This window comes from Flavobacterium aquidurense, assembly GCF_002217195.1.
Lineage (GTDB): Bacteria > Bacteroidota > Bacteroidia > Flavobacteriales > Flavobacteriaceae > Flavobacterium > Flavobacterium frigidimaris.
The window spans coordinates 115,344-161,330 of sequence record NZ_MUGR01000036.1 but is presented as its reverse complement, the minus strand read 5'-3'; the positions used below and the strand labels follow the sequence as shown (position 1 = coordinate 161,330).

The 45,987-nt window shown below is 34.7% G+C and carries 36 protein-coding genes and 1 pseudogene (1 of these 37 cut by a window edge); 13 read left to right on the top strand and 24 right to left on the bottom strand.

Annotation, left to right across the window (positions count from 1 at the left end):
* The first annotated feature begins 237 nt into the window (after window positions 1-237).
* From B0A67_RS19000 to B0A67_RS18990, 3 genes are all read left to right on the top strand, one after another.
* The gene (locus B0A67_RS19000) at window positions 238-795 is read left to right on the top strand and encodes a suppressor of fused domain protein (RefSeq protein ID WP_072962814.1); all 558 of its coding nucleotides are present in this window, start codon (window positions 238-240) and stop codon (window positions 793-795) included.
* 37 nt (window positions 796-832) lie between these two features.
* Window positions 833-1,570, top strand: coding sequence for a hypothetical protein (locus B0A67_RS18995; protein ID WP_072962815.1), 738 nt, complete (start codon window positions 833-835; stop codon window positions 1,568-1,570).
* Between the two features lie 337 nt (window positions 1,571-1,907).
* Window positions 1,908-2,372 (top strand): JAB domain-containing protein, encoded by a 465-nt coding sequence (locus B0A67_RS18990; RefSeq protein WP_072962818.1) that lies wholly within the window; start codon window positions 1,908-1,910, stop codon window positions 2,370-2,372.
* Between the two features lie 302 nt (window positions 2,373-2,674).
* Here B0A67_RS18990 and B0A67_RS18985 read toward each other — a convergent pair.
* The 3 genes and pseudogenes from B0A67_RS18985 to B0A67_RS18975 all read right to left on the bottom strand — a co-directional run.
* Window positions 2,675-3,070 (bottom strand): annotated as a pseudogene (locus B0A67_RS18985) (IS1 family transposase); the annotation flags it as partial.
* Window positions 3,071-3,228: 158 nt separating this feature from the next.
* The gene (locus tag B0A67_RS18980; protein WP_072962821.1) at window positions 3,229-3,825 is read right to left on the bottom strand and encodes a DUF4468 domain-containing protein; all 597 of its coding nucleotides are present in this window, start codon (window positions 3,823-3,825) and stop codon (window positions 3,229-3,231) included.
* Window positions 3,826-4,353: 528 nt separating this feature from the next.
* Window positions 4,354-4,923, bottom strand: a complete 570-nt coding sequence (locus B0A67_RS18975) for a hypothetical protein (protein ID WP_072962824.1) — start codon at window positions 4,921-4,923, stop codon at window positions 4,354-4,356.
* A gap of 422 nt (window positions 4,924-5,345) precedes the next feature.
* Between B0A67_RS18975 and B0A67_RS25435 the strand changes: the two genes are divergently transcribed.
* The gene (locus B0A67_RS25435; RefSeq protein WP_072962828.1) at window positions 5,346-5,579 is read left to right on the top strand and encodes a DUF6965 family protein; all 234 of its coding nucleotides are present in this window, start codon (window positions 5,346-5,348) and stop codon (window positions 5,577-5,579) included.
* Between the two features lie 175 nt (window positions 5,580-5,754).
* On the opposite strand, the gene xseB is transcribed toward B0A67_RS25435, so the two are convergent.
* Both xseB and xseA read right to left on the bottom strand, forming a co-directional pair.
* A complete protein-coding gene (xseB, locus tag B0A67_RS18965) occupies window positions 5,755-5,961 on the bottom strand; it encodes an exodeoxyribonuclease VII small subunit (protein ID WP_072962832.1) in 207 nt (68 codons plus the stop codon).
* On the bottom strand, window positions 5,939-7,375 hold the full coding sequence (gene xseA / locus B0A67_RS18960; protein WP_072962836.1) for an exodeoxyribonuclease VII large subunit: 1,437 nt from the start codon (window positions 7,373-7,375) through the stop codon (window positions 5,939-5,941). Before xseA ends, xseB begins: the two co-directional genes overlap by 23 nt.
* An 807-nt stretch (window positions 7,376-8,182) precedes the next feature.
* Between xseA and B0A67_RS18950 the strand changes: the two genes are divergently transcribed.
* Both B0A67_RS18950 and B0A67_RS18945 read left to right on the top strand, forming a co-directional pair.
* Window positions 8,183-8,401, top strand: a complete 219-nt coding sequence (locus tag B0A67_RS18950) for a hypothetical protein (RefSeq protein WP_072962843.1) — start codon at window positions 8,183-8,185, stop codon at window positions 8,399-8,401.
* A 206-nt stretch (window positions 8,402-8,607) separates the two neighbouring features.
* The gene (locus tag B0A67_RS18945) at window positions 8,608-9,009 is read left to right on the top strand and encodes a lipocalin-like domain-containing protein (protein WP_072962847.1); all 402 of its coding nucleotides are present in this window, start codon (window positions 8,608-8,610) and stop codon (window positions 9,007-9,009) included.
* A gap of 117 nt (window positions 9,010-9,126) precedes the next feature.
* Here the strand turns inward: B0A67_RS18945 and katG are convergent, their stop codons facing one another.
* Window positions 9,127-11,400, bottom strand: coding sequence for a catalase/peroxidase HPI (gene katG / locus B0A67_RS18940; protein ID WP_072962850.1), 2,274 nt, complete (start codon window positions 11,398-11,400; stop codon window positions 9,127-9,129).
* A 676-nt stretch (window positions 11,401-12,076) separates the two neighbouring features.
* On the opposite strand from katG, the gene chrA reads away from it, so the two are divergent.
* Window positions 12,077-13,405 carry a chromate efflux transporter gene (gene chrA, locus B0A67_RS18935; protein ID WP_072962853.1) on the top strand — a complete coding sequence of 443 codons (1,329 nt, stop codon included), beginning with the start codon at window positions 12,077-12,079 and terminating at the stop codon, window positions 13,403-13,405.
* An 88-nt stretch (window positions 13,406-13,493) separates the two neighbouring features.
* Here chrA and B0A67_RS18930 read toward each other — a convergent pair whose 3' ends face one another.
* Complete coding sequence (locus tag B0A67_RS18930; RefSeq protein ID WP_072962857.1) at window positions 13,494-13,829, bottom strand: hypothetical protein; 336 nt, start codon at window positions 13,827-13,829, stop codon at window positions 13,494-13,496.
* 490 nt (window positions 13,830-14,319) lie between these two features.
* On the opposite strand from B0A67_RS18930, the gene B0A67_RS18925 reads away from it, so the two are divergent.
* A complete protein-coding gene (locus B0A67_RS18925) occupies window positions 14,320-15,165 on the top strand; it encodes a GNAT family N-acetyltransferase (RefSeq protein ID WP_084074599.1) in 846 nt (281 codons plus the stop codon).
* A 146-nt stretch (window positions 15,166-15,311) separates the two neighbouring features.
* On the opposite strand, the gene B0A67_RS18920 is transcribed toward B0A67_RS18925, so the two are convergent.
* The 7 genes from B0A67_RS18920 to B0A67_RS18890 all read right to left on the bottom strand — a co-directional run bounded on the left by B0A67_RS18920 (window position 15,312) and on the right by B0A67_RS18890 (window position 26,818).
* Window positions 15,312-17,432, bottom strand: a complete 2,121-nt coding sequence (locus B0A67_RS18920) for a cation:proton antiporter (protein WP_072962860.1) — start codon at window positions 17,430-17,432, stop codon at window positions 15,312-15,314.
* A 6-nt stretch (window positions 17,433-17,438) separates the two neighbouring features.
* Window positions 17,439-18,011 carry a hypothetical protein gene (locus B0A67_RS18915; RefSeq protein ID WP_072962863.1) on the bottom strand — a complete coding sequence of 191 codons (573 nt, stop codon included), beginning with the start codon at window positions 18,009-18,011 and terminating at the stop codon, window positions 17,439-17,441.
* Window positions 18,012-18,375: 364 nt separating this feature from the next.
* On the bottom strand, window positions 18,376-18,549 hold the full coding sequence (locus B0A67_RS25430; protein ID WP_242670988.1) for a transposase: 174 nt from the start codon (window positions 18,547-18,549) through the stop codon (window positions 18,376-18,378).
* A 113-nt stretch (window positions 18,550-18,662) separates the two neighbouring features.
* Window positions 18,663-21,110, bottom strand: coding sequence for a glycoside hydrolase family 3 C-terminal domain-containing protein (locus tag B0A67_RS18905; protein WP_072962866.1), 2,448 nt, complete (start codon window positions 21,108-21,110; stop codon window positions 18,663-18,665).
* A gap of 40 nt (window positions 21,111-21,150) precedes the next feature.
* Window positions 21,151-22,038, bottom strand: coding sequence for an alpha/beta hydrolase (locus B0A67_RS18900; protein ID WP_072962869.1), 888 nt, complete (start codon window positions 22,036-22,038; stop codon window positions 21,151-21,153).
* Window positions 22,039-22,236: 198 nt separating this feature from the next.
* On the bottom strand, window positions 22,237-24,549 hold the full coding sequence (locus B0A67_RS18895) for a glycoside hydrolase family 3 protein (RefSeq protein WP_072962872.1): 2,313 nt from the start codon (window positions 24,547-24,549) through the stop codon (window positions 22,237-22,239).
* Window positions 24,550-24,559: 10 nt separating this feature from the next.
* Window positions 24,560-26,818, bottom strand: a complete 2,259-nt coding sequence (locus B0A67_RS18890; protein ID WP_084074600.1) for a TonB-dependent receptor — start codon at window positions 26,816-26,818, stop codon at window positions 24,560-24,562.
* A 390-nt stretch (window positions 26,819-27,208) separates the two neighbouring features.
* Here B0A67_RS18890 and B0A67_RS18885 point away from each other — a divergent pair, with 390 nt between their 5' ends.
* Window positions 27,209-27,955: an NUDIX hydrolase gene (locus B0A67_RS18885; RefSeq protein ID WP_072962875.1), complete on the top strand. Its 747-nt coding sequence runs from the start codon at window positions 27,209-27,211 to the stop codon at window positions 27,953-27,955.
* 622 nt (window positions 27,956-28,577) lie between these two features.
* On the opposite strand, the gene B0A67_RS18880 is transcribed toward B0A67_RS18885, so the two are convergent.
* Window positions 28,578-29,690, bottom strand: coding sequence for a serine hydrolase domain-containing protein (locus B0A67_RS18880; protein WP_072962878.1), 1,113 nt, complete (start codon window positions 29,688-29,690; stop codon window positions 28,578-28,580).
* A gap of 386 nt (window positions 29,691-30,076) precedes the next feature.
* On the opposite strand from B0A67_RS18880, the gene B0A67_RS18875 reads away from it, so the two are divergent.
* The 4 genes from B0A67_RS18875 (at window position 30,077) to B0A67_RS18860 (ending at window position 34,677) form a co-directional block, all read left to right on the top strand.
* Complete coding sequence (locus B0A67_RS18875; protein WP_072962882.1) at window positions 30,077-30,982, top strand: toprim domain-containing protein; 906 nt, start codon at window positions 30,077-30,079, stop codon at window positions 30,980-30,982.
* A 135-nt stretch (window positions 30,983-31,117) separates the two neighbouring features.
* Window positions 31,118-33,100 (top strand): conjugal transfer protein MobC, encoded by a 1,983-nt coding sequence (gene mobC / locus B0A67_RS18870; RefSeq protein WP_072963221.1) that lies wholly within the window; start codon window positions 31,118-31,120, stop codon window positions 33,098-33,100.
* Between the two features lie 102 nt (window positions 33,101-33,202).
* On the top strand, window positions 33,203-33,598 hold the full coding sequence (locus B0A67_RS18865; RefSeq protein ID WP_072962886.1) for a plasmid mobilization protein: 396 nt from the start codon (window positions 33,203-33,205) through the stop codon (window positions 33,596-33,598).
* Window positions 33,583-34,677, top strand: coding sequence for a relaxase/mobilization nuclease domain-containing protein (locus tag B0A67_RS18860; protein ID WP_072962889.1), 1,095 nt, complete (start codon window positions 33,583-33,585; stop codon window positions 34,675-34,677). The genes B0A67_RS18865 and B0A67_RS18860 overlap by 16 nt, the downstream gene beginning before the upstream one ends.
* Before the next feature lie 105 nt (window positions 34,678-34,782).
* Here the strand turns inward: B0A67_RS18860 and B0A67_RS18855 are convergent, their stop codons facing one another.
* From B0A67_RS18855 to B0A67_RS18815, 9 genes are all read right to left on the bottom strand, one after another.
* Window positions 34,783-35,526 (bottom strand): rhamnogalacturonan acetylesterase, encoded by a 744-nt coding sequence (locus B0A67_RS18855; protein WP_072962892.1) that lies wholly within the window; start codon window positions 35,524-35,526, stop codon window positions 34,783-34,785.
* 172 nt (window positions 35,527-35,698) lie between these two features.
* Window positions 35,699-37,048, bottom strand: a complete 1,350-nt coding sequence (locus B0A67_RS18850) for a glycoside hydrolase family 28 protein (RefSeq protein ID WP_072963224.1) — start codon at window positions 37,046-37,048, stop codon at window positions 35,699-35,701.
* Between the two features lie 29 nt (window positions 37,049-37,077).
* Window positions 37,078-39,087, bottom strand: a complete 2,010-nt coding sequence (gene pelA, locus B0A67_RS18845) for a pectate lyase (protein WP_072962896.1) — start codon at window positions 39,085-39,087, stop codon at window positions 37,078-37,080.
* Window positions 39,088-39,096: 9 nt separating this feature from the next.
* Window positions 39,097-40,695, bottom strand: coding sequence for a glycoside hydrolase family 43 protein (locus B0A67_RS18840; protein ID WP_072962899.1), 1,599 nt, complete (start codon window positions 40,693-40,695; stop codon window positions 39,097-39,099).
* Window positions 40,696-40,812: 117 nt separating this feature from the next.
* A complete protein-coding gene (locus tag B0A67_RS18835) occupies window positions 40,813-42,036 on the bottom strand; it encodes a glycoside hydrolase family 88/105 protein (protein WP_072962902.1) in 1,224 nt (407 codons plus the stop codon).
* A gap of 21 nt (window positions 42,037-42,057) precedes the next feature.
* Window positions 42,058-43,278: a glycoside hydrolase family 88/105 protein gene (locus tag B0A67_RS18830; protein WP_072962905.1), complete on the bottom strand. Its 1,221-nt coding sequence runs from the start codon at window positions 43,276-43,278 to the stop codon at window positions 42,058-42,060.
* A 17-nt stretch (window positions 43,279-43,295) separates the two neighbouring features.
* Complete coding sequence (locus tag B0A67_RS18825) at window positions 43,296-44,510, bottom strand: glycoside hydrolase family 88/105 protein (protein WP_072962908.1); 1,215 nt, start codon at window positions 44,508-44,510, stop codon at window positions 43,296-43,298.
* 103 nt (window positions 44,511-44,613) lie between these two features.
* Entirely contained in the window at window positions 44,614-45,549 is a 936-nt protein-coding gene (locus tag B0A67_RS18820) for an alpha/beta hydrolase (protein WP_072962910.1), read from the bottom strand.
* Between the two features lie 101 nt (window positions 45,550-45,650).
* Window positions 45,651-45,987, bottom strand: the 3' end of a protein-coding gene (locus B0A67_RS18815) for a RagB/SusD family nutrient uptake outer membrane protein (RefSeq protein WP_072962914.1). It continues 1,349 nt past the right edge of the window; the window shows 337 of its 1,686 coding nt (coding positions 1,350-1,686); the start codon falls outside the window, past its right edge; it ends in the stop codon at window positions 45,651-45,653.

The following is a 45,987-nucleotide window of genomic DNA, read 5'->3' as shown; positions in this document are numbered from 1 at the left end:
TTGAGACGGCTCCTTTTTTTGTGGTTCGAAAATTATTATCTAAATTTTTATTTTTTTGCCAGATCACTATTTACGGTACATTTTCGGTTCGAACTCCGTCAAGTTGCTTTAGAATTGCCACAAGAACATTATTGTTTGCATATTGATTATAAAGTTATTAAGTTCACTTTGTCAAATAATAGTTTTTGCAAGATTGATTTGACATGAAAATTGACTCTATTTCACAATAAAAAATAAATGCAAAAAAAATATTCTACAAACTTAACATATCACTATAATTCCTATTTTGGAATTGTTGGAAAAAAAATGAAATGGGAAGTAGGTCCTATATGGAAAAACCATCTTGAGTTTTTCGTTTTAGAATTTGCTCCAAATAATGTTCACAACATGTGGACATATTGTACCGTTGGAATGTCAGCTGATTTAATAGATGATAACTTAATTGAGTTAGTCATTTATTCTCCGAGACAAGATAGTTCTTTGGTTGAATTATTGTATGTTCATGCTTCTCATCATAGACTGACACCTTTTAATATTCACCATACTTCAAATATTGGAAGACCTTGGCTTAAAAATTCTATCTGTGACCATGCATTTATTTCATTACCTTATCTTGACGGGGAGAATCTAGAAATTTTTCAATTTGATGAAAAAGTAATTCATTGCTATTGGCTTATCCCTATTACAGAAAAAGAACGAGATTACAAAATAGAGTATGGCTGTGAGGCATTGGAAGAATTGTTTGAGGAAAAAGAATTGGATTACTTAAATCCTTTGAGAAATTCCTTAGTTTAAACAATTGTAATTAAAAATTTTAAATAAAAACAAAATTATGCTATTTCGACTATTTAAAAGTTTAGATGAAAAAGTTAAAGAAGATAAAGAAAACTTGATTTCTAAGTTAAAGTCTTCTGATGCAAAGACTCTAATTATTGAAATGGGAAGCAAAAATTTTATTTCAAATAATATCATTAAAAAGCAGAAACGAGACCAATCTTTTGGAAGTGAAGATTATTCTAGTTGGTATGCTTATAGAATTTCTGATGAATTAAGTGATATAAACTTAAGACCCGAACTTATAGAATTACTTAAAGACAAAGATTTTTTTCAATATAAACAATACGTTTTAAGATGTTTAAGCAGCTTATGCGTAAACTGTAAAGATTATGAACTTTTTGACTTTTTGATTTCAGAACTCAAAAAAACTGACAAAGAAGAAGTAATTACAACCGTTTTAAGCAGACTTAATGAATTAAGAAAACCAGCCACGCTTAATATTGATTATCTTAAACAATTACTATTAACGGGAACTTATCAGAATAGGATTGATGCACTGAATGCCTTAAAAAACTCAGAGCATAAAGATTTAGAAGAGATTTTAATATTAAAACTGAAGACTAGTGATCAGCATACTAAATGTATGATTTGTGCAACCCTTAGATCTACTGGAACAATAAAATCATTAGAAACGTTGAAGGCAGAATTTAAAAGAACAAGAAGCAATGATTTAAAATATTTCATTCAAAGTGCAATAGATGAAATAAATGAGCGAGAAAATAGCAAGTGCTAAATATTTAAATTTCCACGAGCATCTTTAAATCTTCTAACAAATGGTTCGAATTCTGCCCCGCCAAGGTCGGTATTAAGGTAAAATTAAGTTGACCGTGATGGGGTTCGAACCTTAATACTTTTCGCAATAATTAATGTTTTTTGACCTACACCAAAGAGTCCATTATTCTTTTAATATCTTAATTAATTTTGTTACAAAGTTAGGGAATCGCTCGCGGGCGCTAACAAAAAATTCCCCCATAAATGCAGGAAAAAATTCCTGCTTTATTGCGTTGCTTTTTGCGCTTGCTAAGCGATTCCTGGTGGATGTTCCATAATTAATTTAAAATATAGAAATTATGGAAACTTTAAATCAAAACTGGCAGACTGTATCTGAAATTGAACTGATCTACAAAACAAAAGTAAAAAACTCAGAAAGACCACAAATCAAATCTTCAAAAGATGCGTATAAACTAGTCCTATCAGCTTGGGATTATAATAAAATAGAATTCTTCGAGCAGTTCAAAGTATTACTTCTGAATCAAGCTCACAAGGCACTTGGAATTTATGAAATCTCTTCTGGAGGAATTGCAGGAACTGTTGTAGATCTTAGATTAATATTCTCAGCAGCTCTTAAGGCAAATGCTACATCTTTGATGATGATTCACAACCATCCTTCAGGAAACCTCACAGCCTCTGAAGCAGATAAACACATAACTCGAAAAGTAAAAGAAGCTGGAAGACTTCTTGATATTACATTATTAGATTCATTAATTATAACTACCGAATCTTACTACTCCTTTGCTGATGAAGGCGCTTTATAAGCGCCTTTATAACTTTTGTTATCTTTAAAAAATTCCAAAAAAGTTAAAGATTTTTCAATATCTATTTAAGATGCAAGTGAAATAATCATATAATAATCTTCAATAAAGTGGTTAGATGTTTGAATGCTTCCCGCTCCTAAAAAAAAGATAAAACCCTAGAAATCAATACTCATAAGACTTAACATGGTTCGAGAAAATTTACTTCGCTATCGCAAAATAAAAAATAACCCGTGTTTAAAAGGGAAAGTGGTTCAAGTCTTATCAGGTTAAAATTTAAAAAGTTACTCCTTATTGCATTTTATTCAAATCCAAAAGTAAATCTTCAAAACAGCAGTAAAAATCATTAAACTTTTACTGAAACAAATCGTTCTTCGATTTAATCTTTTAAGGTGTGTTCTAAGTGTCAGATTCTTCCTTTCAATATGATTTGTTCCAAAACGCTTGATAGAATGCATTTCATCATCAAGCAGATATCGATAATTTTTCAGTCTGTCGGTAAATATCTTTTTAGCTTCGGATAGTTTTAAAGTTTCCATAACTCGGCTTAGAGTTTTGTTGGTTCGTTTGCCAACATTAAAACTCACAACTGTTTTAGAATTCTTTTCCAATGCATAAACCAGCCAGATGTAATTTTTCTTGTGCCTGATGTAAGTACACAGCTCATCAACTTCATAGATTTTCCCTCTGCTTATAATGGCCTCGAAAAGTACTCTCTGATTAAAAAAAAACATGATCTTACAAATCATTATATAGAAAAAAAACAGATCTTAAGTTAGCTTATTTATCATTTGATATATATAAAGAAAGCAACTCTTTCAATTTGCTTTTATCATTCAATTAATGAAACGAATATACTTTACCAACCATTATTCTCAGTCGAATTCGTATTTCCTTCTTTTATAGATTTTTCAATTGATTCTATTGATTTATAGGCCATTTTTGTGCTCTTATAAAGTGCTTTTGTATAGATGGTGCTTTGCCAACCTTTTGGATTTATTGGATAGCTATCAAAAACTTTTAATGTGGAATACGATGGTGCGGTATTACCTCCCATCGTTTTTGTTTTATATTCTGTCAGAGTAATAAAAACTCTTACTTTATTATCTTTAATATCAACTCTAATAACATGCCATAAATCAATTTCTGTTGTGACAATACTATATCCAACATGTACATTATCATAAATTCCTTTACCTATAATTAATCCATTTTCTTTTTCTTGAACTTGAATTACAGATTCTCCGTTTCCATAATTATAAGTAAAGTATGCCAAGACTCTTGGATAAATTTCTTCTTTTTTTAAACCATCAATTTCGATAATCTTTGTTATGGTAACATTATTATTATCATCAACATTATATTTGCCATCCATTTCAGCTAACATCTCTTTTTTGCTTTGAGCAAACACAAATGCATTACATATTAAAAAAACACATAGTAATAATCTTTTCATATTTGAGTAAATTAAATTAATTCAAACTCAAATGTAAAGCATTGAAATTCCATAATATTATGGTTTTCCGTAATTGAATAAACTAAAGTAGATTACTATAGAATTACTTCCTTTAAGCTGAACATTTATTATTGGTATGATAAAGTACTTTTAAAAAAGTTCAGAAAAATATATTAGAAATCCATGATCTTCATAATAATTTTTCTATTTTTTTGACTTTGTTGCTAAAACGCCTACTAAATATTTTGTTATGATTTACAACACAATTATACGTTTACCTTGTTACAATCTGTACTTCAGATTCCACCTCACGATGGACACCCTTGCATTTACCTAACACTTTCTACTGTAAAAGTGTGTTTTGGATTTACACCCTAGAGTTATTGCCCATACCAGGCGCCCCAAACGGAAGAGACAACCTATTAGGTTGCCTCTCTACTATTGAAAATTTATATTCTTTTCCAATTACTTATATTTACATTGCAAAACATTTAATCTAAAACATTATCTGTATACATTACCATCACGTTAAACAAACTTCTCCCACACCTTAAATAAATTATATAGGCAATCAACATTATTACTCTCTTTGTCTACTAATTTATTTCCAAGAATATAAAGTAGCCAAACTGGATTGAGTTCCATTTTTTTTAATTTAATGATAATATGGCCATGATTGACATCTTTTTTATTTTTAGAAAAAGATTGTTCCCATTTAAGCCCTGCATTTTCTTTTATAAATGTTTCTCCAAAATATATTGCTGTATCAACCAATATCGAACGTGATTTTATAGTTAAAACCCAATCCTTAATAGTAATATAATCTGGTACCATTGCTTTTTTTTCATTGTACTGATCCTTTGAAAGCTTTTCAGTTTCAATCGTTCTTGTCAACCATTTTCCTAAATCTTTTAACGAATTTAATTTAAAATTTGCTTCCCATTTTTCAAATTCAGGGGTTGATTTGACACTATCAATTAAAGACTTAATTCTCGAATTCTTATTCTCTATAAACCATAGACCATACTCTTTTAATTCTTCTTTTGTTTTAGAACTAAAATTATAATCGATCGGTAAATTATTAATTATTGTATACATTTTTTTAATGATTAATTACTGTTATCCCATTGCTCTCAAGTGCGTTTATTAATTATTTGGATCCCCCTTGTAAACCTGTTTATTAACGATTAATTTAAATACATATTTCATCCCTTTGTACTCCGTTAAAGACGTGGCCATTGCAATTTTAGTTTCTATTTTAATTTATAGCACAACAAAATTTTACTCTTTGTTGTAAAAAGAATGCACTTATTTCCTTTTACTTTAAAAATACATTCATTAATAATAACAGTAATTTTGTTTTTATCTTTTTATTATTGTGAATTTCCATATTAGCTAATAATTAATACAATTCCCTTATACCCAGACTACTGAAAAATGCAAGATAAATCAATGAAATTCTAATGTTTTAAAGTAGCTGCAGCCTTGACAAACATTAGCATTTTGCTTACTTTTGCCCCATGAGTCATGAAGAAATTAAACGATACTTTGAAAGCACACCTCCACCCGAGGTAGTACAATGGAAACCCTGGGCCAAAATTAGTGATTCAAAGCTTTTTTTAAACAGCTGCTACATTGGCATTCACAATTTTAATGGTCCCCTTGAGATGTGTCCGGCATGGTGGCATCTAAAGGATTTTTACCAGCACGTCAAACGTAACCTACCCAACACCACTGAGCCACAACCTGAATAAAATGACATTGATATAAATGATAAAAAAGCCCATTAGAGAACATCTTTAATGGGCTTGTAAGTTATAGGCTTGTAATGACAGATATATGAGTTTTTAAAGCTCAACATACTGTTTATATGGGATTGTATGATAAAATAACGTACAAAACAATGCAATTATTATCCCAACTGATCTCTTAGCTTGCAGGATTTTCCATTTGGCTGATGATCTTGTTGACTTCACTTTCAGTTGATTTGAGTTTGGTCTGGCAAAAAGCAATAAGCTCAGAGGCTCTTTTTACTTTTATAGCCAGTACATCAACCGAAATGGTTTCATTCTCTATTTCCTTTGCAATTGCTGCAAGCTCAGCATATGCCGCTTCATAGGTTAGTGTCTCTTTCATTGTATATTGTTTTTTCCTTGACGGTAGTTTTAAAAATTGTATCACAGAGTATCACATCCATAGTGTCTCCCACCTTTATAATATCAGCATTACTGGTGATGGTATCGTTTACTCTGACAATAGCGTATCCTTTTTTAAGAATATTCTCCGGAGACATCATCTTTATACTAGAACTATAGTGTCCCAGATAGTTTTTCTGATTGCGAAGATACTGATTGGTAAATGTTTTTAAATTACTAATCGTATTTTCAATATCACTTATCCTGTTGTAGAGAATAATCCTGGGTTTACCTGCAATCTGATGCGAGATATTTACCAGTTGTCGGTGCTCTTGGTAGAGGATTGATTTGGAGCTGTTAATCGTGTTTTGGTTAATGAATGTTAAGGAGTCTTTATGTGCCGAGATGAGCTCTCTGGCACTATTGGAAATAGTACTCTTCATACTTGAAAGGCTTTGGTAATTCAAAAGAAAAAGCTGTTGGGATTTAATCACAATATTTTTTTGCAGCCAGAGGATACTTTGCTCAAAACTACGGTTATGGGCAATAATAAACTCAGCAGCTTTAGTGGGTGTCTTGGTCTGGGTATGGGCCATGAGATCTGTTATACTCACATTTTTTTGATGTCCGATGCCGGTGATCACAGGAATTGGAAATTTTGCCACAGCGCGCCCAATGTTATAATTGTCAAAGATCAGGAAATCAGACTGCGCCCCTCCGCCCCTTGTAATTACAACAGCGTCATACTGAATACCGGTATTGTAAACTTCAATGAGTTTACTAAGGAAAAGCTTCGCATTATTGTCTCCCTGAACAATGGTTGGGTAATCATCTATTTCAAAGACATAGCCAAAATCATTATTCTCAAGGGTATGCCTGAAATCCTCATGGCCTGCGGAATTACTCCCTGAAAGCACCGCTACTTTTTGAATGACTGCACTTAGCTTTATCTGGTTGTTTGTAGTGATGTACTGCTCCCCTTCTTTTGTAATAAAAGAGTTCTCTTCCACAAGCCTTTTAAGGGTAGCATTGCGTTGTTGCTCCAGGATGCCCAGGGTGAAATTGGTATCAATATCCAGGACATTCAGGGACAGACCAAACAAAGGATGATAATCCACACTGACAAGGACCAGTACGTTGATATTGTTGGTAAAACTCTGTCCTGTATTTTTTTCAAAATCAGAAAGATGCATCGATCCTGTTCCCCAAGCTTTCCCAATAATTTTTGCAACAATACTGTTAGATGTAGTTGCTTTCTCCACCAGTTCAAAATAATGAATCTTCTTATCGGCCTTATAGGAATGATTGGTAATATCGGCTATAACCCAAAAGGTCTGTCCCTTAAACCGATCGGTTAGGGCATCACTGATTTTGCTGTTAAGCTCCGAGAGTTTGATATGTTTTTCTGATTCCATAAAAAGCAGTGAGCTTTGAGTGTTGCTTGTTGAACTGATTCTAAAAAATATAGAAATGCAATAATTGTATTGTAAAATGACATTTCAAAAGTCAAAGATAAAGCCATTCGCTACTATTGCCTGGTTCCCTTACACTACATTCTTATTTGAAAACTCTAATCTCAAACACATTTACATGCCAAAATTACTAAAAATGACACTACATACAAGTTTTTCCCGTTTCATAGCAAACCTGCTTTTTCTAGAAGATGCAATATAACTATTTTCCTTTTTATTACCATGCTCCAATGCGACCTGATCATTGGTGCTCTTTAAATCTTTGGCCTTTTCTTTCAATTACAAATTGCTCTAAATCGCTCATTCTATTTACTGCTTTATCCCAATTCTTGAGGATTTTTATAATATTTTCTTTGACGATTTTAATTATTTTTAATGTGTGAAACAATCCGGATTTTAAAGCGGTTTATAAATGTCAGAAGTGAGAATTTTGAAAATGTTAGATATTATAAAAAAATCTATCCCTTTTTATATTCTCATTCATGATTTCTAAAAATGGTTGTGTCTCTTTAATACAGAGTACTGTTGTCTTGAATTGAACAACTAATTGCACTTGAAAAGGATTTAAAGAACCACTGTCATATTTAAGGCCTTGCTGTTTTTGAAATTCCAAACCAATGTCCAAAATAAAACTAACGCTCACTAAATAAGCAAGTTAATACATGCGAATATTATAAGAAACTGTATTTTTTTTATAATTTAAATCCATTTTCTTGACTTAAATTTAACTTCCCTTTAAAAATAGCAATCATGGAAAATTCAAACAATCATCTGAATTATAGACTAAAAAAATGTCCTTATCATGTCTCGGTATATGGAGAGGCTAATTGTGAGCTCATTTATAGAACCTTTTATAAAGGGGACTGGGGAGATTGGGACGAGCCTGCAGAGAAACAAGAAGATTTAAATAGCCTCGTTAGTAAAAAGACTACTGGTCCTGGAATAGAAAACCCAGTAGTTAAATTATAATTTATGGGAGTAAAATTACTTCGGAATTAAGTTGTCTTTTGAACTTTTTTCTCATGCTCTTATACTTTGAACGGCATTATTAAATTTATAAAAACTACTACAAATCTTAAACAATTAAAGACAGTAACATTTAGAAGATTTATCCTATATTTGTTTTACAGCATTTAATTTCAAAAAAACTATAAAAAAACCAAATTCCTAAGCCTGTGAAAAAAATATACTTGCTCTCTTTATTTCTAATCATCTTCACTTCTTGTTCAAGGGATAATGATACTATCCCAGAAGATACATCAGGTGATATCCAAGGCACCTGGCAGCTAAAAGCATTCTATATTTCGGGTGTAAGACAGCCTTTAAGTACCTGCCGTCTGAATGAAAGCATTGCCTTTGAGCAAAACTCCATTATTATTGTAAAGACTCAAGAGACCAGTAACGCACCGTGCAATATCAGTACCGAGAATGGCACTTTTTCACGAGCGGCCAATACCTTATCGATAACATTTCCCAATGAGAACAGCACAGTTAAAATCAAGGAGCTTACTAAAGTTAAATTAGTTATCATCCCAGAGAATAACCAAGAGACACTGCAATATGAGAAAGCGCAGTAAGCTATATTAAATAAGCCCGATTAAAATCGGGCTTATTATTGAAAATTTCAATTAGATTCTTTTTACTAAATCCTTACTAGGACTTTTTCAGGTAAAGAAACTTCAGTATTACTAGAATCAAACCAGATCAAATCTATCCAGATTCATTATTTTATTCCATACCCCAACAAAGTCATTTACGAATTTCTCCTTTGCATCACCACTGGCATATACCTCTGCTATAGACCTTAATTCAGAATTAGATCCAAAGACAAGATCGGCGCGTGTTGCCAGCCATTTGGGCTGACCTGTTTTACGGTCATTTCCTGTATAAAGCTCCTGATCCTCTGAAACTGCTTTCCACTGAGTATTCATATCAAGAAGATTCACAAAAAAGTCATTGCTTAACTGACCAGGGCGATGTGTGAAGACGCCATTTTTACTACCATCGGCATTAATATCAAGTACACGAAGCCCTCCTAGAAGCACCGTTAACTCGGGAGCTGTCAGGGTTAATAAATTGGCTTTATCAATTAGAAGTTCTTCAGTTGATACAGCGGACTTTGTTTTTCGGTAATTCCTAAAACCATCTGCTTTAGGTTCCAGATACTCAAATGATTCAATATCTGTTTGCTCTGCAGAAGCATCCGTACGACCTGGTGTGAATGGTACCTTGATACCTGATCCCCCTTGCAATGCCGCTTTCTCAATACCTGCTGCTCCCGCTAAAACTATAAGGTCGGCCAATGAAACTTTTTTTCCACCAATTTGAGACGCATTAAATTCTCTCTGGATATTCTCCAGTTTCTCGATAACCACTTTAAGCTCAGAAGGCTTGTTTACATCCCAGTTTTTTTGCGGAGATAATCTTATTCGCGCACCATTGGCGCCGCCTCTCTTATCTGACCCTCTAAAAGTAGAGGCCGAAGCCCATGCTGTTGCTACTAATTGAGATACACTTAATCCTGTATTTACTATTTTTTCCTTTAATTGACTTATGTCATTCTCCTCTATTAATTGATGATCAAGGGCCGGAATAGGATCTTGCCATAATAATTCTTCCTTAGGAACATCAGGTCCTAAATAACGCGAGCGAGGACCCATATCACGATGTGTTAGTTTAAACCACGCGCGCGCGAAGACCTCAGCAAACTCATCTGGATTTTCAAAAAAACGACGTGATATTTTCTCATACTCAGGATCAAGTCTTAATGATAAGTCAGTGGTAAGCATTGTTGGAAGATGTTTCTTACTATTATCAAAAGCATCAGGAATGATTGCCTGGGCATTTTTAGCAACCCACTGATGAGCGCCTGCCGGGCTTTTGGAGAGTTCCCATTCAAAGCCAAATAAGTTTTCAAAGAAATTATTACTCCACTGGGTAGGTGTTGTAGTCCAGGTAACTTCCAGACCACTTGTAATGGCATCAGGACCTTTGCCAGAACCAAAGCTGTTTTTCCAGCCCAATCCCTGTAGCTCTAGACCAGCCGCTTCGGGTTCCTTACCTACGTTATCCGAAGGAGCTGCACCGTGGGTTTTCCCAAAGGTATGTCCCCCAGCTATTAAGGCTACGGTTTCCTCATCGTTCATGGCCATTCGTCCAAATGTATCTCTAATATCTTTTGCTGCCGCAATTGGGTCAGGATTCCCATCAGGCCCTTCAGGGTTCACATATATAAGTCCCATCTGAACAGCTGCCAGGGGTTTTTCCAAATTTCTGCTATGAATATCACCATCAGCGTCATCATCTGAGGATACAACTCCATGATCTTTGGGTACGCCCTCAGAACCTTTATTATAGCGCTCATCCCCGCCTAGCCATGTGGTTTCCGAACCCCAGTAAACTGATTCATCTGGTTCCCAAACATCAGCGCGTCCTCCTGCAAAACCAAATGTTTTAAATCCCATCGATTCCAGGGCAATGTTCCCCGTTAGAATCATTAGATCTGCCCAGGAAATTTTTTGTCCGTATTTTTGTTTTATCGGCCAGAGTAATCTTCTTGCCTTATCCAGACTCACATTATCGGGCCAGCTATTAAGAGGGGCGAAACGTTGTTGACCAGCGCCTGCACCACCACGCCCGTCATGTACCCGGTAGGTTCCCGCGCTATGCCATGCCATACGGATAAAAAGACCTCCATAATGACCGAAATCTGCCGGCCACCATTCTTGCGAATCCGTCATAAGGGTATGTAAATCTTTTTTTACCGCTTCAAGATCAAGACTTTTAAAAGCCTGAGCATAATCAAAATTCTTGTCTAAAGGATTTGATAGTACTGAGTTTTGTCTAAGGATATTTAATTTTAGCTGCTGGGGCCACCAGTCACGATTTTTTGTACCGGTTGCCGCTTCCTTATCCATGCTCCCATTATGAAATGGGCACTTGCTAATGTCATTAGATTGATTCTCCATAGTTTGAACTTTTATTTTTATACTAAATTACAAAGTAAATCAAGAGAATGCTCGCCATTGAATCATAAATAATTCTTATTTTATAGATAAAATCTATTATAGAGCATGAGTTATATAAACTTTTTGTGTGCAGAGAAGATAATGACAGCTTATTGATTCTAAGAAGTGAGAACTCCTATGAAGGAAAAAAACAAAATAGATATGATACTTGTGTCAGTAAAAGATATAATAATTTTGTAATATGAAATTATTTTTATATAAAATCTTGAAATGAATTTTCTCTATATTTACCTAGTTATTAAAAGAGTAAGACTTTTTATTAAAGATGTAGGATCTTTAAATTGTATCTTTTTAAGTAGAAATACTTAAAAACACAAATTGTGTACCTTCCTTGTCCCGCTTGTTTGATTCGTTGCTGATATTTAACAAAAAAAGGCTTGGGAGGTACATCTTTTTAAAAACAGCACAAGTATCTCGATTATGCTTTTAAAAGTTGTTAAATACCATTAAAAGACAGCTTATTTTTATTCGAATCTTAGGTTTTTGCTGCTGCTTTATTTAACTTAGCAATCCGGAAAAAGCCTGAAAGAAAACTCATTTAAGCACCAATTAAACAGGCGTAAAGATCTTTTAAGAATTGGTTTACTGAAAAAAACCAAATTGGAAATCCCCATACATGCATATAATAAAAAAAAGTAAAGCTGAGCAACCAAATTTTACTCAGGCAATTCGTTTTTGGTTTCTACTAGGTTGGATAAGTTTTGGTGGTACAACAGGTCATGTTACTATTATGCATGATTTTCTTGTTGAAAAAAAGAAATGGGTGAGTAACGCCAAGTTTTTTAGCGCGCTTAATGCCTGCATGATTCTGCCGGGACCAGAAGCCCATCAGTTAGCCATTTATCTTGGATGGAAACTACATGGAATTAAAGGGGGGATAATATCAGGTATATTTTTTATTTTGCCTTCTATACTAATTATATGGTCTTTAAGTATTCTTTATGCTCTTTATGGAAATACTCCTTTGCTTATATCGGTTTTTGATGGTCTAAAGCCTGCAGTATTGGCCATTATTATATACGCTACTTGGAGAGTAAGTCAAAAATCACTTATTAGTTTTTTACATTACTTTATTGCATTTGCCTCTTTCATTTCTTCCTATTTCCTGCATATCCCAACGCCATGGATAATAATAGGGGTTATCTTTTTTTCAATTGTAATTCGCATTGCTGCCCCTGAGTTTATACTGATCAAAAAAGCAAAAAGTGCAATTGATAGCCATGAAGATATGTACTATGTTAATATCGATCAAGGCGCAAATAAAACATCTTTTAAAACAATAACAAAACAACTTATTGTTTTTCTTATTCTTTGGTTTGTTCCCTTTTTAAGCATAACGTTTCTACTGGTAGATACATTATTTTGGCAAAAACTTTCATTGCTTTTTACTCAATCTGCCTTCTTGACAATTGGAGGGTCTTACACTGTGATTCCCTATGTAGCCAATTTAGTTACAAATAAATTGGCATGGCTTTCCAAGACTCAAATGATAGATGGTTTTGCTTTAGCCGAAACCACACCGGGTCCTCTGGTTATTGTATTGTCTTATGTAGGTTTTATGGCCGGATTGAATCACTTTAATGGCTCTTTACTGATGGGAACCATAGGGCTTTTAACAGCAAGTTATTTTACATTTCTACCTAATTTTATCATGATTTTTATGGGCGCTCCACTGATTGAAAAATCTCAAAAAAATCCAACCATTCAAGCCGTTTTATCATTAATTACTGCTGCTGTTGTGGGGGTGATTGTAAATCTTGCCTTTTATCTTGGAGAAAGTATCTTATTTTCTGGTAAAGTGATCTCTTCACTAAGCTTTAACCCAATGGCATTAGGATGGGTTTTATTCTCTCTTGTTTTACTTATTAAGTATAAAGTAAATATGATATCCCTTATTTTGATCAGTTTAGGATATGGTGCGATGCGTTATATTTTGATGTTTTGATTAAGAGGATTTCTATTGATTTGCATGATACTTGTATTGCTATTACACCTTAAAAATCAATTTAAAATTATTGTCACGTGTGAAAAATTCATCCTGTTTTTCCTTCTCTGCATAAGACTAACTCCATTTTGTTTTTCAATAGTAAAAAATCTTTGGCGAAATACAATTCCAGGCAATCCTTAATATCCTGCCAATTATTAAATTCTGATTTTAAACGTTTATCCTGATTCTCTCCATAGATAAAAAACACACATAAATTTTTATGAATTTCTAATACATATTGCTCCTCAATATGACCGATCCAAAATGATCCGTGCTCTGTGTCTGCCGTTTTAATTTCTTCAAGAGCAAGATTAAAATCCGAAATTGTCGCATTGTCAATTGATTCGCCTGTTGCTTTTTCAATCCAAAATTCTGTTGTCATAATTTCTCCTACGATTTATATAATATTGTACATATATACGAAAATTTATAGAAGCTTGTATTTTATACAAATCTAATAATCTCAACTTACTAGCGGAGATACTTTTAAAAACAAAAATTTGTAAAATTACAATCAAAAAAACTATTATATTTTTAACGACAAACTATTAACGATAAATGACTTAAATCTACCACAGGCTTCTTAAATATAGAGAGAAGCTAAAAATTCGATAAGATATATCTCTGAAAAGAAAGAAGAAGAAATAAACTGCCACTAGTAAGGGGAACTATTATACAAGAACATTTTTTATAAAATCTGACATCCGTTGAATAATTCAACAAAAATTAAAAATGATAGACCAGTCTATATAACACTAGATTTTTAATGCGTCCCCTTTCTCAGTCCCCTTAAATCGAGTATATTTACCAAAAATAGACTCGGAAAATTAACCCATTTGATTTTTAAACGAACTCATCTTAGCAGTACTTTTATGATTACTTTACAAACCTTAGAGAACATTCCTATCGAAAAACTTTTAGAAGTTTTCAATTTGTCATTCTCAGACTACATAGTACCATTTTGCCTGACAAAAGAACAACTCGAAGATAAAATAAAAAGCGATAGTATTAAGCTGGAATTCTCAGTAGGCGCTTTCCAGGATAATCAATTAATTGCTTTCATACTTCACGGCTATGACCTTGTTGACCAATTGAAAATTGTTTATAATGCAGCAACAGGAGTAATTCCAACAAAAAGGGGAAATAAATTAACTTACAAAATGTACGAACATATTTTACCTGTTTTGCACCAAAATAATATTGACAAGTTGTTACTTGAAGTGATAACCACAAATGAGCGTGCAATAAAAACTTACAAAAACATAGGGTTCAAAATCATCCGAGAATTGAATTGCTATAAAGGATCAATTAATATAACCAATAGGAACAGTGATTTTGAAATTCGCAAATTAGGGCAGTATAATTGGCCCGAACTTCAATCTTTTTGGGACTTAAAACCATCGTGGCAAAATTCGATTACAGCTCTTGAAAAGATGAAAAACTTCAATATTTCTCTGGGAGTATATGATAATGAAAAATTGTTGGGCTACTCAATTTTTAATCCAAAACTAAAAAGAATTCACCAACTTTCGGTTGATAAAAATTACAGAACAAAAGGAGCTGCTCGACAACTTTTAGAACACATTGCAACAAATTATGGAAAAGATCTTTCTGCTATAAATATTAAAAATACCTCAAAAGAAATACTAAAATTCATGAAAGAAATGGGAATGAATCTTTATATTAAACAATATGAAATGGAATTTCCTTTGAAATAAAATTATCGTCTATTGGTAATACCTTATCGGAAGTAGTTAAAGAAACAGGCTAAAATCGATAGTTTTTCAATGAATATAGTTCTTATATTGCAAAATTCACTGGTATTGACTAAACAGCCAATACCAAATGAATATGTAACTTTTTGCTATTTAAAAATTTTTCTTATAATTTTCCCGATATCGGCAAAATCATCAAGATTACTCACGGACCTTTTCTCAGTTGTAGTATTATCTATTTTTGAAAAAGGATAAATTAGTATATAATTGTTATTATGCAGATTCTTATTTAAAATTTCAGGCACATGCTGCATCTGGGGAAAATAAGATTTCATTCCTCTGTCTGCCATCAAAATAATAAGACCTTCATCTACCTCGAGATTGTACGCTACATTCTGAGCATCCTGCCAGGCTATTACAATATTAAAAACAGCTTCAATATTTGCCTTTCTAATGATACTCTCCAATACATTGATTGTTTTCTCATTGGCATAAAAGCTCATTTTTGCCCCTGAATTTTTCCCTATATTCCAAACCCTTAATAAGGAATGGAAAAAACCAGGTTCATGCTCTGCATTCCCAGGAATAAGAACGGCATATTTTTTAATGGTTGCCACAGGTTGTACTGCATGATAAACAATCACATTAATCTGCTTGTTTTGCAGGTAACCGTTATAAAGATTATAGATAAAGGAAGAGGAGAAACCTTTATCTTGTTCAAGTCCAATAATCAGATCGGTAATATTGTGCTCCTTTACTACATTATTAATACCTGCAACTACATCATTGTCGTGCCGTGTTATCGGATTTAGTTTAACGTCTGCCGCAGCGGCCATACTAACGGCTGCACCAAGTAATTTTTCAGCATTTTTTGAAGACGATTCGCTTTTGTCCTCATTAATAACATTAAGGGCAAAAAGCTTGTCTATATTTGTCTTGTTTTTTATAAGCAGCCCCAGATTAACCATTTTATCAACGGTATGTTCATGATTAAGAGCGAGCAGAATTTTTTCTTCTTCATCACCTGTACCCGCCACCGTTTCTTCTTTATCTGCATCGGCAATTCTTTGTGCGCTTGCCATTGAGACGAATGATGAAATGGTACAGGAAACCAATATCAAAAGAATACTGCCGTTAAGAACATGTTCATTTAAAAGCCTGATAGGTTCTCCGGCTTCGTTTTCAGACAAGATAATATTATACCCCACCATTACAGATGCCAGTGTAGCGGCCGCTGATGCGGCGCTCATTCCAAAGATAAGCCTGCCCTCATCATCTGTAAATTTAAATGTTTTTTTAGTCAAGATAGCTGCTGCATATTTTCCACCTATTGAAGCTACCAACATAATGCAAGCTACTCCGAGGGTTTCCCAACTCTGTATAAAAGCATTAAAATCAATTAGCATACCTACGCTGATAAGAAAAAAGGGAATAAAAATAGCATTTCCCACAAATTCGACCCTATTCATAAGTGATGAAGTGTGAGGTATAAGCCTGTTTAGAGCAAGGCCCGCAAAAAATGCGCCAATAATAGCTTCTATTCCTGCCAATTCAGCCAGTAAAGCTGCTAGATAGATCATGACAATTACAAAAATATACTGCGAAATCTTATCTTCAACATTCTTGAAAAACCAGCGTGCTACGATAGGAAAAACAAGTAAAACAATTAAGGCAAATACCAGCATGGAAACAGAGAGTTTAACCCAAAATGATGTTCCTACCTCACCCTGTGACATGCCTACTACAACAGCTAGTACTACTAGTGAAAGTACATCTGTTATCATTGTTCCGCCTACTGTAATATTTACTGCCAGCTTTTTGGCTATTCCCAGTTTGCTTATCATAGGATATACAATAAGGGTATGTGAGGAAAAAAGACTGGCAAACAATACTGAGGTTAAAACCGAAAAATGCAATACATAATAACCACCTATAAGCCCCAGTACAAATGGTACTGTAAAAGTGTATAATGAAAAAGTGATACTCTTCCATTTGTTTTTTTTAAAGTCGCCCATATCAATCTCAAGTCCTGCCAGAAACATGATATATAACAGTCCTGTGGTTCCCGTTACAACCACGCTACTGTCCCTAGCAAGAACATTGAATCCATTTGGACCTATAACTGCTCCGGCTATAATTAGCCCCAACAAATGAGGCACTTTTATTTTATTTAATAAAAGGGGAATACATAAAATTATAATGAGCTCGATCAGAAATTTTAGCACCGGATCTTCAATAGGAAGACTAACGTGTTGTATACTTAATAACATAAATTATTATTTTTTGGCAAGTGTAAGTTCTACAGAGAATCTAGCAGTACAGTTATCCTGTCCGGTTATGGTTTGTGTTCCTTTTATAATATTTTCTTTAATATCATCAAGAACAACATTCATTTTTACTCTGTTCTTTGAAATACTGTCACTGGTGAATTCAAGCATTATTTTATCTTCGATGTATTTTGCTTTAAATACCCGTACCAGCTTTTTATTATTTAGTACATTGGTATAAATTCCGGTAGAATCAGACACAAATTCCCAGGATTCATTACGCTGATCCCCTATTACATATTGGTTGCAGTTAGATTCTCTGCATAGCGTTTTACTATTCCAAAAACCTTTCAGGAATTCGGGCCACTTCTTAATTAAGTCGCTATTCTCATTAATGGTATTTTTTAAAGCAGCTAAACTGTCCCGCATCAATAATAAAGTTTTATAGTCAGCCTCTTTCTTTTTAAATTCCTCTTCTTTTATAATCACAGCTTTTTCCCTATTTTGGAGTTCAAGTTCTTTTTTACTTTCACAGGAAATAAAAACACAGATAAGTAATAATAGAATAGCTAATTTTTTCATAGATCATTTTTTTGGATATACAATTTAACCAAAATATATTGGCATGCCAAGAAAAAAGGAAAATAAAAAGATTAATAATTACCCTGCCAGACAAATAACATTAATATTCTTGTATTAACGTCTTGCTAAAGCAGCTTTGTTTTAATAATGGTAAACTTCTCGATTAGAATTTTTAATCCATTATAGGGAATCCTAAAACACCAGTACAATAATGCTCCTAATTAGAGCATTTGACTTAACTAATCTACTAGCCTTTAGTAAAAAGGAATTAATGAATTGTTTGTTAAAAACATTTTTTTGCGTTTTTTTTACTCAAATGGAGACGAAATTCATAAGATAAATTAGGGAAAAGGATAGTTAGGGATTAAGCAACAAGCGTATATAATCTGAATAAATAGAAACCTATATTTCTCAATTCTCTAAATTTACATCTAAACATTTTTATTTTTGCATTAAAAGATTCTGCTGAAACATTTGTACTTCTATTGTCAAAATAGTCTAAAATTGACTGGTAATTAAAAGTTATGTTATGGAACAAAATATTAAATTTTTAAAACCTGAGAATAATAAAATTGTGACATAATCACGCAAAAAAAAGCCTTCAAAACAAATTGTTTCAAAGGCTTTTTACTAACTATAATTAACTAATAATTACGGCTTAAGCTCTGTAAACTTCGAATCTAATGCGAAAGATTTCTTCACTTTTTCTACTGTAATTTCTTTTGCAACCGAAAATTCAACTGATTTTTTAATATCTAAAGATGAAGCTCCTACAAAAACCTTATAGGCCCCTGCTTCTGCAATCCAGGCGCTTTTGCTCTCTAAAAATGAAGCCAGATCTTTTGGCGATAAAGTCAATTGCAACGTTTGGCTTTCTCCCGGTTTTAATTCTTTTGTTTTACCAAAAGCTTTTAGTTCTTCTTTTGGTTTATCAATAGATTTTGCAGGAGCCGAAAGGTAAACCTGAACAACTTCTTTTCCGGCCATTTTTCCTGTATTTTTTACCGTAACAGAAACAGTCAATTTATCTGTAAAAGTTGGTGAACTTAATTTTACATTAGTATAATCAAAAGTCGTGTATGAACTTCCAAAACCAAATTCATAAGATGGTTTAATATTAAAAGTATTAAAATAACGGTATCCTACATAAACACCTTCTTCATAAGTTACCTCTTTTGGATTATCAGCTGGAAGCCCAGGGAAGTTTTTGGCTGATGGTGTATCAGAATATTTCACAGGGAAAGTCATCGTTAGTTTTCCAGACGGATTTATTTTTCCTGAAACAACATCTGCAACAGAATGTCCGCCTTCCTGACCGGGTTGCCACGCCAGTAAAATAGCATCAACTTTGCCTTTCCATGATGCTGTTTCGATTACACCGCCAATATTTAAAATAACCACTACTTTTTTGCCCTTAGCATGAAAAGCTTTTGAAATTTTATCCAGCATTTCAATCTCTTCATTGGCCATATTAAAATCATTATCCACAACCCTGTCTCCGCCTTCTCCTGAATTTCTTCCCAGAGTTACAAACGCGATTTCTGAACTTGCCGCTTTTTTAGCAATAAAGGCATCATCCATTTTTAGTTCTGGAAGTCTTTCCGGCAAAGCCAAAATCCCTCTTACTTTTCTTCTTTCTTTTTCGGCTACTACTTCTTTTTCAGCGTGTGGTTTATACAAGTCAATCAATTCTTTGTCTAATTTGTAACCCGCTGCGGTTAATCCTTCTAAAAGAGAAACGGTGTGTTTATTATTTACACTTCCGCTTCCTGTTCCTCCTGTAATCCAGGCATAAGAAGTCACTCCAAATACAGAAACCTCTTTTTGCTTGTCAGCAAAAGGCAATGTATTATTGGTGTTTTTAAGCAAAACCATTCCTTCTGCCGCAGCATTTCTTGTCACTTCAGCATTTTTTGTCAGGTTGGGTTTGTCACTGTATTTGTATTTTGCAAAAGTTGGCGTACGAAAAATATATTCTAAAATTCTTTTCGCATTTGTATTGGCCACTTCCTGAGATAATTTACCCGAGTTTAAAGCCTCTAATAATGCTTTTTTCTGAACAGGAATTCCCGGCATTAACAAATCATTTCCAGCAATCATTTGTTTGACAACATCTGAATTTGATCCGTCTTTGATAGATTCAAAACCCGGAAAACCACCAAACCAATCTGTCATAACAATTCCTTTAAAACCCCATTCGTTTCTTAAAACCTCTGTTAGCAAATCTTTTCTGTCAGAAGTATATTCGCCATTCAGTTTATTATAAGATGACATTACCGTCCAGGGCTGCGATTCTTTTACCGTGATTTCAAAACCTTTTAAATAAATTTCTCTAATGGCCCTTTCAGAAACGTGGGCATTGATTGTTAAACGGTTGGTTTCTTCATTATTCACTGCAAAGTGCTTGATTGAAGTTCCCACTCCCTGCGACTGGATTCCGTTTACAATTGCTGCTGCAGTTTTCCCTGAAATCAACGGATCTTCAGAATAATATTCGAAGTTTCTTCCGTTCAGGGGGTTTCTTTGAATATTCAAAGCCGGTGCCAATAAAACATCCACACCATATTCCTTTACCTCATTACCCATTGCTTTTCCGACTTCTTCTAAAAGTGCTTTATTCCAGGTTGAAGCCAAAGCAGTTCCTACCGGAAATGCCGTTGCGTAATAGGTTTTTGAATCATTTTCTCTGGTTGGTGCAATTCTTAAACCCGCAGGACCATCGGCTACAACTGTTGCAGGAATTCCGAATCGTTCGAAAGCAGCAGTTCCGCCCGCTGCTCCGGGAACCAAACCTTGTTTAGAATCTCCAACAGGGCCAGTGAGAACTTCGATACCCGGCATTCCGGTTCCGATAAGCAATTCTACTTTTTCTGCATTGGTCATTTGTTTGATGATGGCATCAATTCTTTGATCATTAGAAAGACGTGTATCTTCCCAAATATCTAATTTTCCGTTTCTGTTTAAATCGAAAAATTTAAATCCTTTGATCGTTAAAACCGGCGGATTCGTTTCATTTTTAGGAGTATTCCAGGACAAATTAGAAAGCACTAATGCTGTCAAAAGCGTAACTCTTGCTGTTTTTATAAATGTATGTTTCATATATAGATAGTTTAAATAGTCTCTTTATTAAAGGGAAAGATTAGTTTAGAAATCCTTGTAGTGTAAGCCATTCTTCAAAACGGGTTTCCCAGGAATCTACTGGCAGGTTTTGTTTTCCTGTTCCAAAGCCGTGACCGCCTTTTGAGTACATATGCAATTCGACACTTTGTCCTGCTTCCAGCCATTTATTGTACATCTGAATACTTCTTGGTGCCAGTTTTAACTGATCATCGCTGGCTGCGCACAAAAACATTGGAATTTTCTTCAGCGGAGTTGCAACGGTTAAAAGTTCCGGTCTTGGACCTCCATAAATATTGGCAACAAAATCCGGTAATTGGTCTACTGAATTCTCTAAAACCGTTTCCATCGCAACTGTACTTCCTGCTGAAAACCCAATAATTCCCACTTTCTTTGTGTCGATTCCGTATTTTGAAGCATTGTCACGAACATATTTTAAAGCATTTTTTCCATCTTCTGCCGCTAATTTTATAGTAGCTAAAGAGCTTTTTTCGAAAGCAGCCCTATCTTTTAATTTCTCCATCATTTCTCTAGCCGGATCATTACTTTGAGTTTTATTCAAACGGTATTTTAAAACAAAAGCGGTGATTCCTTTTTTGTTCAATATTTCCGCTAATTCTTTTCCTTCTCTATCAATAGACAAACTCTGAAAACCTCCGCCTGGCGCAATTACAATTGCCGTTCCTGTATTCTTAACGCCCGTTGGAACCTGATAAACCAACAAAGATGGATTCGTTACATTATAAACCACTTCGGTCTTAAAAAGATCCGAATACATTTGAGCTTCTTTTTGTGTCCAGTTCTCAGACCCAGGAGCTTTTCCTGAATATAATTTTACGGTTTGCTGCGCTTTTGCTGCTGTGCATAAAAGCAAGCAAAAAGCAACTAATACTGTGATTCTATTTTTCATTATGATTTGTGGTATTAAGTTTAATTTAATCTGCAAAGGCACCAAGACACTCCTTTTTTTGTGTTTCACTCAGATTTAAAAAATATTAAGGCTCATAAGCGCACATTATTTATTTATAAATTTAAATCTGCTCAATCTGCGAGAGACACGACAGATCTTCTTCTATTGTAAGTTTCGCGCCTTTCTGGCATAAAAAAATTACTGTTTCTTATAAGTTTCCGTCCTGGCATCTTTTATAACACCTTTCCAGTTTAGTCCAAAGGCAAAATCGTAAAGATTTCCTTCGCTGTCTTTATGCGAAACCATATCAAAAGGAACGTCTTCAAATTGCTTTTCAACTGTTTCCATATTTGCCGGCATTTGAACCGGCAACAGTCCTGATGGTTCTGATTTCCCCGAAATAATATCCAGAACCGCTTGGGTAGAAACTCCGAAATTCAATATAATTCCGTCTACCTGTTTTTCAAATTCATTAAAAATCATAGGTTTAGACGCTGTTACCGAAACAATAACCGGTTTTCCGTTCATCATGTCTCTGGTGTCAAGAATTGTTCTCAAATCCATTGTGTTAGCAACTGTTACTGTTTTGTTTTTATAGGTTCTGTCCTTAATTGTGGGGTCAATAACCTGATCTCCGGCAGCGATACTTTTAGCTCTGGCTTCTGTTGCAGTATAAGTTGTGTATTGAAGTGAAATTGGCACATAACCGTTGCTTCCGTTTGTTCTGTCTTTTAAATCATAACCACCTTCTAAACTCTGTGGACTAGTTACAAAAACAATAGCAAAATCAGCTTTTGATGGATCTTCGGTTACGTTGTAATATTTCTTAACCAATTCTAAATTTACCGGATATTCCAATTTTGGCTGACTTGCAACGCCCCACCAATCTTTTGTAGAAGCCGTATAAATCTTCGGAATAAAAACTGTTTTCTTTTCTTTTAATGGAAGAACCGAAGCTTTATTTTTTAACATTACAACCGATTTTAACTGAGCCTGATAACCCTCTTTCATAAACTCAGGATTTCCAACAATTGCTTTTGTTTCGGCAACATTCAAATATGGATTTTCAAAAAGTCCAACCCTGAAAATATTCTTTAATAATCGAACAGCAGATCTTTCAAAACGAGCCCTCATAAAAGGTTCTCCAAATTCTTTGATTCCCATTTGGTACGCTTCCAGAACTGGCTTTTTATCATTGTTTCCTCCAAACTGATCTACTCCGGCAACAATAGCTTTATAGTGTCTTTCTACAATCGAAAGATTCTCAACCCCCCAAGGTTTACCGGCAAAAAGATTTGGTGTTTTTCCTTCATCGCCAGTTACCAGCCAATCTGTACAAACTACGCCGTCATAACCGTATTTATCTCTCAATAAATCTGTAATGATATATTTGCTGTAACCGTTGGCTACGTTTTCGTTGTATTTTTTATCCTGATCAAAAGTGATTGTATAATAAGGCATAACCGCCGAAGCTTTGCTTGTTTTTCCTTTTAGTTTGAAAGCTCCATTGATAAACGGATCTATATGCTGCTGCAAATTATTTCCTGGATAAACGGCAAATTTTCCGTAAGCCCAGTGGCCGTCGCGTCCACCTTCTTCAGCACCACCACTTGGCCAGTGTTTTACCATTGCATTTACACTTTTATAACCCCAACCATCCTTGATTTCGTCTTTTCCGTATGAAGTTTGAAATCCGTCAATATATGCACGTCCCATATCTCTGGTTAAGGCTGGGCTTTCGCCAAAGGTCATCGAAATCCTGTACCATCTTGGTTCTGATCCTAAGTCGATTTGCGGAGATAAGGCCGTTGCAATTCCTAACGCACGATATTCTTTAGCAGCAATTTGACCAAACTGTTCTACAATTTTGGGATCGAAAGTTGATGCCATTCCTAAACCATCGGGCCACATTGAGATTGTTCCTCCTGCTCCAGCATTAAATTCTGCGGTAACAGTTGCATTATGACGCGGATCTGTACTGGTATTACTCGGGATTCCCAGACCAATTCCTTCTACAAAAGCCTGCATTTGGTTGTTCCATAAAGCAGCTACTTCAGGACTTTCTACATTTGTGATCAAAACATGGCGAAGATTATCTTCTTTCAAAAAAGCCTTTTGCTGATCCGTTAAATCATACGCTTTAGCATTGCTTTGCGGAAATACTTTTCCGTTATAAGTTCCTGCATTATAACCCGCTATTCCTGCCGGTAAAGCCTGATGACGACTGTATAACATCAATCCTGCAATTTGTTCTACTGACATTTGAGAAGCTAAATCTTTAGCTCTTTCGTCTGCCGAAAGACGCCAGTCTTCATACTTATCCAGTTTCCCGTTTTTGTTTAAATCTTTAAATTTCTTTGCGCTTACGGTTATAATTTTGATGCCAGATTCGGGAGAATATCCCAAATCGGCACCTTTATTATTTTTAATAATGGTAAAGTTTTCCTGCTGAGCTTGTACTGTAACGCTTATAAAAAAAGCGAAACCGACAGTTATGATTATTTTTTTCATAAAATGAATTTTAGAATCTGAAATTAAGGGAGGCTTCTAAAGTAAACGGACGAATGTAAGATCCTACCAAAAGCTGATCGTAATAAGCTGAAGCATCTGTAATTAATTCAGCTCCACTAATCGCTCCTTTTGCTCCGGTTTGGTTTAAAAAGTTTACAGCTGTTAGACCAATATCAAAGTGATCGTTGATTTTGTAATTTACCCCTCCAAAGGTTTCCCATCTTGGGGCAAAGAATAGCGCATTGGTAAGATTAGCGTACTGCTTACTGAAATAACGAAAACTTGCCCAAACCTTGAAATCTTTATAGGTATAACTTGGATCAATTTCCATTAATACTTTAGAGATTTCTAATACGTTTTTATCGTTATAAGAATAGTTGTTACCAAAAGCAGAGAAATCATAATTTTTATACACCGGATCCTGAAAAGTAATCAGATAATGAAGATTAAATCCTTTAAACGGAGTGGCTACAATATCAGTTGTCCATCCTAAAGTTTGAATATCGTAAAAAACGGTAGCCACTTCTGACTGACTTCCATCTGCTGGATTTACTAAATTTAATCGTGCCTGATAATTGTTTCTGGTCAAATAAGTTGCCTGAGAAACTACACTAAATTTATCCTGATTATAGTACAATCCAAAAGCAGCCAAAGGACTTTTGGTTTTAGCCAAATTGGGCGCTACAGATCCTGAATAACTCTCTAGTTGTCCATTTTTTTCGGTATAAGTGAAATCTGCTAAAATTCCGGCACTTTTTGTTACTTTATAAATAGCATTGATCGAACCTCCTAAATGAAACCAGTTGTTATCAAAATACGATTTCTGGCTTGGATCAAAAACCAAATTTGGAGTTCTTGGCGTTTGGTAATAATCTCCTTTTAGTTTATGGTATCTTAAATTGATACCATAAGCCAATGTCAAACGGTCTGAAACGGTCCAGTTATCAGAGAAATAACCTGATAATTTGTTCTCGAATCCATTGTGGTATTCTCCACCAACATTGTAGTTATAAAATCCGTCAGCATCTGTATTTGAAGTTCCTCCCGGAGTATTACGAACCAATTTGTCGGGATTTGCACTTACGGTTTGGTTAAAGAAAGAACGGCTTGAAGTAAACTCGTCTACATTATAGTAATATTCTAGTAATCCGAATCTCCATTTGTGTTTTTCAACATTTTTTTTAATTTCAAATCGGGATAAAAAACTTGTTGTTGGTGTTCCGTCTGTATACAAACCTAACATCGAATTTACATTTCCTACATAAGGCTGACCAGAAGCTTCATATGTAAAATTATCTGCTGGATTTGCCTGAAAAATACTTAGCGGAATTGCAATTAACTGCGAAGCTCTTGATGTTCTAAAACGAGTTGAAAAATTGAATTTCCAATCGTTTGCCAAATCATAATTTCCTAAGATATCAAAGGTGTGAGAAGTTGTTGCTGCATCACTTCCACCCATATCAGCAAATTTGGTTTCTCCTGTAAGGATATCTTTAAATTTCATGGTTCCGTCATTGACAATGTATGAATCACGACCAATTTTAAAATCATTGTACTCTTCAACTTTTCCACCTTCCTTATATCTAAAAACGGCATAATTCGTTAAAGAAGCCGAGTTTGCATATTTATACAAAAAGCTAATCTGCCCCTTTCCGTTATTAAATTTCTTGGTTAAGCCCGCTCTGTAAATTTGAGTTCTGTCTGAATATTTGGCAAATTTTAAATCAAAAGAATTTGGATCAAAATTAGCGTAAGCCCCCATAGTGTACGACCATCCTTTTGCCAATGGCCCAGAGACATTAAGATCTCCTTTCATCCAACCGAAACTTGATCCTGAAAAATTACCATTGATTTCTAATTTATCAGTTCCTAGCCTAGTATATGAGTTTACTGCGAAACCCAAATCTCCAGTTGTAATGGCTGCTTCTCCAATTTTAAGCAAGCCTGTGCGATCTAAACTTTTGCTTTGTCTCCAGGTTCTGTTTGGCAATTCTGGCCAAAAATAATACACAACCGGTAAATCATTTTCTTGAATGGTGATTCCACCCACCGTTGATGGCAATCCGATATTTACATCACGTGGACCTGAATTATTGGCCGCATTAAGCATGACATTTCTGTTTTTTTCTTCTTTGGTATCTGTCTCGACAATTTTGGTGATTTTTTTAATTGAATCAGTTGCTTTTTCCTGTTTTTTATCCTCTTGAGAGTAAGCATCAAAAGTCGGAAAAACAGCCATACAGAGTGCTGAGATTAGCATTTTTTTCATAAGTGGTTAGTTAGTTAAGTAAGAATATAATTTCATTGCTTCAATATGAAGCAATATTAAAAACATTTTCTGATATCAACAAATAAAACCATGAAAAAATTTCATAATCGTATCATAACTAACCATTAAATATCATATAACCAAAGAATGACAAATATTATTAACGAGTTGGGAATTGAACTAAAAAAAACTATCTCGTTTGCGTAAAGTACTGTAATCATTGAAAAAAAAGGATTTTTTAGAAAAAATGGATTTGAAAATTCTTGAAGTAAAATAAAAAAAGTAAACGCGATAGTTCTTTTTTGTAAGGTCCAAAAAATTGTCAGAAAAAATTTAAACAATTTGGCTTGTAGTAATTAAAAAGATTAAATTTGAGGCTAATTATAGCTTATGGAATTTAAAAAATTTCTCCAAATCGAGTCCGAAGAAGCTTGGGAAAAGTATATTCCAACACTTTCTATTGACAGTGTTATTTTCAGTTTTCATCAACATTCACTCCATGTTTTATTATTAAAGATGAAAGATATGGATGCATGGGGACTTCCAGGAGGATACGTAGAAAAAACAGAAAATGTTGATCAGGCGGCAGTTCGTATCTTAAAAGACAGAACCGGAACCGAAAATATTTACCTGCATCAGTTTCATACTTTTGGAGACAGGAATCGTTCTGAAGATGCTTTTTCCGAGTATGACGACAGCATTTGGTACAAGCAACGATTTATATCAATAGGTTATTACGCCTTGGCAGAATACTCCAAGGTTAGTCTTGTTATTGATGAATTTTCAAGTACGGTTGAATGGCATTCCATTGATAATCTTCCATCATTTATGATGGATCACAGGGCTATCTTTGAGAAAGCACTGCTAACATTGCGTGAACAGGTAAACCATCATCCTATCGGCTATAATCTTCTTCCTGAGAAATTTACAATGCCGGAACTTCAAAAATTATATGAAGGTATTTTAGGAAAAAAACTAAATAGAGGTAATTTTTATAGAAAATTTCTTCGTTATGATATTCTAACAAAACTCGATGAATCTCGAAAAGGCGGTGCACATAAAGCTCCTGACTTGTACAGCTTTGATTTGGAGAAATATAATAATGCTCTAAAAGAAGGGCTAAAAGGAGGCTGGTAAAAATGAATATCTTATTGATTTTTTTTAGGTCAGATCTTTTTCTACAAAAACTTAAAGCAGTTTTAAAATTTGTTAAGAATTGATGGATACCTTTTTTACCACAAAAAGTTAAGGCGGTTTTTTATCAATATTTCACCAGTTTAAATTTTGTGGCAGAATCATGGCACATCTCCAGCTACAAGAAAACTGCCATCCCAGATGTATGCAATTTACGTTTTGTTCCCTGTGATTTAATTCTAAATTTTTATATAGTCCAATTGTAACTTCATAAAAATCAATAATGTTAATTCCAACTCTCGAAATTAATTTCTTAGCTATGGACAAAGTAAAATGGATTTGAGCTACAGGTAAAGTACAACTTGAAGAAGCACATTTTAAATCAAAACTCGACTTAATTAGCTTAAACAAATAATGCTTTAAAATTTATAGAAAAAACGAATTGACTAATTACGGTCCGAGTCCTATTACTGCTACTAAGAAAAAAGCTTCAGATTTCTCGAGGGCACTGAAAAACATCCCTTATTTTGATCAGGTTTATTTTTTAGACAATATTACGCAAAATCAGAGGCATTTGCCTTTACTTTGGATTTGATAAAAAAGTGTTCCGCAAGATTTTTTATATCTAATTAATTAATAAGTCGGCTATTTTATTGTTGAACATAACCCCCTGATCAGAATTTGTAAAAAAAACGTACCCATTTTGATTGGCTCTGTTAATCTTAAATCCTGACTGGAAGTCGCCATTGTTGCCTCCATGCTCATATATGGTTCCAAAGGAAACTGGCCGTATCGCTATGCCTAAACCCCAGCCAGTATCCCCATTTACGAGGTAATGGGGTGATCTTTTGTCTAAAGCAACTTGCTGTTTAAACATTTCATTCACAAGGGATTTAGAGATACCCTTGCCTTTCATCAAACCAATCAGGAAAGCTGAAAAATCTGCAGCTTCCGTATGCAATCCACCCGCAGCATCGAACCAAGTAGAGTCTTGCTCGGGAAAAGAGGTGGGCCAACTCTTGTGAGAGACCTTTCCATTTACATGTCCCTGAACTTTATGATTACTTATGTAATTGTTACCACTAAACCATGCATGCTTCATATGCAATGGTGCAGCAACCTCTCTTTGGAAAAGAGGATCCAATGTCTGTATTGATAATCCGTTCAAATGAGCAATAACCAGCGATAGGTAGCGGTAACCCTCACCAGAATAAGCAAATTCTGTCCCAGGAGTAAACTTAAGATACAATTCACCGTACTTATAACGGTTTTCATCACGCTTGTCAAAATATCGCCAGTTAGGAAATCCGGTGGTATGCGATAAAACCATCCGGGCGGTGATCAATTTGTAACGTTCATCTTTTTCAATGTCTTTATAGGGCAAATAGCGATATAAGGGCGTATCCAAATCTAAAAGCTTTTTATCAACCATTTTAAGCACAAAATAAGCAAAGACAGTTTTAGACATGGATGCTGCTTCAAATATCGACTGATCATTAACTTTCAATTTGGTTTGTTCACTGGTTACACCAAATGACCTGTGGTAAACGACTTTGCCGTTATTGATAAGTGCAAATGATAAACCCGAGATAGCGAGAGAATCCATTTGTTTCTTGATATACTTATCAAGGTCTTCTGAATTCAGCTTTCTTCCACTTAATGTCTGCAATTGAGAATAACAATTATAGGTTAGCAGTGATAGTAGTAATACTATAATTACAGGTATTTTCTTGACCATTTTGATTATTATTTTATTGAAGTGTAGAATAAGTCTGCTTTTTGAAGCGGTTTGTAACCATTAGACGTGAAGATCTTGCAAATGTTACGTGTTATAAATTGCAATATCTTAGCACGCATTATTTGGATCAATCCCCAACACGACATCTAAACCAAATTCTTAGAGTCAATGAAAGGCAGACACTATATGTAGTAAGCCAATCTCTTTAAATCTTCCATAAAATTTATAGAAATTTGTCCAGTCGAGGTCCCACAAGACCAAACTTAAACGATATATTAATCCTTGCCTAGCCTAACCCAGTGATAATATACTGAGGATTGTACAGCATTTATATCTAAGTTAATTTCGTAGTTGTATTTGAATGATCAACCTCATATAATGTGACTATGAATTTCAGTAACGATCATCTATCCTTAGACGATGTAAAGACATTGGATATGGTTTCTTATTTACACTCCTTAGGATTTGAACCCTCTAAGGTAGTGCATGATGATTATTGGTACCTCTCACCACTTCGCAATGAGAAAACTGCTTCTTTTAAAATCAACCGAAGACTCAATAGATGGTACGATCATGGAATGGGACAAGGAGGCAATATCATTGACTTTGGTATACTTTTTTTTAAATGCTCCATTGGAGAATTCTTAAAAGAACATCGCGGAAATAGTACCCAATATCATTCACCAGTTCCTGTCCTGGATATCCCAGAGCAACAGCAATCAAAAATTACCATACTAAGAGAAAAACCTTTGCAGTCTACTGTCCTTTTAGAATATCTGAAGCAAAGAAAGATTCCCCTTGGACTTGCTTTTAAATTTTGCTCAGAGCTCAGTTACAGTATAAGGGATCATAATTATTACGGCATCGGTTTTAAAAACGATCTGGGAGGATTCGAAATTCGAAATCCTTATTTCAAATCCAGTAGCTCCCCCAAAGGGATAACATCTTATGATAATAACAATAAAGAAGTAGTGGTCTTTGAGGGATTTATGGATTTTTTATCCTACAAAGCCATGAATTACGGTCTTCAAGAAAAAAAAGAGAATTTTTTAATTCTAAACTCGATTTCATTTCTGGATAAAGCCAGACCATTTATGGAAAAACACAAATTAGTACAACTTTATCTAGATCAGGACGTGCCTGGACAAAATGCTACTAAGCGTGCCCTTGACTGGGGTAGAAAATACCATGACCAGAGCGCTCTTTACAAAGAGCATAAAGATCTAAATGATTGGATGATAAATTCACGGCAAACAAATTCAAAAAAGACAAAACCAGGTATTAAACGATAGGATAAAGTCCTTAGTTATAAATCTTACCCTTACCATCAAATAGTATTGAAAAAGAATAAAACTTAAGAGTGAGCACATTCTTGGGGCTTTACATTATCTAACAATCTACTAACCTTAACCTCTAAATCAATGGCGATGCAAACTGGAGAAAACGAGCAGGCACTAAGGAAAATACTAGATATGACAAGACTCATAAGTATTGTTCTTTTGTGTTTGCACTTTTACTATTATACCTATAGCGCATTTACAGAGTGGCATCTTGTAAATGAGTTCGCAGACACGATCCTTGGCACTATTACCCGTACGGGGTTATTTGATAACTTCCACCTCTCCAAATTGCTTTGTTTCGGCTTTTTGTTGATTTCCCTTTTAGGAGTCAAAGGAAGAAAAGATGAAAAACTTCAATACAAGACCGCTTTTCTGTGGCTTGGCTCAGGACTGCTGCTTTTTTTCATGAGTTATCTCTTGCTGTTTTTAAAATGGCAAAGCTCCAATATTGCACTTCTCTATATTGTCATAACTGCTACGGGATTTATTTTCCTTCTCACAGCAGGTACTATTCTATCGCGCATTATAAACAAAAAGCTCAATTCAGACGATATTTTTAATGAAGAAAACGAAACTTTCCCTCAAGAAGAAAGACTTCTGGAAAACGAGTATTCAGTGAATCTTCCCGCGCAATATCATCTTAAGGACAAAGTTCGAAAAAGCTGGATCAATATCATCAATCCCTTTCGAGCTCTTTTAGTATTGGGTAGTCCTGGTTCGGGTAAATCCTATTTTGTAATACGCCATGTCATTACCCAGCACATCCGAAAAGGTTTTGCCATGTTTGTTTATGATTTCAAATACGATGATCTTACCATAATTGCCTATAATACATGGCTTGAATACAAAGCACATTATCTCATTTGTCCAAAATTTTACAGTATCAATTTTGATGATCTCTCTCGTTCGCATCGCTGTAATCCTTTGGTTCCCTCAGCCATGACTGATATTACAGACTCTTCTGAATCGGCCCGCACTATTTTACTGGGACTCAACAGAGAGTGGATTAAACGTCAAGGAGATTTTTTTGTTGAATCCCCTATTAACTTTTTAACAGCTATAATATGGTACTTGAAAAAATACAAGGAAGGTCAATACTGTACATTACCTCACGTAATTGAGCTTATGCAAGTAGACTACGATGATCTCTTTACCCTTCTTCGAACTGAAAAGGAAATAGAGGTCTTGATTAATCCTTTTATCAATGCCTACCTAAATGATGTAATGGAGCAACTAGAGGGTCAAATTGCCTCGGCTAAAGTAGCCATGGCAAGACTCTCCTCCCCACAACTTTATTATGTGCTCTCAGGTAACGACTTTACTTTGGATATCAATAACCCTGAGGATCCAAAGATTATTTGTATGGGCAACAATCCTCAAAAAATACAGATTTACGGAGCTGTACTATCTCTATATGTAAATCGATTATTGAAATTGGTAAACCAGAAAGGAAAACAAAAGAGCAGTCTTGTATTTGACGAATTCCCCACTATTTATCTCAATAATATTGACAGTCTAATTGCCACGGGCAGAAGCAATAAAGTAGCCACATGTCTGGGAATGCAGGATTTTAGTCAGCTTCGAAAGGATTATGGCCGCGAACAGGCCGATGTTATTATGAACATCGCAGGAAATATCATAAGTGGCCAGGTTACAGGAGATACAGCCAAACAATTATCAGAGCGAGTCGGTAAAATCATGCAGGATAGGGAAAGCTTTTCTATAAACAGTGGTGATACTTCTGTGAGTCGTTCCAAACAATTAGAATTAGCTGTTCCAGCCTCCAAAATTTCATCTTTAAGCTCTGGCGAGTTCGTTGGAATGGTAGCCGATGATCCAAATTGTAAAATAAAGCTCAAGGCATTCCATAGTGAGATACTAAATGATCATAATGCGCTTGAAAACGAATCTGAAAATTATAGAGAAATTCCCATTGTACGCAAGTTAAATAACGAGATAATACAGAGAAACTATCTTCAAATAAAGCAAGACATTCAGGACATTGTACATTATGAAATCGATCGTCTTGTAAGTGATCCAGAATTGTCTTATATGGTACTTAAAAAATAACAATAATTCCAGATATCATAATAAAAATTCAATTAAAAGGTATAAAAAACATACGTAAATCTTTACTTATCCATTAGCAATAAAATCACTTAAAATAAAAAGATGATGATAAAAGATGATCTAAATAGAATTCGAGGTGTTTATGTAGGCTTACCAATTAATCAATATTTTGAAATTCAAAGTCAATGCAAAAAAAGCACCTGCCATACGGTAAGTGAGTATATACGAAAACGATTATCTGATAAGCCTGTAACGATATTGTACCGAAATCAATCCTTAGATGATTTGATAGAAGAAATAGCAGAACTTAACAATCAGATCAATACCGTTAGAAACAATGCGTCCCAAGTTCTGGAAAAACTAAGTCAACACCAACAAATTAATCACGATGTTGTATCAATCTCAGGACTGGAAATAGCAATAAAGAATCTTAATCAGAGAATTGAAGAAATTAAAATGCAAATTGAAAAAATTATAGACAAATGGTTACAATCATAAAAATAAATAATTCAATACACAGAACTATCACCTACAACGAAAACAAAGTCACAAAGGGACTAGCCCAGTGCATCGGCGCGGTTAATTTTCCTGTGGACCTCGAGAAGATAAACGCTGCCATAAAATTAGAACGTTTTACCAGAAGGATGAAATTGAATGAAATTGCAAAACAAAATACAGTACATATATCGCTAAATTTCTCTTCCCTGGAAGAGCATCCCAGAGAAAAACTTTTGAGCATAACCAATTGCTATATGCAAAGAATTGGTTTTGCAAAACAACCTTATTTAGTATACGAACATTATGACTCCGGGCATCAACATTTACATGTGATCACTACTAATATTCAAAGAGACGGCAAGCAGATCTATATGCATAATATCGCCATTAAAAAGTCCGAACCGGCAAGAAAAGATATTGAAAAACTCTTTGATTTGGTTCCTGCTGTAAGTAAAATAAAAACAAATCAATTTACTCTGCCTTTCACAAATATTAGCAAAGCTTGTTATGGTAAAATGGAATCAAAAAAAGCCATATCAAGTGTTATTAATTTTGTTTTGAATAAATACTCCTGTACAAATTTGTCCGAACTTAACGCAGTCTTAAGTCTGTACAATATTATGGCTGACAGATGCAGAGAGAGTTCAATAATATTCCGCAATGGAGGATTATTATATAAAATACTAAACGAAGAGGGAAAACCTATAGGCATGCCTATTAAAGCGAGTGATATACAAAACAAACCTACATTGAAATTTCTGGAGAACAAATTTAAAATAAATACAATAAAAAGTACCGCTCAGAGAATAAGGATTAAAAAAATTGTGGATTTGTACTCAATAAGATCCGTATCGACAAACCAACTAATTAAAATGCTACAAAAACAAGGTATTACCGTTGTTTTAGCAAAGCAACGTCATAGCTCTAATTATACAATAACTTATATCGATCATAAAACAAAAAGCGTCCTAAGCGATATTATATTCCCTTGCGAATACATAAAAGAAAACAATGAATTAAAACAGGATTGCAAAGACAAAACAAATAAGATCATTAGAAAAAAATCATTGCTTAAATAGCCTTTGACCTTAAAATCTGAATCTCTTTTATTGCACTAATAAATGTGCCTTTTTTATAATTTTTACCTGGTAAAAAAAGAAGTCTTAAGCACCACAAAACAATCTTTATTTGATTGCTTTTTTAAGTTTATCCAAAGAAGGATCCTTTGATTGGTTAATTTGATTGACAACAATTTGTGCAATTGCTCTGGCCCCCTTCAATGAGAGGTGTGTATCATCGGCCTTGTCTTTATCGTAATAAGGATTTTCACCTGCTTTAAAGTGTAAATGCAATTGTTTTGACTTTTCAGGTCCATAGGATTCTTCGAGTAATTCGGTGTAATATTCTAGATCAATAAAAGGAACATTATACTGCTGCGCTACTAGTCTGGTCTCTAATGGATACTCTCCATGAGTGGGAACCAGTACGCCCTTTTCATTAAAATTTCGTCTGGCAATAGAGCTCAGCAATACTGGGATTGCTCCTTTTTCACGACTTTCATTTACAAACCGAATAAGATTATATCTATAGGTTGTATGGGGGTTGGTATAACGGGTTGAATCTTCTATTTTTTGATCATTATGTCCAAATTCAATAAAAACATAATCTCCTTTTTTTAGCTTTTTATAAATAGAATCCCAACGTTTTTCATTGATAAAACTCTTAGTGCTCCTACCGTTTACAGCTTTATTCTCAACGGTGAAATTATCCTTAAAAAAAGGTTGCAGAACTTGCCCCCAACCGTGTTCTGGATTACGATCTGGATCTTTTTTATTTGCCATTGTTGAATCACCAATGGTATAAATTGTAGTTTTTTGAGCAAAACAACTCACTGAGATTAAGCAGATAATTAACAGGTAATATTTCATTTTTTTGATTTTTGATTTTATTATACTCTCGCATCTTTCAACTTTGCTCAGTACAATAAGTATTGTGGTTAATTTATGGTTTTATACCTTAGGCCAAAACAGCAACCACAAACTTTTTTTAACTTTCACTACATTTTTCAGGTTTTGTCTTTTTCAACTTTCCTTAAAAAAACTACTTTGCAGCCGAGGGAACCGTTGCCTTTTCTCCGATAAAAACTTCGTTCAAAAGTACATTCTCTGCATTGGTACTTGAAATCGCATTTTTGGCCCATTTGATATCAATATTGTTCAATGAGATATTGGTGACTTTTTTCTCAGCAAATCCCTGAATCACAATTCCTGATGCTGTGGCTTTATTACAGGTAATATCCCAGAATGATATATTGGATATTTCGGACTGAAAACCATTACCTTCCCCATGATAATTTGCCGTGATATACAAACAATCTTCCACTTCATCCAGCTTGATATTTCGAACAAAAACATTTTTTATAAAACCTCCACGATCAGCATTGGTCTTTAAATAAATCCCTCTTTTCAAATACCCTACGGTTTTGCAATTCTCTACATATATGTTTTGAACCCCAGCTGACATTTCACTTCCTATAACAACGCCGTGAAGTCCTTTAAAATTACAATTTCTGATCACTATATTCTCACTTGGTGTGGCCGCGTTTGCTCTGCCTTCGTGATCTCTTCCGGCTTTAATGGCCACGTTATCATCTGCGTTATCAAAAGTCACATTTTCTATCAAAACATCCTTAGCATATTCAGGATCAATACCGTCATTATTATGATTTAAGGATTTATAACTAATTCCACGCACAGTAATGCTTTGCGATTTTAGTAAATGCAAACACCAAAAAGGTGAATTTTCTATTCTGATATTTTCCACCAAAATGTTTTTACAGTTAAAGAACTGAATCATTTGGGGACGCAAAAAATATCCTTCTCCAAATTTTCTGTCTTTTAAAGGAGTTGCATTATGATTCATACCACGGCTTAAGTTTTTCCCTGCACCTTCTTTTGCTTTAAAGCTTTTCCAAACCTTGCCTCCTTCTCCATCAATTATACCTTCGCCGGTTATGGCAATATTAGAGCAGTCATAAGCATAAATAAGCGGACTGTAATTGTAGAGCATAGTACCTTCCCAGCTCGTTAAAACCATTGGTAGATAATCCTTCGGATTATCACTGAATTTGATTTTGGCCCCTTTCTCTATTTTTAAATTTACATTGCTTACAAAATGAATTGGACCATTGATTTTATAAATACCTTTTGGTACCACAATAGTTCCTCCATTGTTCTTTTTACACAATGCCATCGCCTTATCAAATGCTGCTTTATTATTGGTTATAGAATCTCCTTTTGCGCCCAATTTTACCACATTAATCTGATAAGATGCAAAGACAGGAAGCTGAATTCTCTTTACAATAGAATCTACTTTTTGGGATGGAAATTGCTGATGCTGAGCAAAAGAAGTCCATGAAATCAATAGAAAAATCAGAAGTCTAAAATTCATATTTTTTGTTTTTTTTAAATCTATTTTTTTTACTTTGAATACCAATTGGCAATTGAATCTTTTAAAATATTCTCGATGGTATATTCTTGAGCTTCTTTCTCTTGAAGTTGGTGTGACCAAAAGACTCTCTTGGCAGGCTGAAATCCTTCACCTTTGCAATTATATTCAGCATAGAAAGCATTCTTTTCAGCTTCGGGTTTCGACCAGTTCTCCCAGCCCTCAGGTTTTATGTGTTTTCCCATATCACAATTCATATAAACCGTTTTTGCATAAATTCGCCATGGTCTGCCTAAGTAAACCGCCGTTGCAGCGGGTTCCCCGGTAAGTTTACAATCTTTGAAAACAAACCCAAAAGCGTTATTTTGGGGAGTTGAAGCAGCCGTAATATAAGAACTTTTAATACTGTGAATCTGGCAATTTTCAAATAAAGCAGTTGCACCTCCAAAAATAAAATCAGTTGTTCCTTCAATATAACACTCTTTAAAATATTGCTTTGCATTTTTTCCTGAGAGATATAATGTATCTTGATTTCCAAGAATATTACAGTTTACAAGCTTTGCACGATTTGAAACAACAGACAAAGCAATTGCCTGACCTTTATCGCCTGAGGCATTTTTAATGGTTAAATTTGAAGCTGAAAAATCATCGGCTTCAACTAAAACTGTAGACGTGTAAAAAGTACTGTTTCTTCCTAAATTGATTCTAGAGAAATTATCATCAAAAGTGATAATGGTATTCTCTTTACTCTCACCAATCAAAGATAAATGCGTATTCCACTCGGGAATTCGCACTTTTTCATTGTAAATTCCATTTTTCACAAACACCGTCACTTTCTCATAAGGAAAAGAAGGGCTTGCATTTATGGCATCCTGAATTTTGGTAAAATCACCCGAACCATCTAAAGCAACTGTAATAAAATTGTTGTTTTTCTTATCTGTTTTTTCTGCCGATGAAACTTTTACTGCGTTTTTTATGGCCCATGCAGGATATTTTTTCAGAACTTCTTTTGGAGCATCCGAATACCATGAATAACCATTTCGTCTTTCAGCACCTATTTCATCCAATGATTTTTTCTTTATTCCGTCACGATCACAAAAGAACGGTTGGTTTGTATTCAGATCCATAAACCTCGCCCAGAGTGGTGCTGCATTTTGGGTGGGAATCATCTTTTTGTCGATGATCTTTCCGGCATCATTCAAAACACGTTTCTCTTCAAGATTCGTAATTTTAGTTTTTTCAAACCATGCCTGAGCGCTTTTAACTGCCGTAATGATCTGGGTCGAAGGTTTTTCGATTCTCATTAAAAGCAATACAATTTTAGCCGATTCGTATCCGCTAAGCGATGCTAACTCAAAAGCCCTTGCATTTGCCGGAGCTAATGTAACTTCATCATGCTGGGCGCACCAGGCGGTTAAAACACCATTTTGTTTGTACTGCGTTTTCAGTATACAATCAATTCCTTTATCAAAAGATTTCTTTGCTTTTTCAACAATTTCCTTTGATGGTTTTATGCTATAAAAATCAGTTTCTTCACTTACTTGTTCCATGATATTCATAATGTTTATCATCGAATCATCATTGTAAGTAATATGGGTATAATATCCTTTTTTTAACGGATAAAACTGAGGCCATCCTCCGTTTTTATATTGGGCTTCAAATAAATAATTTAATCCTTTTAAGAAAGATTCTCTGTAGCGTTCATCCTTGATCTGTGCATACATTTTTGACATAAAAAGCATTTCCTGAGAGGTTGCTCCATTGTCTGTGGTTGTTTCTGCTGTCGTTTTTTTAAGGGCTAATAAATCCTTTTTTTCAACAGGAGTCAATTCTTGCTGCATCTGGATATTCTTTGGCCATCCTCCAATGTCTCGTTGATAAAGCAATACATTCTCAGCTATTTTTTTAGCCTGGTCGGTACCAAACCAGGCAGCATCGTTTTTACGAATGATATCAGGCCAATTTTTATAGGTATTCTGAGCATTTATACTAAAACAAACACTGAAGAAAACGAGTAGTATGTATTTTTTTAATGGAATCATTATTTAAGTTTATTTTGTAATTCTAAACCAATCTACAGCAACATTTCCTGAATCATTTGTTACTTTCTCACTCAAGGCAAAAAGACCGACTTTTGCGCCAATCCATTTTCCTTCTTTAGCCAGAAAATCAGAACCAATTGGCTGATATTTTTTATCATCTGCACTATAAAAGAAACTGCAAATTCCGCCTTTTTTAATTGTTACTCTAAGATATATTGTATTGTTTGCTATTAAAACAGGTTTCGTTGCTGTCTCTGCAACTTTTTCATCAAAAGTTCCTGTTCTCTGATTCAAATACAGCTTTCCGTTTTCATTTTTTAAATTCAAATAACTGTAGTCTAATCCCATAATGATAAGTCCTGTTGATTCTTGGTTTAACCTTGTATTAAAAGTCAATTTGGCCGTGGCTGTAAACTCTTCTGCAGGGAATTTTTGCAACAACAAATTGGGTGCATCAAAAATTTTCTGATCCTCTTTTAAAGTCGTTACACAGAATAAATTCAAATAACCTAAACTCGTCGGGAAACCCCAATTGATTTGAGAATTGGCCTGCCATTGCCATTGCAGACCTAATTTAGGTTCATTAAACTCATCTGATGTTGCAGGATTTTCAATTGGATATTTCTTGCCTACATTTGGTTTTTTAAAAGTTGTAACGGGTTCACCTATTCCGTTTTTATCAAAGTCTTGTCCCATAATCGGCCAATCCTTTTCCCATTTCATGGGCTGAAGATGCACAATTCTGCCGTAAGCTCCTTTGTCCTGAAAATGAATAAACCAGTCTTCTCCGGTTTGTGTTTGCACCCAGGCTCCCTGATGCGGACCGTTTATAGCGGTTTTTCCCTGTTCGAGTACTTTCTTCTTTTCATAAGGACCAAACACATTTTTAGATCTTAAAATCGTTTGCCAGCCTGTAGCCACTCCTCCTGCCGGAGCAAAAATATAGTAGTAATTATTACGTTTATAGAATTTTGGTCCCTCAATTGTACCTTCACTCTCGTGGCCGTCAATTACCATAACTTGGTCATTATTGGCAACTGTACCTTCCGCATTCATACTGCAAACCACGATAAGACTTTTTATCTGAGCACGACTTCCGGCAAAGGCATGAACGAGATAGACTTTACCGTCATCATCCCATAACGGACTTGGATCAATAAGTCCGATTCCTTCTTTTACCAAAAGAGGTTCTGACCATGGTCCTTCCGCTTTTTTGGCTTTGATCATGTAGATTCCAAAATCAGGATCCGGATAATAAATATAAAATTCATTGTTATGAAAAGTAATACTTGGCGCCCAGACTCCGTTACCATGCTGCACTTTATTAAATGTCTCAAAGGGAGGTTGTTTTGCAAGTGCATAACTAACAATTTTCCAATTCACAAGATCTTTAGAATGTAAAATAGGTAATCCGGGAATACAATTAAAAGACGATGCGGTCATATAAAAATCATCTCCTACACGAACTACATCAGGATCTGAATAATCGGCATGAATGATAGGATTTGTATAGGTTCCGTCTGCGTTGTCAGGTACCCAGACTTGTGCCAGATTCTTTTGCAAAGAGAATACTGATAAAAGAAAAAAGAGGACTTTTAAGTTTTTCATTTTTTGATAATAATTACTTTTTAATTAAACCCGACAGGTTATAAAAACCTATCGGGTTTCTTGCATTTCTTTTAGTGATTTCGGAGGAGAAATCACCAAAGAAACCTTGTAAAGAATTTATCTGTTCAATTCTAAAGCAGCCAGAATAAAAGGTCCGGTTGCTTTAGGATCGTTGTCTTTTTTTCTTTCATTTACATAATATTCGTATGAACCATCACGATATGGTGTTCCTCCTAAACCTGCAACCTGACAGGCATGAGTTAGTGTGATTCCGCCATCAGCATCAACTTTTGTAATGAGTTGAGTTGTTAAACCATCAAAAGCTTTGTTGGCTAATTTTTTATATTTTGCCGGTAAATAACCTTTGTTTGCTCCTTTTGCAAAAGCATAAGCAAACATGGATGATCCTGAAGCTTCAAGATAATTTCCTTGCTGACCTCCTTTATCGGTTACCTGATACCACAATCCTGATTTGTCCTGATATTTAGCCAAAGCTGCACAGGCATTGTTCAAATACTTTACTAATTCTTTTTGTTTTGGATGCTCTTTTGGCATATAATCCAAAACATCAACAAGTGCCATTACATACCAGCCTAAAGCTCTTGACCAGAAGTTTGGTGAATTACCTGTAACTTTGTTAGCCCACGGCATTTGCTTGCTTTCGTCCCATGCATGATACAATAAACCTGTTTTTGGATCTGTAGCATGCAATTGAATCAATTCGAATTGTTTTGCGATGTCATCAAAACTTTTCCCGTCTTCAAAGGTAAGGGTGTATTGCGCGTAAAATGGTTCTCCCATGTACAAACCGTCTAACCACATTTGGTTTGGATAGATTTGTTTGTGCCAGAAACCTCCACTTGCAGTACGTGGCTGCTCTGAGATTTGTTTGCGTACTAATTGCATCGCTTTCAAATACTTTTCTTCTTTTGAAGTAGCATAAATATCAAAAAGCAAACGCCCCGGTACAACTAGGTCGATATTGTATTTGTCTAGTTCGTAGGTTTTAATTGTTCCGTCGTTTTGTACTAATTCATCTACATAACCTCTGATATAAGCTTTGTATCTTGGATCCGGATTTTTCTTGTGTAATTCTTCGATCGAATGCAAAACCAAGGCGTGAACATAATCCCATTTTGGTTTTTTAGAATCATCGATCATATAGGATTCCGGATGGCGTTTCATTAGGGTCAAAGCCATTTTATCAGACCATTTTGAATCTTTAGAAATTACGATCTCTTTTTTTGCTGGTTCCTGTGAAGTTACTTTACAGCTTGTAAAAGCCATTAAACAAACTAACATAACTGACGTAAAATAACCTTGTCTTTTATTATTTTTCATTTTAAAATATATTTAATTCTACTATTTCTCTAATTCTAATGCTGCCAGAATAAATGGCCCTAACCCATGTGAGTTGTCAATTTTTATTTTCTCTTTAATATAATATTCATAAGAACCATCGCGATACGGATTGCCTCCGAGTCCGGCGCTAGCACAAACCTTCGTGATATGAATTTCTCCATCAGGATCAACAGCAATTAGTTTATTCACGATGCCTTCAAAACCTTTCTCAGCCAGTTTTTTATAACTTACCGGTAAATATCCTTTTTTTGCCCCTTTTGCAAAAGCATAAACAAACATTTCAGATCCGGATGCTTCAAGATAATTTCCTTCTTTTGTTCCTGAATCGGTAACCTGATACCAAAGACCCGATGGATCCTGATATTTTGCCACTGCTTTTGATATTTCATTCAGATACTGAATTAATTCTTTTCTCTTAGGATGTTCTTTTGGCATGTAATCTAAAACATCCACTAAGGCCATCATGTACCATCCTATCGAACGCGACCAAAAATTAGGCGACGTTCCTGTTTCTTTATTTGCCCAGGGCATTTGTTTGCTTTCATCCCAGGCATGAAACAGCAAACCTGTCTTTTTATCAATGGTATGCAAATGTATTTGTTCGAACTGTTTGGCAACATCATCTAAATCTTTTCCCTTGTCAAATTCGACCGTATATCTGGCATAAAAAGGTGTTCCCATATACAATCCGTCAAGCCACATTTGGTACGGATAGATTTTCTTATGCCAAAATCCACCTGAATTGGTTCTTGGATGTGTTTCTAACTGTTTTCTCAAAGTCTGCATTGCCGTAAGATAACGATCCTCCTTTGTTGTTTTATAGAGATCAAAAAGAATCTTTCCGGCATTGATATAATCAATATTATAGTCTTCGAGTTTATAGTTCATGATTTCTCCTGAACTGCTGATAACCGTTTCTGCGTATTGTTTTACGTAATTGGCATATACCGGATTATTAGTTTTTTTATAAAGCTCCTGAAAAGACATTGCCACTAGTCCCAGCTTATAATCCCATTTTGGTTTTTCGTTATTATCAATTTGCCATAATTTTGGATCACGTTTCAGGATAGAAAGCGCCATTCGCTCTGACCATTTTAAGTCTTTAGCAATCACAACACCTTTCTTTGCAGTTTGCTGAGCTGTCACTTTACCAGCTGAAAATACAATCAGGCAAACGAGTATAACCAAAGCAGAATATATTTTGTTACTGTTTTTTATCATATCCTAAATCTTAGTTATTATTTATTTAATTCCATTGCGCTTAGCATAAATGCTGCCAAAGCGGGTGAACTAGAATCTTTTGCTTTACTTTTTACATAATACTCATTTGTACCGTCACGAAATGGTTTTCCTCCTAGTCCGACATTCGATGATACATTTGAAATCGTCACTTGTCCTTTATCATCTTTTTTGACAAACTCTTTAAGGTAGGCATCAAATGATTTCTGGGCCTGCTTTTTATAATTCGAAGCCAAATACCCTTTATCTGCCCCTTTTGCCAAAGCATAGATAATCATTGCCGAAGAAGAAGATTCAAGATAATTATCTTTCAAATCCGGTTTGTCAGCCACCTGATACCACAAACCTGAAGCGCTTTTGTACTGCTCTGCACTTTTTGCAATTTGATTCAGGTATCCAATTAGTGTTTTATATTTTGGATGCGTCTTAGGATAATAATCCAACGTTTCTATAAGAGCCATCATGTACCAGCCAATACCTCGTCCCCAAATGGTTGGAGAAGTTCCTGTTTCCGGATTTGCCCAGCCAATTTCTTTGCTTTCATCCCAAGCCTGATACACCAGTCCCGTTTTTTTATCTACCAGATGATTTTGAACCAGTTCAAACTGTCTGGCAATATCATCTAAAGCTTTACCATCTTCGTACTTCATGGTATATTGTGTATAAAAAGGTTCTGCCATATACAAACCGTCAATCCACATTTGATTAGGATAAATTTGTTTGTGCCAAAATCCGCCGCTTGCCGTTCTGGGTTGCGTTTCGAGTTGAGACCTTAGTTGTTGTATTACTTTTAAATATCGTTTATCGCTAGTTTTATCATATAAATTAAAAAGTAATTTCCCCGGATTTGCACAATCGATATTGTATTCTTTTATATCGTACTTGGCAATATTTCCATCTACATCAATCAGTTCATCAGCATATCCTTTGATATAATCAAAATAATTTTTGTCGTTCGTTTTCTGGTATAATTTTTCGAAAGCAGACAAAACCAAACCCATTTTATAATCCCATTTTGGTTTTTCAGTTCCGTCGATCTGATATGCTTTTGGGTATTTGTTTAAAATAGTACGTGCGGTTCTTTCTGACCATTTCAGATTATCAGGAAGAACAGCCGTTTCGCTTGCCTGCGCCACTAGCTTACTGCTAAAAATCAATAGCAAGACAATTATACTTTGGGTAAAATTGATTTTTATAAAAGTCGATTTAAACATACATTATATTTTAATACTGGTTGCTTTTTTAGAAAACATAACATTACCGTTTTTAAATTTGTATAAAACTGTTCTTATTATCATTGTCCTTTTTCATGCTAAATTATTTAAAAATTCTGTCTAAAAATTCTGTGGTATACACCACCGTCTGTTCCAGCCAGGGTTGAAAAAACCAAAAGGAATGCGGTGAATCCTGAATTGTTTTTACTTCACTATAAATCTTGTTCTGATCTAAAATTGCAATCATATCGTCTCTTCCGGCATGAAACCGATCAAAACTGCTGTTGATAAACAGTATTGGCGGCGTGTTTTTATTAGCATGACTTAATGCCGATGCTTGTTTCCAGTTTTCAGGATTCTCATCATAGGTTCCCTTTAACCAGAATGCTGCCATTTCTGCTTCCTGAGATTCGGGATGTTTAAAAGCGAGAATTCCATCTACATCAATTATTGCGTGTACTTTTGAAGAAGATTTACTTTTGTATTGGACATCTTCAAAAGCCAGATCTTCATTTGTTGTACCAATCAAAGCTGCCATCTGACCTCCGGAGGAGCATCCTAAAACCGCAATTTTGTCTGGATCTACATGAAATCTTTTGGCATTGTCTTTTATAAATTTAATCGCATTTTTTACATCATAAACCCCTTGTGGATATTTTGCCTCGAGTGATAACCTGTATTCTATTGCAAAACAAGAATAACCTTTTGATGTTATTTCCTGTGCCAAGACCTTCATTTGGTCTTTATTTCCTGATCTCCATCCGCCACCATGAATCATGATTACCCCTGGATTTCTTTTTTTATCTTTATTAAAAAAGGCATCAAAATGCAACATCCTTTTTGTGTCATTATAATACACTACATTCTGGATCTGTGTATCGTTGACTGCTTTATTGCCTTGCGCAATTTTTATAAAAGGATATTTTTTAATTAGTTTGCCATAAGTGCTTTTTACGGTGTATGACGTATCAATAGCATATTGACTTTGGGCGGTAATACTTTTAGAAAAAAGCAATAAAACAATTAAAAATCTTTTCATTTCAAAACCAACTACTATTTCGTTAAGAAAGGAGTCCGATTCATGACCGAACTCCTTTTTAACTTCTTCAAAAAAACTAAACCTCAAAAATTTTAAAATTACTAATAACCAGGATTCTGAGGGAAATCCTTGTTTTGGTTTAAATCCAGCGCCGTTTGTGGGATAGGTCTTAAAATTTTAAGTTTACCATCTACTCCAACAAAATTAGCTGCCTTAATTCTATAATTATAAGCCGAAGCTCTGTCTACTAATGTACCGGTACGTTTTAGATCGAACCAACGTTTGTATTCTCCTACCAGTTCTCTACCTCTTTCATCTAAGATATAATCGATATTAAATTGTCCTATAGTGGCATTGGCTACACCTGCTCTTCTTCTCACTTCATTTAAACGATCTAAACCAGTTGTCGGATTTCCTGCTTTTAAATAAGCTTCCGCC

Coding starts and splice junctions, on each gene's coding strand:
- B0A67_RS18925 (WP_084074599.1), top strand. CDS start 14,320: ATGATTACTTTACAAACCTTAGAGAACATTCCTATCGAAAAACTTTTA.
- B0A67_RS25435 (WP_072962828.1), top strand. CDS start 5,346: ATGAGTCATGAAGAAATTAAACGATACTTTGAAAGCACACCTCCACCC.
- B0A67_RS18850 (WP_072963224.1), bottom strand. CDS start 37,048: ATGAATTTTAGACTTCTGATTTTTCTATTGATTTCATGGACTTCTTTT.
- katG (WP_072962850.1), bottom strand. CDS start 11,400: ATGGAGAATCAATCTAATGACATTAGCAAGTGCCCATTTCATAATGGG.
- B0A67_RS18835 (WP_072962902.1), bottom strand. CDS start 42,036: ATGAAAAATAATAAAAGACAAGGTTATTTTACGTCAGTTATGTTAGTT.
- xseB (WP_072962832.1), bottom strand. CDS start 5,961: ATGAAAGAGACACTAACCTATGAAGCGGCATATGCTGAGCTTGCAGCA.
- B0A67_RS19000 (WP_072962814.1), top strand. CDS start 238: ATGCAAAAAAAATATTCTACAAACTTAACATATCACTATAATTCCTAT.
- B0A67_RS18830 (WP_072962905.1), bottom strand. CDS start 43,278: ATGATAAAAAACAGTAACAAAATATATTCTGCTTTGGTTATACTCGTT.
- B0A67_RS18890 (WP_084074600.1), bottom strand. CDS start 26,818: ATGAAAAAAATGCTAATCTCAGCACTCTGTATGGCTGTTTTTCCGACT.
- B0A67_RS18875 (WP_072962882.1), top strand. CDS start 30,077: ATGAATTTCAGTAACGATCATCTATCCTTAGACGATGTAAAGACATTG.
- xseA (WP_072962836.1), bottom strand. CDS start 7,375: ATGGAATCAGAAAAACATATCAAACTCTCGGAGCTTAACAGCAAAATC.
- B0A67_RS18950 (WP_072962843.1), top strand. CDS start 8,183: ATGGAAAATTCAAACAATCATCTGAATTATAGACTAAAAAAATGTCCT.
- B0A67_RS18990 (WP_072962818.1), top strand. CDS start 1,908: ATGGAAACTTTAAATCAAAACTGGCAGACTGTATCTGAAATTGAACTG.
- B0A67_RS18860 (WP_072962889.1), top strand. CDS start 33,583: ATGGTTACAATCATAAAAATAAATAATTCAATACACAGAACTATCACC.
- B0A67_RS18895 (WP_072962872.1), bottom strand. CDS start 24,549: ATGAAAAAAATAATCATAACTGTCGGTTTCGCTTTTTTTATAAGCGTT.
- B0A67_RS18995 (WP_072962815.1), top strand. CDS start 833: ATGCTATTTCGACTATTTAAAAGTTTAGATGAAAAAGTTAAAGAAGAT.
- B0A67_RS18905 (WP_072962866.1), bottom strand. CDS start 21,110: ATGAAACATACATTTATAAAAACAGCAAGAGTTACGCTTTTGACAGCA.
- B0A67_RS18840 (WP_072962899.1), bottom strand. CDS start 40,695: ATGAAAAACTTAAAAGTCCTCTTTTTTCTTTTATCAGTATTCTCTTTG.
- B0A67_RS18825 (WP_072962908.1), bottom strand. CDS start 44,510: ATGTTTAAATCGACTTTTATAAAAATCAATTTTACCCAAAGTATAATT.
- B0A67_RS18920 (WP_072962860.1), bottom strand. CDS start 17,432: ATGTTATTAAGTATACAACACGTTAGTCTTCCTATTGAAGATCCGGTG.
- B0A67_RS18865 (WP_072962886.1), top strand. CDS start 33,203: ATGATGATAAAAGATGATCTAAATAGAATTCGAGGTGTTTATGTAGGC.
- B0A67_RS18855 (WP_072962892.1), bottom strand. CDS start 35,526: ATGAAATATTACCTGTTAATTATCTGCTTAATCTCAGTGAGTTGTTTT.
- mobC (WP_072963221.1), top strand. CDS start 31,118: ATGCAAACTGGAGAAAACGAGCAGGCACTAAGGAAAATACTAGATATG.
- B0A67_RS18880 (WP_072962878.1), bottom strand. CDS start 29,690: ATGGTCAAGAAAATACCTGTAATTATAGTATTACTACTATCACTGCTA.
- B0A67_RS18900 (WP_072962869.1), bottom strand. CDS start 22,038: ATGAAAAATAGAATCACAGTATTAGTTGCTTTTTGCTTGCTTTTATGC.
- chrA (WP_072962853.1), top strand. CDS start 12,077: ATGCATATAATAAAAAAAAGTAAAGCTGAGCAACCAAATTTTACTCAG.
- pelA (WP_072962896.1), bottom strand. CDS start 39,087: ATGATTCCATTAAAAAAATACATACTACTCGTTTTCTTCAGTGTTTGT.
- B0A67_RS18820 (WP_072962910.1), bottom strand. CDS start 45,549: ATGAAAAGATTTTTAATTGTTTTATTGCTTTTTTCTAAAAGTATTACC.
- B0A67_RS18930 (WP_072962857.1), bottom strand. CDS start 13,829: ATGACAACAGAATTTTGGATTGAAAAAGCAACAGGCGAATCAATTGAC.
- B0A67_RS18980 (WP_072962821.1), bottom strand. CDS start 3,825: ATGAAAAGATTATTACTATGTGTTTTTTTAATATGTAATGCATTTGTG.
- B0A67_RS18885 (WP_072962875.1), top strand. CDS start 27,209: ATGGAATTTAAAAAATTTCTCCAAATCGAGTCCGAAGAAGCTTGGGAA.
- B0A67_RS18915 (WP_072962863.1), bottom strand. CDS start 18,011: ATGAAAAAATTAGCTATTCTATTATTACTTATCTGTGTTTTTATTTCC.
- B0A67_RS18975 (WP_072962824.1), bottom strand. CDS start 4,923: ATGTATACAATAATTAATAATTTACCGATCGATTATAATTTTAGTTCT.